The sequence below is a fragment of the Alteromonas sp. G4i35 genome (assembly GCF_054960375.1).
Genome location: NZ_JBHNZD010000020.1, coordinates 1 through 57671 on the forward strand (window position 1 = coordinate 1; position 57671 = coordinate 57671).

A 57671-nucleotide genomic window follows, 5' to 3' on the forward strand; every position below is an offset into this window, starting at 1 on the left:
GCCTTCCATTTGGAAGGCTTTTTCTTTCTAAAGTATGTTAAGAAACGCCACCAGCGCATTTATTTCATCATCGCTTAAATTAAGTGGCTGTATAAGCGGGGTCGTTTTGGGATAGTGCGGATCCATTGCGTTCTTTCTATTCGGTTTTGGCCTAAAGCCTCCCCCATTGTATTGTTCAATCATGGGTCTGAATTGCACAAACAGCCCGTTGTGCATCCAAGGGCCAGTTTTAGAGACACCTAATAGTGATGGAGTTCTAAATTTCCCAATGTCCTGTACATTTTGAGTGAACTCACTTCTTCCCAAGTCCTCAAAAGACAAGCCGTAACGGTGAAACCCTGTAACGTGGAAATCATTATCGCTAAGCAGTGCACCTTCGTGACATGTCATGCATTTCGCTTTCGTTCTAAAAAGGTGTAATCCTTCTAGCTGAGATTCAGAAAGCATAGCTTGTGCTTTTTTAGGCGCTTCTTGAGCCAAAGCAATAAAGCGTTGATACTTCGAGTCTGGCGGTGGGATTGTACGTTCAAACGCAACTAGAGCCATCGCTAACATCGCTGATGTGATGTGCTCTTTTCCGTAGGCTTCGTCAAACGCTGCTTTATAGTCTGTCGAAGTATTTAAGCGCTTTAGTGCTTCTTCCAATGGCAAATCCATTTCTATTGGATTTTCTATTGGCTTTAACGCTTGCTCAGTGGCAGTTTGCGCCCGACCATCCCAAAAAAAGCTTTGCCAGTGGTCAATACCAAAAATAGCCGGGGTATTACGATTGCCTATCTGCTCTCTCACTCCTTTAGCACTGCGCAAGCCATCTTGGAATGACAGCGACTTTACATGACAACTTGCACAGCTCACCGTATTGTCTCGTGACAAAATAGGGTCGTTAAAGAGTTTTTCACCTAGCTTTATTTGTTGCTCAGTCGCCAAAGAGCCAATTGGCGTTAGCGGCGACAAAGCGAGTGGCGCATGGCCATCAGCGGTTATCGCTGCTGGCCATTGTTCAATAGGCGCGGCATACCATTCTCGCAATGCGTCGCCAGCAACCGCTGTTGTTACCAGAAAGCTGCAAGCAGTGGCGAATAACCTGATTAGTGCCATTGATAACCCACTTCAAACCAAATTGAACGACCGGTCTCTATACCCGAAGTGCCTGAGGTAACGGAATAAGTTCGAGCGTCAAAGAGGTTTTGAACATCCACTCTAAACCGCAGAGCATGATCTCCTACTACTTCAGGTACCCAAGTAGCAGACGCATTAACCAAAAAGCGACTTGGAACGTTCACTAGCTGATAAACAGGAACATTAAGTACCTCTTCACCATCACAAATAGAACAAATACGCAAAAGCTGTCCGCTAGACTGCACATCGTCAGTAGCAACATAATCGTCAAATGCCTGGCGATAGGAGCCTGTTACGCTAGTTGTGAAGGTGTCGGTCCATCCTGTTGTCCACCCCACATTAAACGCCAACGGCTGTGAAAACTCAGTTTTAGCAAGACTTAAATTATTAAGCGTCGTTTCTACATAGGTATAGCCAGTCTCTTCATCTCCGCTGCGCAAGAAGATAAGCTCATCAATAGGCGCAACATCGACGTCTTCTTCGTCGAAACTGACTTCTTCACTTATTTGGTAGGTGGTATTAAACCAAAAACTACTGGTATTAAATTGCCATGCCCATGAGAGCGAAATACGGTCGTTTTGGCCTTTACCATTATTGGTTTGCGTACGGTAGTAATAGCCGTCCTCAGGGATGTAAACGGGGTCACCGCTCACGGAAATCTGATCGCGACGCCAGCGTTTCACATACTCAATAGCGTAGTTCCCCCAGTCAGTAGCTTGCTTCCAACCAAGTACAATTTCATCGTTGTAAGGCGTATCCAGGTTGTCAAAACGATAGCGATAATCGCTTCCACCAGATAACGGTGACCAACCTTGAAGGTCGCCATTTAATGCAATGCTTCGGCGTTCCAGCTGATAAGGCAGCTGTGCTTCTCGCACTGCGTAAGAAAGTAGGTTGGTATCGTAATAACGGTTCGCACCAAAAGTAATGAGCTTATCGCCATCGCCGAATAACCGGTAACCACCGCTAATACGGGGGGCAATGTTTACATTCTGTAGAAAGTCATCGTAATCCGCACGCAGCGCTGCGTTTAGTGTTACGTCGCCCAAGTCCATGCTGTCGGTAACGTGAAACGAAACATTTTGCACATTTACGTCGATGTATTCTTCAGGATACACGCTTCTCAATGCGAAATACTGAGGGGACGCAGTCACAATATTTGAATACGCCAATACGTGATCAGGATTGGTAAAATCTAAAGGCTCTCCAAGCTGTGCCTCTAATTCTTCTATGGTCATTGACGTCGTTAAAGCTACGCAGTCGAACACCGCCCCGTTACAGTTCAGGTTACTCACCCCAGTGATCGGTGAGTTGTAAACGTAGGTATCGTAATACCGCTGTCGCTCCAGCGACTCATTATTATATTGAAACCCAGCTTTTATGCTGTGTTCAATATCCAACCAGTTAAACGCGTTAAACCTGACTAAATTATCAAAAAAGAGCGTTTGCTGAGTTTTGTCCAAGTCGCCGTATCCACCTTGGTTCGACACAGCGGCTTCTTGCGTGGGATCTCCTATTCCCCACTCCCTTCCAATAGCTTTAGCCCAAGGATAGTAGTGAGGGTTTGCGTAGCGCGTATTGTAACTCTCTGCGAAGCTAAGCGTTGACTCAAGCGCAAAACTATCAAAACCGTGCTCAACTTTAACGCTACTGCTGAATCCGCCGCCTTCTATTTCAAAGTCGCTGTCAATTGCATTGGCTATGATGTCGTTGCTTGTATACGGTGAATAGTTAGCCGTTAACGTGAGCTTATCTACCCATAGATTTCGTTGGGTAAGTTTAACCAGTACGTTGGCGTTTTCGCGCTCAGTAGCAACCGGCTGATTTAGGCTTAACTTGGATATTTCACTGGTGGTGTAATTTGCTGAAACCAACAAGTGGTAGTATTCATTCAGCGCTTTGGCAAAATTAACGTTTAATATCTGCTTTTCAAAGGCAGGCTCATCAGGTGCCTCTTCATTGGTTTCGGTCACATCTTCAGCTAAAAAGGTTTTATAGCTATTCCAATCGCTTCGAGAAGTGCGATAGTTAAAACCAAATTCGGTTTCTTTATAGCTTTCGCGCGTTTCTACATCTACCACGCCGCCGCTGAAACTGCCGTATTGGGCAGGCACATTGTTGGTGTAAACCGTAATGCTATCTATAATTTGTTGATTAATGTTGAAGGTTTGCGTTGTACCTTCCACATCATTTATGAGCGTGTCATTTGAACGGTAAGAGCTTGGATCTTGGCGACTGTTAAAGTTCATACCGTCAAGGAAGAAACCGGTTTGCCATGCTTCAGCGCCCATAATTGACACCCGCTGTGCCTGAATCTCTCCTTGTTCAGACGCGTCATATTGCTCAGACCCAAGCACCACACCCGGCAATAGTCCGAGTAATTCGGTAAAGTCTCCGCCCGTGCGCGGCGTATACTCAATGAAGTTTCTATCTAGCGTAAAGCGCCCTTCAACTTCTGGCACTTGCAAGCCAATAAAACGACCTTCAACTAAGATACGTTCAATTTTTTTGGCATTCTCGTTTTCTTCCACACACGCCAATCGTTCAGCATCGGTCATCCTGTTCAATGCGTCTTCAGAAATGCAAACATCACTCGTAGGAGCAACTACATCTTGCTGCTGTTGGGCATTAGCAAACGTTGCGTTGGCTAATAACGACAACAGCAGCCCGCTAGGGGCTGCATATTTCATTAAAAATTACCTTATGCTTAATCTTTGTCTAGAGGGTTTAGATCGTTAGGATCTTCAATGCCGTCGTTATCAGCGTCGTTGTCTGTACTAAGTCCAGACTCAGAGATAGCGTCTTCGGTCGCATTTAATAAGAAAAAGTTGGGAAGACCATCATTGTCAGTATCTACGTTGGCTATTGCCGATGCTGGGAAGTCATCTTGGGTCGCCATTGTTTCCGCTATAACTGCAAATAAGGCTTCGCTATCCGCAGTGGTGTAGATTTCGTTAACAGATAACGACTGCGCGTCTTCGTAATTACCTAACCATGCATATTGCTCAATGAATGATTCGTAAAAATCGACGTTTTCGCTGTCTGCAAACTCAGATGTTGCTGCCAGTAAGCTTTCTAGTAAAGCAGCGCCTGTAGCGTTGATACTGCTGATAGCTTGAGCATATTCTTCATTTAGACCAGCATGCTTTTTAGTGGCAAGTAGCAGGTTGTCAATATTTAAAAAAGCGTTGCTGTCATCTGGTTCGAAAGCCGCTTCAAGCTCACCAAGAATATCGTCTACCGCATCAACCTTGTCTTCTATTGTGGCCGCGTTAGATACCGCTTCTACAGCCTGGTCGGCGATGGTAGAGAACATAGAGGCCGCCGTTTCAAGCTCGCCTAGCGACGCAAATGCATTGGCAATATAGATTCTGGATTCGAACAAGCTGCTAAGATCTTCATCGTCTCCTGCAAGGGCTTCTACATTGGCTCGAGCTGCGCTTATGGCACTTTGCATACCTTCTTCGTTACCCAGTGCACGCTGGATAAAAGCGGCATTGATAAACGCATTCATTTTTTGGAGCTCTGAGGCTTGGCTATCTTCGCCAAAGTACAAAGCCACTATATCTAAACACTTACCATAGAGAGTATTTCGTGTTTCATTATCACCGCCAAATTCAGCGTAAAGCTCGACGAAACGACTACATCCGTAGTTTTCTACCAACTTATCTACGTTGTAACCAACGTCATCAAAATAAGCTTGGGTGGATAGCACGTCGATAGCCGCTGTTGTCATTTGTCGAGCTTCAGCATTCAGGCCTGAATAGTGTAAAAACCACGCTGCACGCTTATCCAGAAAACCAGCATCATCCTGTTCTACTAGGGCTTCAACCACGTATTCGGTGTCAGTGTAGGTCACAGTAAAGGTATGGGTAAGCGCTTCAATAAGCGGGGTAATATCTTCACCGTTAAATGCGCGGCTTACAATACTGTAAGCATAGTGATCGCGATACGCTTTCTTAGTGTCTAAATCTGTTGAGCCCTCTTCCTCTTCTACTAACATTAGCGGTAAATTACCAATAGCAGTCTCGGTAGAGTTTGCCGCAATATAATCTGGATAAAGAGCAGCGAAGGGACCAGTCAGGTTACCCAGTCCCGTTGGGTAGCGACTTAACGTTTCTTCTGCATAGTCAGCCACATCAACGCGATAAGCATCGTCATAGTCAGCGGTCACATACATTGATATACCGCGTGCTAATGAGGTTTTTGCTCTGTGCGTCAGCTCTGCTTTCTGTTCATCGCTGCCGATTAGGCTAGCGGCATATGCGTAGCGCGTCGCTTCGACTAGCAGTAACGTACGACTAGTAAAATTGTTGTTTCCCCTTACCGTATTAAAGCTTGTGGTATCCGCAATGTGAATTGCGTAGTCTAACGCGGTAATGACTGATTCGTAGTTTAAATCAGACTGCTGCGTAGCGTAGGCTTCTACACGGCTCGCCAATAAATCTGTAGCTAAAACGCCAAATTTTCCGTGTGCGCTGGTACGCGCTTGGGTCAAATCAGACAATTCTTCGGCGTAGGCTCGGGTTATGTTTAATACAACTACTGCAGAATCAAAGTCATCGGCGTCGATATAATCTTCAACAAGCTTTCGATAAAAGGTGGCATCACTTGTACTTAAGTTATCTAAACCAAGCTCGGCAATATACGCATTTTTCTGAACGACGGCTTCGGTTCTGAAAGTTTTTGCAGTGTCACTTTCCCCAATTCTTTCCAGTTCGTTAGCACTTAAGCGCAGCGCTTCAGCTTTACCTGAACGGGTGATGACCTTCTCATTGATAGTTTGTAAACTTAAGTCTGCAAAGCCTGCTACTGCATAGCCAACGGCAATATTGATGTAGGCATCTTCTGCCACTTCGGCGTCAGTAATGACAAAAACATCGTTCGTACCATCCCTTACCACCATATTTTCGGCGTTTGTAATATGTGAATGAGACGAAGCGTAATAATAAGTAAGTTTGTCCTCATTACTCACATACGAGGCACCTAAATCGATAGTACCAAGCACTGGCTCACCGATGCCATCTGACACACTCACTACAAAGCTGTCGTCAACCGTGGCAAGTTCGTTCGCGACAAAAGTAAACGCCCCAGTTGCGCTATCAATGTCTACTACGCCTTGTTCAGGTTGGGCATTCACGGTAAACGTCAATGTATCCCCATCAACGTCTGTGGCCTCGATAATTCCGGTTGTTTCGCCGTTACTACCGACAACTAGCGATGAGGTCTGAATGACAGGTAAATCGTTTACATTTGTAACCGTAAAAGAAATCGATGCACTTACTGACTCGATACTGTCTGATACTGTGATGCTTGCCGTGTCTTCACCAAAGAAGTCGGCACTAGGGGTGTAAACAAAACTACCGTCTTGGCTTACGGTTAAGCTTCCATTAGAGGGGCTTGTACCCACCGAAAACCCTAGCGTGTCACCGTCTGAATCTGACGCCACAACCGTTCCGGTCGCGGTATTATCTTCAAGCGTAGTTATGGATAAACTAGCTTGGCTTAAGCTTGGCGCGTTATTGCCTCCACTTCCGCCGCCGCATGCAGTTAACGCTAAAACAGTCGTAGTCAAACACGCCAGTTTTACGTTAATTCTTCGTCTATTTTCTTTGTTTTGAACGAACTCAAGTGCCATGTATGCCAACTCCAAGCAAAAAGGGAGCGCATACTAATAAATAATGCAAATGATATCAATTCTCATTTGCTAAAAGTTCAAATCTTTACATTTCTTTATTGAAGAATTAAAAGCGGGAAACGAGGATTGTTTCCAGGCTGCCAAGGAGATGATATAAACTTGATGTTATTTACCCCCATTTTTTCTAGCAGTGCCGGAGTAGCCGTCCACCCTCTTGCCTTTTGTTCAACCGCTGCTTTAATTAGGTCTTTCGATAGCCCTATAGTAAGCAGTGCATGGTCGGTAGAAATACGTTCAAAAAACCGCTTTTCTCGGGCAACAGATCTTTGTGTGATGTCATCGTAATGTTGTCGAAGTTCTTGCCATTTTTTGCTTTTCTCTTCGCCCTCGAAATGCCTTACCATGGCGTCAATATCGCTGTCTCGCCAATAGGCTGAAGCCGCATCTCCATGCCAACCCAGTACCGCTTTTTCTCCAAGCCACTTGTTTTTACCCGCGGTGAATACGTAGTTTGCGCATGAAGAAAAGCAAAATGTGCTCACTTTTACATCCAGGCTGTGTTCAAGAACAAACTCTCCTAAATCCATTCCTAAATCTACATTGCCGCCACCACTGGTAATTGCCAAAGTAGTAGGTTTCACCTCTGCCTGTTTGAACAGTTCGAATGCAGTTTCGTTGTTTTCTTTTGAGATCCCACCTTGGTAAACAAGAGTCTTTTCGTCCAAAAATACTTTGGCATGAAGACCAAAACTCGTCGCTAGTAAAAGAGGAAAAATCAAAAAGGCCACGTTTAAAAACAGTGGACGATGTGAAACACGCTCAAAGAACATGATGAACCTTTAAAAAAATGAAAAGAGAAGAGTAGCAATGAAAAAGGACTAGATAATCTTGCTCTGCAGGAGCTTAACTAGACATACAAACGCTAGAAATGTTCGCGATTTTCGTAGTAGTCGTTAGCATTGAGATCTTCAAATAAAACGGTGATGTCCTTATCCTCTCCTACGAAGGGGCGAAGCGCAGTATCGATAACGTGAGCCACTGCAGTTTTGACATCCTGCCCGCGATCAAACCACAAAACTTCTACAAACGGATAAGCCGAAGAGGCTCCACCGGCCACAATGAACTGGCTCGCAATGTGCTCTAATGTGAAATGATCGTTAGGGGTGTCGGTCAGTTTGGCAAACTGTTCAACGATAGAACCTGCAACCTCTTCTAACACTGATTGCTCGATACCTCTTGCGCGAATGTGCGGCATTTTTTGTCCTTTAATAGCTCTTTAGTTTGTGTACCGGAATTTTCTAAACGGCATTATACCACGCTTTAAAAGCGTCTAGACTGAGGACTCGCCTTTAGTACGCGATGAATGCCATACTATTCGGTAAAAGGGTAAAACATTGTCACGGCAAATTAAGAATTATACCGAAACAGAATCTCGCACCACCACTTCACGCCATAAATGAGAACACTCTTCCACAAACTTTTTGTGAATAGGATGAAGCTGGTACTCATCTTGCGCTTCAACACTTTCAAATAGCATAAGTTCCGACACGTCAAACGAGTTATCTATCACGTCACGCTTTAGTGTATTGGCAGGCACACCAATGTGAAGCGAGTGAACTTGTGGGATAGCGCGCAACGATTGCAAACCAGCAATGAGCTTTTGCTTATCCTCTGTTGACGTTGGATCTTTCAGCCAGAAGTAAACCATATGAAGGATAGGTGGTAACTCAGCGTTTGTGGTGCGGGGCGAATGCGCTATAGCGGGCAATGCAGATAGCGAAGCAAACGCTCCTGCGGTTGCTAAAAATTGTCGTCTTTTTGTATCTGCCATAATAGAGCCTGCTTACCTTAGCTGTAGATTTCTGTCATAAACATTGAACATGCTGATGTTTCTACAATGACACTGGATCTCAATTGAAGCAATAAGAACCCGTTCATCTTCGCGTAAACACACACTTGTGAGCTCTGTCTTTCACTGTGAAATAGATCTGAACTCAATTAGCAAGGCAAGAAAGCGCCAGGAGTTTAATATTCTGCATGTTGGCAAGCAACTTGAAAGATACCTAAAGAAACTGAATTTTAAACATGTAAACAACGAGATTTTGACGCTATGCGCTTACCTACCAAACAGCTTATCAATAAAATTGAAAACTTATCTAATGGTCTAACGCCAGAGCAGCTAGCAAGCTTCCTCGATATTATTGACGCTATGACGGCATTGGTTGAAGAAGCGGGAGAGTTAAAAGGCGATAGCGACAACAAAAATGCTAGCCTCAGTACTGAGATATCCGTACTCCACTAAGACTGGCCTTTTTAGTATTACCGCTCTGAGGTAACAGCGGTGCTGCTATACCAAGCTGAATACCAGTATCAACACCAAGAACGATAAATATTCGTTTTTGCTCATTTGTAGTTCGTTTATGTTCGTTTTATGATGCATTCCTATTAAATGTACATGGGAAGCTGCGTCAGAATTAGCACCTAACGGCCTGTTAGTTGAATGAACGGTTAATGCACTATTGCGCCAACATAAAACGGTTTCAGCTTTCATTCTTCATAACATAGCTCTGTCGCTTCTTTTTCTGAACAATGCGTTGTACTGGTTAAAGATTAAAAGGAAGATTTATGTTACCTCTCACGGAACCAACGCTTTTCCGCCAGTGTGTTGCTGAATTCGTAGGCACGGCAATTCTGATATTCTTCGGTGTTGGTGCCGTAGCAGCATTGGTATTAACAGGCGCCTCGTTCGGTCAATGGGAAATCAGTATTGTCTGGGGGTTTGGCGTCGCTGTTGCCATTTATTGTACTGCTGGCGTTTCCGGTGCACATATCAACCCAGCGGTAACTATTGCGCTTGCGCTTTTTCACGGTTTTGAAAAGCACAAAGTTGCCCCCTTCATTCTTTCCCAGTTTTTGGGGGCATTCGCTGCTGCTGCACTTATCTACGGGTTGTATCATCAACTTTTTATAGATTATGAACTTACTCATAACCTCTCGCGCGATAGTGTAGACGCTCTCACAACAGCAAGCATTTTCTCTACTTTTCCCCACAAAGCCCTTTCATTTTGGGGAGCCTTTGGCGTTGAGTTCGTTATCACTGCCGTTTTGATGTTCGCAATACTGGCATTGGGAGATGAAAATAACGGCGCATCACGTGGAGCCGTGAATCCGCTACTAATTGGTATTGTCATTGCTGTCATTGGCTCTTCTTTAGGGCCGTTGACCGGTTTTGCCATGAACCCAGCTCGTGATTTTGGTCCTAAGCTCTTTTCCTATATTGCGGGATGGGAGTATGCGCTTGATGGGGCGAAAGACATCCCCTACTTTATTGTGCCTATTGTAGCGCCTATATGTGGAGCATGCTTTGGCGCTTGGCTGTACCCTGTATTAATAGGTCATTCCCTTTCGCCAGAAAGTCGCGCCTGCACTATTCCAAACGATTGCGAAACTTCCGCTGTTACACCAACTTCTGAAGCGAGTGTTGATAGAGGGTAAGCTAACTATTGATATACGAGCGGCGATGGCCTATTTTACGCCGCGGTTGAACTTACAAAGAAGCATAGCGTGTGTTTTATTTAATAGCAGTTACTGTCCTGTGGGCATTTTCCTTTTCGCTCATAGGCGAGTTTTTGGCTGGCTCAGTAGACAGTTATTTTGCTGTTTTGACACGCATTGTGCTCGCCACACTGGTCTTCCTTCCTTTCCTTAGGCCGGCATTATTGAACCTTAAACAAAAGGTGATTCTGGCCAGTTTAGGTGCTGTGCAATTAGGGCTAATGTACATCTTCTTCTATCACGCATTTTTGTTTTTAAGCGTGCCAGAAGTGTTGCTTTTCACCATTTTTACGCCGCTTTATGTCGCCATTTTGAACGACGCCCTGTTTAAGCGGTTTACCCCGTTTTATTTATTGTGCGCACTTATTGCCACCGCAGGTGCAGCCATAATTCGCTTTGATGGCGTGACTGATAACTACTGGTTTGGTTTTGCCATTGTTCAGGGTGCTAATCTTTCCTTTGCACTAGGACAAGTGGGTTATAAAAAGCTGACCTCGACTTTTACAGCTCAAGTACCCTATCACAACGTATTCGCGTGGTTTTATTTAGGCGCGTTAGTTGTAGCCTTGCCTGCTTTTTTCCTATTCGGCAACCCAAGTCAACTACCGCAAAATACCGAGCAATGGGGAGTGCTACTGTGGTTGGGTATTGTGGCATCAGGGCTTGGATACTACTTTTGGAACCAGGGGGCGCTAGCCGTTTCTGGTGGTACGTTGGCTATTATGAATAACGCACTTATTCCTGCGGGGCTTGTGGTTAATTTACTGCTTTGGCAAAAAGACACCGACTTTTCTCGCCTGCTTCTTGGCGGTGCCATCATTGCTATTGCACTTTGGATGTCTCATCAACACGCTAAGAAGCAGAAACAGTTATAAGCCTCAAAAAGGCCAAAGCTACGCAGGACTATACTCACTCACCATGGTGTAGTCTTTGCGCGGCCCAATGACCTGCCACGTAGAGCGCCACACAGGCCACGTTGTAAAGTCATAGCGCACCACGTAATTATCATCGCCGCACAAGTGCTCAGCGTTTGGGTTGGTCGCACTGAAAGAATGAAAATAGCGCTTATCGTCAAATAACACTTCAAATAAACCGGTTTGAGGCTGCTGCCAGAAATACCGACGTTCTGCGAGCATTACGCTTTCGTTAGGCGCAGTTACTTCGCCTTTTTCGTAATACGCCAAGCCGCTTTTTTCTTTTTGTACGCTGCCTTCCAGCCAGCTAAATTCAGCCTCGCCAGAAAAGGTAAATACATCGCCATTTCGCTGGATGATTTTGCGCGTTAGCGCCCATCGTCCAGCAAAATCGTCCAAGGTATGAGGAGAATTAACTGTCATTGCGCCGCCCTTACCAAAAATAGGTAACAGTGGCAGAATATTGGTCGCCGCGCCCCGGCGTTCCTGGGATTTCTTCAAAGCGCTCATCCCACAAGTTATCGACTGCCAATACCAGGCTTAACCCTTCAACCTGAGCAGGTGAATATGTGAAAGTGACATGTGAGAAAAACGCAGAGTCACCGCCGTTTCTAAGCGCATTGGTTTCTTGTTTCCGCCACTCGTTGTCAATGCGCACTTCAACCGTATCGGTTGCAAACCACACCACCCCAAGGGTGGCGCGATGCGGCGGATAGTTAAGCGCGTAAAAGCTCGCGTCTACCTCATCAATTCGATAGTCTTCAGACTTATCTAAATAGGTGTAGCTGGCCACCACATCTGCGCTCTCAAAGCGTTTAATGGCAATCACCTCAACACCTAAGGTTTCGATATCAACCGGGTTTGCACTACGTGCTGAAGTAGCGTCAAAGCTATACGTCCAATCTGTCAGCTCGTTATCCCAGCGATAAAATACGGCGGTATCAACTTTGAAAGACGTTTTATCAAATGACGCCCCAAACTCTAAGTTTTTACTGACTTCTCGCTGTAACTGGTTGTTACTTCTAAACAGACCGCTTGTGGTGCTGCCGCCTACAGCAGTGTAGCCGGCCACCTGCGTCGCCTCTGCATACGAAAGATAGAGTGTACGCGAAGCATTGCTCCCTGCTTGGGTAAGCCAACTAATATCGCCCACAAAAGACAGCCGGTCGTCGTCGCGATTTGTATCGTCAAACGCCCCACCTAAACGAACGGTAAGCGATTCATTGCTGTTCAACTGAGTTCGATACTCGGGCACTACGCTTATTTTGTAGTAGTCGCGAGAGGTGAAATTGTTCTCTAGCGTGGTTGATGTGATGTCGTCTGCAGTAAGCTGTGCTGCGTAGTTGATACCAAATTCTTGCGAAACATTATGAGTACCGGAAAACGCCAATGACTTCACTTGGGTTTCATGAAACGCCTGAAACGCTTCAGGATTTTCACGTGAGAACACGTAATGGTCGTCATTCTCTCTGTAGTAAGCAGAAACCTCAAAGGTATTTTTCATGCTCTCTTCGCCGTAGCGCTGTTTGTGATTTAGCATGACCAAACGGGTTTGAATGTCTTCTGTTTCGTTTACGTTAAAAGGCGTGTACAAGTTAGGCCAGCCAAAAAACTTTTGCTGAAAGCCATAAAACACGTCGGTTTGTGAGTCATTACTTGCCAGCTGAATACGCCCTGACGCGCGTTCGAAATTATGATCGCCATTAGCAATAGTGCCATCACTTTCAGAGCGAGAATACTCCCCTTCAACCCCAACAGACCAACCGGGTAAATCACTAAGCGCGTACTTTACTGCACCGTGTACACGCTGCAAATTGAAGTTGTTATTACCTACTCCCACTGACACACTGCCTGCTGTTTGGATGGGACGCCAGCCGTAAGACACCGTACCTACAGAGCTATTTACACCGTAAAGCGCGTTATCGACCCCTGTGAAAATACTCGGCTTCGTCAACATTTCTGGCGCAATCGGAATTTCAGCAAAATAGTGCCCCGTTTGCGGGTCGATAAGCGTTGCGCTTCCTATGCGAAAACCCGTGTTTTCGAATATACCGCCGCGAATAGTCACGTCAGCCTGCGCTTCTGCCATGTTCCTTGATTGCAAATCGACTCGCGGATCGTACTCTAAGTTAGATATAGGTGAATTAAACGTCCCTACCGGCTTGTTGTTCGCCGTCGCCGCCCCTTCAATCGTAATTTTTTCTACGCCTTTTTCGCTGCGGTTCACGCCAGAGTTAGCGTTTGATGAATCAACACTTTCAGCGGCCATGGCGGTAAAAGGTAAAGTACAAAAGAGCAAAGATAGGATTGTGTGACGCATTCAGTGTCCTAGTTAAAAATTTAGGTTCAGCCTGCAGGCAAGAGTAATAAAAACGCGAAGTGTATAGCATTAGTAGACCGAGGAAAACGCTGCGCAGGTGAGTTTAGACCAGTAAGTTTATTTTTACTTACAGCTCTGCACATTTCTATTTATCAATATAAACAGACTGTATGTATCTGTAGCAGCCCGCAACAATTATCAATCTCACCTTATTGTCTGCTTACCTTCCTTGCCAAAAGAAACGAGATAACATAACATTCACAACCTCTACAAAACCTGCCAAAGACACGTAATACCTTGCTTATGCTTGATCTTAAAAGAAGAGATCACGCGCTTCATCGATGCGCTAGATTTTGTGCCCACCATTGTTAGACAAAACAACTCTGGCGGCATGTTCGATAGCTTTGCGATCCGAAGTTTTTCTGGCGATGAAAATAACCCATCGGGATATTTAACAAACGGCTTCAACGTGCGTGGCTATAGCGGTAATAGAAGCACGGTTAGCGTTCAAACCACAAAGATCAACACGCTCTAGAGCGTGTGACTCACAAAGATCCAAGTACCAACCGAAACAAGCACAATGCCACCAAATGTCTCTGCTCGCTTACCTATCAATGTTCCCATAACACTGCCCAGCATAATGCCAATAGTTACCATCGAAAAAGTGGCTATCCCAATTAACGTCGCAGCAATAGCAATATTCACCTCAATTAGCGCGAGACTTGCACCCACTGCCATTGCGTCGATGCTTGTGCCTAACGCAGTAATACACAATAAAATAAAGGATTGTTTTTGAGACGTCGACTCTTCTTCGGCAGGTTTCAGGCTCTCGAGTACCATATGAATACCTAAACCAGAAAGAATGATTAGCGCAATCCAATGATCCCATGCTTCAACGTATGAAGACGCCGCGCGACCAATGAACCAGCCTATAAATGGGGTTGTTGCCTCTATGAGTCCGAACAAAAGGCCAATTTTGAGGGCAAAACTTAGACGAGGGCGATTGATTTTGACACCTTTGCCTATCGCGGCGGCAAACGCATCTGTTGACATAGCAAAGGCTAGCAAGACAAGAGCGAAGATACTCATAGTTTTAGAACTCCGGTCAGGCTAATTGAGTCCACGACAAATCCGCACGCCTGACCTTTAAGCGTGGATTTATCGATGGTCTCGCCAACCAAGAGGTGTCTGTACCATGGTAATGTGACCAATTATGTTGATACAAACTTTACCATTTAAAACGAAAACAGGCTACTCCCCAATCGAGGACCCTAAGGTACATAGCCACTATAAACTAATCAAGTTGATTGCGACAAACTGCCCAACTTGAGATATAAATGACACCATGTTCACACTCTTTCGATTGCACATATTCCAACAGTGGTCATACACTCAATTTTATTAAGTGTCGGCAACCAAGTATTTTTTCAGCGTTACGCTTTGCGCCTCTCTCCTACTCATGAACTCCCTGAATAAGACGTTGTCTTAGCGAGTTAACGATTTCATTGTTCATCCCTTTCCTCTGCCCGTACAATAGAGGCACTTCGTTGTTGCAGCGCCAGTATTTCCGGCTAGCACTGTGTAATTCGACAACTCATTGCTAAAAGAGACTTTTTTATGAGAATTCTACTTTCCATTGCCTTCGCTACCATTCTTGCAGGCTGCGCTACTCTCTCTCAACTGGCGGTTTACACTGTATCTAATGCCGAGTTAGAACAAGTGCTTGATAGTCAAGTGAGTAAGCTGCAAAAGCAAACGTCACTTGCTGGTATTCCTCTTTATTTAGACGTGGAAGATATGACAGCAACCATAGGCCCAGATGGCAGAGACGTGGTTCAGCTAGGCGCTATTGCCACTGCCCGTATTAGTGCATTTGGGTTGAACTACCCTGCAAAAGTGAGTCTAGCTTTGGAAGGCACGCCTTATTACGACAGTGAAGAAAAAGCGATTTTTGTGCGCTCATTGTCTCTTCTTGATAGCACAATTGATGCTGGCGGCTTTAAAGGTAATTTAGCCCCTGTAAGTGGCGAATTCATGCAGCTCATCAACGGCTATTTGGCCTCAAATCCAGTGTATCGGCTAGATCCTGCGAACAAAGCAGTAAGCATGCTTTCAACGGTACCTTTACAGCTAACTGTAGAGCAAGGGCAGCTTGCACTTCGACCTAAACAATAATCATTGAAAAAACGTATGAAGTGTCGAGATTGTTAATGGTTAAAGGTGCAAAAGTAACCTGAGCCTCGATGCTCGCAAACAGATTTTCCCATTCAGTGAAATAGGCAGGCATAGTGACAGAACGTATCAAAACACTAGATGAATTCGCAAAGCACGTAGATTACTCTTTGCTGAATACCCTTACCCCAGACCCGCAGTCGACGTGCGATGGTGACGACCATGACCCGCGCCAAGTGTTCTCTGGTCACTATGTGCCGGTTACTCCGACCCCATTAACTGCACCGACGTACGTTGCTCATAGCGAAACGCTGTTTGCCGAATTAGGCTTAGACGACAGTTTGGCTACATCAAAAGATTTCACCCAGCTTTTTTCAGGTGATATGTCGGGAGTACCCGCCCCAATGAAACCTTACGGCTGGGCAACTGGCTACGCACTTTCCATTTATGGGACGGAATACACACAGCAGTGCCCGTTTAGAACGGGGAACGGCTACGGTGACGGCCGAGCGATCTCTATTGTTGAAGCAGTGTTAAACGGCAAGCGCTGGGAACTGCAGTTAAAAGGCGCGGGTCGCACGCCTTACTGCCGTGGTGCCGATGGGCGCGCCGTATTGCGCTCTAGCGTGCGCGAATTTTTAGTGCAAGAGCACATGCACGCCCTTGGCGTTCCTACCTCACGCTCTCTGAGCTTGTTTATGTCTGAATCAGACACGGTAGACAGGCCGTGGTATCGCGAAGGGTCTCATTTCTATGAACCTGAAGTGATGGTAGAAAATATAACGGCTATTTCTACCCGCGTGGCGCCCTCCTTTTTGCGCGTAGGCCAAATAGAGCTTTTTGCTAGGCGAGCTCGTTGTAACGAACACAGCGAAGCGTTAAACGAACTAGAAGCCATTGTTAAGCACCTTATTGAGCGAGAATACTCAAGTGAAATTGACACAACCACGTTGTTTGAAGAGCAAGTGGTAACGCTGGCTGCACTATTTCGAGAACGGCTAACGCGTCTTGTTTCTGGTTGGGTTCGCGTCGGTTATTGCCAGGGCAATTTTAATAGCGATAACTGCGCCGCAGGAGGTTTTACGCTGGATTATGGGCCATTCGGCTTTTGTGAATTTTTTGAAGCAGACTACCAACCTTGGACAGGCGGCGGTCGTCACTTCTCGTTTTTAAACCAGCCCATTGCTGCGCAAAAGAACTTTGATATGTTCTGCCGCTCACTGATGCCGCTACTTGAAGGCAACAGTGAACAGCTCTCTAAGCTTAACGAGATCAACGACGGTTTTACTGGCGTTATGGAACGCGCCATGGAGAGTATGTGGTCAACAAAGCTTGGCATTGCCAGCTACAACCACGACTTGCTGATTAAGCTGCTGCAATTAATGCTGCGCACAGGCGTGGACTATAATCTGTTTTTCCGAGAGCTATCGTCAATGCCTGAAGATATGGCGAGCTTGACGAAAAGCTTTTACTACCCGCCTAAAGCAGAGGTCATGACAGAATGGGAAGCATGGCTACAAACGTGGCGTGAGCGCATTGAAAAGGACGCCGAAACACAAGGTGATGTTACAAACGCTATTGCTACTACCGCAGAGAATATGCGCAAAGCAAACCCTAAATTCACATGGCGCGAATGGTTAATTGTGCCTGCCTATAAAGCCGCAGAGAAAGGTGACTTTACGCCAATTCACGAACTTCAGAAGATACTTACTGCGCCTTATGATGAGCAATCAAAAGAGGTAGAGAATAAGTACTACCAGCTGCGCCCACTTGAATTTTTCAGTGCGGGCGGAGTCGCGCACTACGGCTGCTCTTCGTAAGAAAGAGCAGCTTAATTTTAGTTTACTTATAAAGAGTCAATCGATTCGCTAGGCTCAGTAAACCACACCGGATCATCTTCGGTCATATAAAAGTGATCTTCTAAGCGAATACCGAACTCGTTTGGTACTACGATCATAGGTTCGTTACTAAAACACATACCAGATGCTAGCGGGTGAGGATTGTCTTTCACCAAATACGGCCATTCGTGAATATCCATGCCTATGCCGTGCCCGGTTCGATGGGGCAAACCAGGTAAGTTATAGTCTGGCCCTAAGCCATCTTTTGCTAGGCTGTCTCGCGCGGCTTTATCCACATCGCCACAGGGAACACCAACTTTTGCAGCGTTAAATGCAGCAAGCTGCGCGCGCTTTTCGCTTTCCCATAATGCTCGTTGCTTATCGGTTGGCTCACCAAAACAATAGGTTCTCGTGATATCAGAGAGGTAGCCATGCACCTTACAGCCAGTATCAATCAATACTAAGTCGTTCTTCTTTAGTACTTGAGGGTCTTTAACGCCGTGGGGAAACGAGGTGGCTTTTCCAAAAAGTACAATGCAAAAATAGTTACCAGCGGCCCCCACTTTCTTATGTGCATCGTTAATAAATGCTTCAACTTCTGTGGTGGTAATGCCTTCATAAAGCATACTGGCAGTCGCTTTGTGCACAGCTAGGGTCATGTCCATAGCGCGTTGAATAAGCGTGAGTTCACTTTCAGATTTGTGCATGCGACAGTGTGCTGTTACCTCTGCACCATTGATAATTTGCCAAGAGTGGCCAAGCATCTTGTTCAAACCATCTACGATAAAAAACTGGGTCGACTCATCCACACCCAGTTTATCGCCACCAGCGGTATTTAGCTTATCTAGCATAGCTATGACAAGCGCGTATGGGCTCTCGTGCTCTTGCCAGCCAATTATGTCGCCTTCCACTAGTTTGCGTTCGTTTAAAGAGTCGATTTCAAAGGTAGGAGCCAGATATACAACGTCACCTTTTGCAGGCAAAAGCGCACCGACCAAACGCTCACTGGCGTACCACTGCATTCCGGTAAAATACGCTAAGTTAGTACCAGCGTTTAAGTAGAGCGCACCAATGCCATTTTCCTGCATATAATGCTGCGCCTTGGCAATGCGGGCGTTGTATTCAGAGAGTTCTATGGGGCGAAGGTCGCCTGTCATGTTGACGAGGCTATCTAAAGCCTGTTGTGGTGTTTTTGTGCCTATTATTTTGCCCATTTTTTTCCCTACACTGGCGCAAGGCTGATTGTCTATTGAAGTGCTTATCAGCCCGCCTTAACTATGAATTTATTAAAACGGGCTCACTGTACAACATTCAATAGGAATGTCGAGATAAGCAGAGGTGGCTAGACCTTTTGTACTGCGTACTAAAAGATAAACACTCTCTTATGATTCGAAGCGCTTTAAAGCGCACTTTTCCACGCGGCCTCTGGCAACAAGTACAAGCCTTTTTCGCTTTTTGCACCTTCATTCACGATATAGCCGATGCCCGCAGCCATGACGGCCAAGGTTACGTCGAAAGCATTAATGCTGTCACCATAGCCCGCAGTTAAGTTAAACATAGAGCCATCGGCTAGAAGATACAGTGTTTTATCGCCCAGTTTATAAGCATTTACATAAGGCATTGGCTCACTGTGAGTAGCGTTGTTTTTAAGGTAAGGCACATCAATTTCTTGGGCTACATGGCCTACATTTAAAATAAACGTTCCGTCTTTCATGTTGTCTAGATGATTCGAATTCACTACGCCATACGCACCAGTTGCAGTAGCAATAACGTCAGCATGACTAGCAGCTTCATTTAAATCAACCACTGGCCAGCCGTCGTATTTCGCTTGAAGCGCTCTTGCTGGGTCAAGTTCTGCTACTTGAACCTGTGCTCCGAAGGCCTTTGCTGAGGCAGCAACACCCTGCCCCACCAAACCATAGCCAATAACAACCACGATTTTTTCGTGCAGGGTTAAGTGGGTGGTTTGGAAAAAGGTTTGCCATGCGCTTAAGCCCACCATGTGCCTGTTGTGAAGCCCTTCTTTTACTGGCAAATCATCCCAGTTAAAAATTGGGTAGTTTGGCGCCATACCGTTTAAGCGGTTGATGCCAGAGCCCGTCGCTTCTAAGCCCGATAGAATGCTTGGAACTGGCTTGTTTGCTTTTATATTTTCATGAAGTCGGGTAGTCAGATCGGCGCCCATTTCACACAAATGAGTGGGTTGCCACGCCAGCGCTTTATCAAATGACTCAGACCAATCAGCATCGCTCATATCACGCCATGCATGAGCCGTTGCACCTTTGTCTACAAGGTAAGACACCACATCGTCTTGCACCGTGGTGGGATTACACGTGGTAAGAAAGATATTGCATCCTTTTGAAAGCAGCCCCTCAACTAACGGCGCCATTTTCAAATCTAAATGCATGTTACATGCAAGTTTAACGCTAGACAGGTCATGGAGTGTGTCGATAGCCTTACGAGTGCGGGGCATGTGCAGACTAGCCCACGCCAACTCTGCTTGAAAATCTTGGTACATGAAAAGCTTACTCTGAAAAAACCAAAACAGAATAATACGTGAGAATGCTGTATTTATAAATCAGCTAGATACTTCCCTTTATTTCTCCTCTCGGTTATTTTCTCTTATTCTGAATCTTCCTCCCAAAGCACCACTTTGTTTCGACCTTTTGCTTTCGCTAGGTACAAGGCTTGGTCTGACTGTTTAATGAGAACATTAATATCCTCTTCGCCTGGCGAGGTTCCTGCCACACCTATACTTACTGTCACTCGTATGAATTTGTTAATGTCGTGGGTGAAAAGGTGTACGCGGAGATTCTCGGCAATTTGCTTGGCGTAATGCACCCGAGTATTGGGCAAAAATACCAAAAACTCTTCGCCGCCCCAGCGAAAGGTAATGTCAGAGCCCCTAACTTGCCCTTTAATTTCTTCAGCGACTTTTTTCAGCACCTTGTCACCCATGTCGTGACCGTACTTGTCGTTGACACATTTAAACCAATCCAAATCAATCAGCATGACAGACATATGCTTGTGGCTGCGCTTCCCCAACTCCCAAATAGGGTAAACTAAATCGTCAAATGCGCGTCGGTTGTATAGCGAAGTTAAGGGGTCTAAACGAGCATTTCTTTCGGCATTTTCGCATGCTTGCTGAACTTGTTTATAGTTAAAAGCCAGAGAAATTGATAACAGAGACATCTCTATGATCATCCCTATTTCAATGCAGCGAAACGCCCAGTTAGAGTATGGGAGCAGCCCCCAAACAACCAGACTCGATACTATTGCTCCCCCCGTACCAAACATAAAAGCGGGCACAAATAACTTCGCTAATACATCTCCGCTGCGATACGCCAAAATGCCAATAATTAACATCCAAATGGCGATAATGGTAAGCACAATCAATTGTGACAAAACCGCAATATAGCGATTACCTAAAACAGCGGTAATCATAGTCAGAATCCACAGAGCACGGTAAATGTGTTTTCTTGAACGATAAAGCCTAGGGAAATGAACCGGTATGTTAAGGAAGCCAAGGGTGAACCTTATTGCGCTCAATGTGAAGAGAAACATTAGCGTGGGAATAAGCCACTGTTGAAGAAATACTGATTCAGGCCATAACCACCAAAAACCATGCCCTGTATAAGTAAAATTGAACGCTAGAAAGGAAAGAAGGTAAAGGGAATAGAGAAGATAGCGACGTTCTCTGATATATGAATATAGGACTAAGTTGTACACTAAAAGTATGATTAATGTGCCATATAAAGCACCATAGAAATAAGCATTATTAGAAGACTTGGTTGCTGCAGCCTCAGGCGTTCCTACATAAATTGGAATCAGCAAAGGCTCTTGTGAGGCAAATCGAAAAACCACTAATGTGTCGGGCTGGGTAAAGCGATGTGAAACAGAAGGGAGCCTGCCATCTTTTAGCCCTGTGCTGTGCGTCTGATTATCACCAAGTTTAACGCGGCGCTTCCTTTCTCCATTCTCAAAGAAATAAAGCTCAATATCATCTATCCAGGCGGTGCCTATTTCTATCGTAAGGGGTAGAAAGGAAGCATCTTGCGAGCTGTTGTTCCCATTATTTGGAACAAGGACACCGTAAGTATTTAAATCAACCGCTAACACGCCCCAAATGGTATTAGGTGTAAAGCCATAACTCACTTGGCCAGCAGTATTTTGAATCAACGCGTTCTGCTTGTATTTAACAAGAATGTCTTCAGCTGTAAGCTGAGTACCTTCCTCGTGATACATCCACAGTTTGTCGTTTACTAACTGCATTTTAGCTAGTGGCGCTGTACTTTTAGCGAGAGCCCGCCCCAGAAGGAATTAATTAATACAAAACCAATAAAGAAAAGAAATGCTCTCATACATCAATTCTTTTGAATAGGGGCTTTTGAACACAGGGGTAGTACCGGCATTGACAACCCTCGCTTACATAAATATTAAGTTACGCTTATCAAAACCGTTTGTGAATAGGTTAAATTGATCTATGTTCGCAATAGTGCTTGTTTAACCTTTTTTCGTTGCCTTTATCTAGGAGATTAAGCGGTTGAAGTTGTGATACCTGCTTATCCCAATGCGGCAATTTGTTGCTTTTTTTGAAATACACACGTGAAGGCTTACGTATTTTTATGCTTAGTTTTATTACCAGCACGCTTACTCCTGTTTTAATCCTTCTATTAATGGGGTGGCTATTTTTTCGAATTAAATGGCTCAATGAGGGGTTTATTGAAGCAGGCTCTAAACTGGTATTTAACGTAGCGCTTCCCGCCCTTTTATTTTTATCAATAGCACGAGCTGACTTTTCTAAAGCAGCTAACTTTACGCTTATAAGCGTGGGTATAGTTGGTACCCTTGTGGTTTTCACGGGGTTAATGATTTTCTCCCATTTCGCGGTAAAGCCTTACAATGCAAGAGGTGTTGTGGTTCAAGGCGGCTTTCGGGCCAATATGGGCATTATTGGCTTAGCCTATTGTGCCAATACCTATGGGCAAGAAAGACTTGCCGTAGCCTCTGTTTACATGGGATGTGTCACCATATTGTTTAACGTGTTATCTGTATTTGTCCTTAATTACTATCAAGGTGCGTCGCGCTCTTTACTAGGACAGGTTACAGGGATGGCGAAAAACCCATTAATTCTAGCTATCGCAGCGGCGCTACCTTTTTCTTATTTTGAGTGGCAACTACCTACCACCATAATTAAAACTGGTGAATATTTCGCTCAACTGACGCTGCCGCTTGCACTTATTTGTACAGGCGCTTCATTGCAGTTCCGCTCTTTTTCCAGCGATTGGTTCAATATCGTCCTTAGCACAACAAGTAAATGCGTGATTTATCCAACTGTACTGGTTGCTCTTGCCTACGCTTTTGGCTTTAGAGGAATGGAGCTGGGCATCGTTTTACTTCTGTCAATTTCACCAACCGCTGCGGCAAGCTACGTCATGGTGAGAAACTTAGGTGGGGATTACCGTCTCGCCGCAAGCATTATCGCCGTGAGCACATTAGCGTCGCTGCCTATTACTGCCCTTGCTTTTGGCGTATTAAGTAAATTACAGCTGGTGTGATGAAGTGACGCTTTATTAGACGCAGTAGGATAGCAAACGCTGCTTAGCAGAAAGATTAGAGCGATGAAGGAAAACGGGATAAAGAAAAGCACCGGGCAACTCGACGTTAACCCGGCGAAAAGGGCGTAATTAACGCCACCCTAATCGGCTTCGATTTCACCCTCTTCAATGGCAACAACGCGACGCGCTTCAACGTAAGTTTTTATAGCCCACAGTGTCTCTTGATCTAAGATAGGATCGGTTTGTCCTTCAGGGATACCGCCAAGTGCGGGCATGCCTTTCGCCGAGCCAAACCGCAAGCGCTCAACAAACCATTCGTCGTCTTCAATGCTCTCTGGATCCAGTTCGCGAAGATCTGGATTGATTCCACCTGATTGCGCGTGCAAGCCGTGACAGCCAGCACAATTATTTGCATAAGCTGATTCACCAAATTTGATAACTTTTGTTTTGGTATCGTCATCTAGGCTTCGGTAAGGGTTGGTAAATACCCAGCCATTTTCAGACTCATCGCCATCAGTAATTGGCGGCATAGCAGAGCTATCTGCTCCTTGAGGGATAACATTTCCGTGTGCTAGCACCTGGCTAGAAAAGCCCGTTACCACGAGTGCAGCAAACAACATCGATATTTTTGTTTTCATAATTCATACATCCTCGAAAGACTATGGATTAAGTATACTTACGAGGAAATAAGGGGTAACTCTACTTTGGTTTTGAAAGGCTCCTCCTTTGGTAGGAGGCCACATTGATAGCCACTGAAAAGCGTTTGGCTTACATTTGTTGCTTCAAATGGTGACGGTATTTTCAGCATCGAAATTGACGCTGGTGAGAGTGGTGTAAAACTCGCCTTCTTTATGCTGCTAATTGCGTAAATAGAGGAAAAAGACGATGAATAAAAAGGCCAGCGCACGTTAGCGCTGGCCATGCAATTATCACTGTTTTACGCTTGGATAATATTAGTTTTTTGCCACCTGCTGATAGCGCTTCGGCAATTTAAACGTCCACACGGTGCCGCCTTGGTTGAAGTGCTTCACGCGTTTAGCAACTTCACCGCCCCATAATGGCACTGCGCCACCCCATCCAGATAGTACAGAGATGTACTGCTCACCATCCATCTCCCATGTCACTGGAGAGCCAACAATACCTGAGCCAGTTTGGAACTTGTAAACCATTTCGCCGGTTTTGTCGTCAAAGGCCATAAGATAACCTTCAGGGTTACCGGTCCAAACCAAACCACCACCTGTAGTTAACACGCCGCCCCAAAGTGGAGAGAAGTTGTTGTAGCGCCAAACGGTTTTACCTGTTTTAGGGTCAATCGCTTTAAGCACGCCAATAAAGTCTTCATTCACTGATTTAATGGTGAAACCAGCGCCTAGGTACGCCGCACCTTTCTTGTAAGAGGTAGGCTCGTTCCAGATATCCATTTCCCATTCGTTTGAAGGCACATAAAAGAGTTCAGTATCCTTTGAATAGGCCATTGGCATCCAGTTTTTACCACCTAAGAACGCAGGGCGAGCGACAACCTGTGCACCTTGTTTACCATCAGCTGATTGCGCTGGGCTTCCTGGACGATTTTCTTCAATGTAGATAGGTCGACCTTTTTCATCTAGCCCCTTTGCCCAGTTCAATTTGTCAACGAACGGAAAGCCGCGAATGAAGTCACCGTTTTCGCGGTTAAGGACATAGAAAAAGCCGTTTCTGTCGGCTGTTGCCGCCGCTTTAACTGTCTTGCCGTTTTCCTGGTAGTCAAACGAGATAAGCTCGTTTACGCCATCGAAGTCCCAGCCATCATGCGGCGTGGTTTGGAAGTGCCACACAATTTTTCCGGTATTAGGGTCGATAGCTAAGCGCGACGACGAGAAGTAGTTATCGCCCGGACGTAGGTGAGAGTTCCACGGTGCAGGGTTACCCGTACCGAAAAATAGCAAGCCTGTATCTGAGTCGTAAGTACCACCTAGCCACGTTGCTGCACCACCGGTTTTCCATAAATCAGCAGGCCATGTTTTACCTGGCGCGCCGCCTGAAATACCATTTTCGGTTTTCTTACCGTCTTTCCATAGATACCCCATGTGCCCTTCAACGGTAGGTCTAACCCATAGCTGTTTGCCAGACTTCGCGTCGTAAGCATACACTTTACCGACGATCCCGAACTCACCACCGGAAATCCCTGTAATGACTTTTCCGTCAACTACAATAGGCGCTGCAGTAATGGCGTAGCCCGCTCGGTAGTCTTCAACTTTTTTCTTCCAAACAGTTTTTCCCGTGTCTTTATCCAGTGCTACTAACTTGGCATCCAAGGTGCCAAATATGACCAGGTTATCGTAAAGCGCAACGCCACGGTTTATTACGTCACAGCAAGGCATAATGCCATCGGGCAAACGCGCCTCATACTGCCATAGCTCTTCACCAGTTCTCGCATCGATGGCCCACACACGAGAGTAAGAGCCGGTTACATACATCACACCATCTTTTACCAGAGGTTGCGATTCTTGACCCCGCTGCTTTTCACCACCTAATGAGAACGCCCACACAGGACGTACTTCTTCTACTGTATCGCGGTTAATGGCGGTTAGCGGGCTGTAGCGCTGAGCTTTCAAGCCCATTCCATACGTCACTACGTCGTCAGTGGTAACGTGGTCATTTTGAATATCTTTGTCGGTGACAACAGCATGGACAGGAGTTAACGCACTTGCACAAACCAGCATAGATAGGGCAAGTTTTTTAATTGGCATATTATTATTCATAACGGTTCCTAGTTGCATGTAGGCCATAAATGGTCTGTTTCAGACTATTCGTTAGGATTAGCATAGCTAGGGGGGATGTCGATGCCTATGCAACAGCGGAGTGATTTGACTCCTCCTTTAGGAGGAGGAATGAAGGGCTATTTTCCCTTTTGATCAATGCCTTTACGCTTTCACGTCTTTTTAAAGTAATGCGTTCTTCCAATACTGATAGCAGTGTTAATAATATGAAGGCTGCTGGCAATAGAGTTATTGCCTAAAGTGCTACCGGTTAACATGCTAGTGTTCGAAAAGCTGTAATTCGAAGCCTGTTAACCAGCGTGCTATTGTTTAAAGTGCTAATGTTCTGATCGCTTTTTGTCAGATGCTTTTATACTGGATTATCTTATTCTGAAAGCTCTTGCCCCGCAAAATAAGGCGGCATCTCATAAATGGTTTTGTATTTCTCAAATAACCGTTGCATATCACCCTCAACCACCATTCGCGTAATTACATCACCAATTTCATAGCCAAGCGCGCGATAATTAGTATGAACAGCAAGTCCTATGTCCCACTTTTGCTTTCCAATAAGCGGAAACGCGTTGCTTGCAAGGCGATATTGCTCATTATCAACAAACTGACTGAGGTAGGATATTTGCGAGCGCAATCCCATTACCGCTTCGACGGTTCCTGCTTTCATCGCGTCAATCGCTTCTGCGTTTGAGCCATAGTGCGATGTTTTTTCTCGCAATCGGCCGCCAAACGCTGACGTTAAGTAAAAGTGGGGAATGCTGTCTATTTCCGCACCAATCGTGTGATACTGAAACATGCCCATGGTTTCCACTTCGGGCAAGGTTTGCGTGTTGTGAATGATTTGCCAGCTTTCACGCTGATAGGGGGCAAACATATGAACGAGCTCATTAACCAACAAGCCCACGTCGTCACGTTTTTGAGAAAAGCTTGGGTCGTAAGGCGCGCGCATCATCACATCGGCCTTAATGCGGTGAATTATATGGCCCTTCCATAGGTAATTTCTGAAATCGTCCTCTGTCGTTTCACCAGGTGTCATCCATATCAGTTCTAGCTCAACACCAAGGGCGCTCGCGATTTCACGGGCGATATCAATATCAATACCTGTGGGGCTGTCGTTTTCAATAAATGAAAATGGAGGATAGTCGGTGTACACCGCAATTCTAATTAAACCGCTGTCTTTAATATCGTCTAACGATCTTGCTTCTCCGAACGCAGAAAGCGCAGAAACCGTTATCAGGCAGAGTAAAGTGAAAATAACTCGAAAAGGTTTAACTAACTGCACAGCTTACCCACTTATTCAATCGAACTTCTTAAGCATACTAAGGGGTTAGCGTGATTTTACTAATGCTACTTTAGCGCCATAGCATTCCTCCTTTAGGAGGATGTTCTTCGGGAAAATTGCCATATACCCTTATGTCAGACAAACAGATATCAGCAAAAGCATGCAGCTGAGCTCGGGGTGGTATATGGCAAAGGGTGTAAAAAGCACGGTTGAAAGACGATTAACCGGTAAGCGTTATCAAAAGTGTGTAGCGTCACTTTTTTGCTGCGTTCTGTTATCGTTTTTAAACAGCGCGCTCGCATTTAATGAAGCGCGATCTTCTCAGGCCCAACAAGCTGCACCTCAGGCCTCTTTTGCCACTATTGTGGTCATTTACATAAAAATTGCGGGCACATCTCCACCAGGCACACCAGATTATTTAAAGTCCCCCAGCAATGAGGGGACAGCTGGCGCAAGTGTGGCGATAGAGGATGCCAATATCACGGGAAAATTTCTTGGTTATCAGTTTGAGTTAACTGAAATCAGTGTGCCTTCTATCGGCGAACTCCAAGCTTCTTTAGCTAAAACACGCCAGCACTCTGCTTCAAGTACTAACACAAATCACAAAGAAATAAGCAGCAATCAGCAAGGCAACATTGCACCTGTTGTACTACTGGATATGCAAAGCAGTGATAAGGTAAAGGCTGCCTCAATTGAGCAGTTGATTACCACTATTCAAAGCACGCTTCCTAATGCCGTATTTTTTAACGTAGCTAATAGCGATGATTTGCTGAGACAAAATTCATGTCGCCTGCCCTTGTTTCATACAATCCCCAGTTATCAGATGAAAGCCGACGCGCTAGCCCAGTGGTTTCGCACTAAGCGAATTGACGAGATATTTGCAGTTTACGGAAAAACCGCTGACGATGCTGCATACCTAGCCGCGTTTAAACGCAGCGCTAAAAAATTTAAGCTTTCACTTGTTGAAACTAAACAGTGGCAGGACAGTTTTGATTTACGCAGGGCTGCCTTTGCTGAAATTCCTCAATTTACGCGAACAACAGAAACCTATCAGGCTGTTTTTACCGCTGATAGCGCGGCACAATTCGCGTATAGCCTACCCTTTAACACCTATTATCCCGTACCTGTGGTAGGCGCTGCCGGCCTAAAAGCACTAGGTTGGCATTTTACCCACGAACAATGGGGCGCCCGTCAGCTTCAAAGCCGTTTTAACGATACGTTTAACAGACACATGAATGAAGTCGACTTCGCCGCGTATCTTGCGGTAACGGCGGTGGCAAATGCTGCACAGCAAGGAAGCGATTTAACGCAGCGGGGAATACTTAAAACCTTGCTTAGCGATCATTACACGCTAGGTGCCTATAAAGGTCGTCCCCTTTCTATTCGCTCCCACACCCACCAATTTCGTCAGCCTATTGCGCTGGCCCATGAAGACGCACTGGTGACTCATGCGCCCCTTGAAGGCTTTTTGCATCAAACCAACGAACTAGACACATTAGGCGCAACACACACTACCTGTAAGGACAAGTTATGAGCTATCGCTTTGCACTCTTGCTTGGCAGTTTAATGGCAGCCTTTGCCTTAGCACTTCCTCAAGCCTTTGCACTTCCTCAAGCGTATGTCACTAACGAAAAAGACAACACGCTATCTGTCATTGATATGACGACATTTGATGTGGTTGAAACTATCGAGGTTGGAGAGCGACCCCGAGGGTTTATTTTAAGTGCAGACCAGTCCCACGCGTATATCTGTGCCTCTGATGCTGATCGCATTCAAATTATGGATTTGTCTACCCATTCCATAGTGGGCGATCTTCCCTCAGGTGCAGATCCTGAAACCATAGCATTACATCCTAACGGCACCACTATTTACACAGCTAATGAAGACGATGCCCTTCTTACTGTTATCGACATTCCAACGGCTCAGGTCATTTCTCAGATAGATGTGGGCGTAGAGCCTGAGGGGCTGGCTGTGAGTCACGACGGCAGCATGATGGTAGTCACATCAGAAACCACTAACATGGTGCACTGGATAGATACCAAAACGCATGAAAATGTTGCAAATAGCTTAGTTGATGCAAGACCCAGAGATGCTCACTTTACCAAAGATGACAAGTACCTTTGGGTAAGCTCGGAAATAGGTGGCACCGTTAGTATTTTCGATACTGCTACTAAGCAAAAAGTGAAGACCCTTTCCTTTGCGATTAAAGGCGTTTATCGCGACAAGGTTCAGCCAGTGGGTATTGTGCTTATGAAAGATAAGCCCTACGCCTTCGTGGCGCTTGGCCCAGCGAATCGCATAGCGGTCATCAATACCGATACCTTTGAAGTGGAAGACTACATTTTGGTTGGGCGACGAGTGTGGCAATTAGCGTTTAACCAAGATCAGTCTTTATTGCTGACCACTAACGGTGTAAGCGGTGATGTTTCTGTCATCAATACCCACACGTTAAACGTAGAGCATACGGTAAAAGTGGGGCGTTACCCTTGGGGCGTGGCGGTTAAATGGAAATAGCGGTTCAAGCGGTTTCACATCAGTACGGCGGCCACCACGCGCTGGACAATATAAATCTTTGCCTAAAACCAGGCTTAACCATGCTGCTTGGGCCAAATGGCGCAGGCAAAAGTACCTTATTTGCGCTTATTACGGGCCTTCAAAAACTCACGCAAGGCAGCATTACCTTTGATGGTGCTACCCTGTCTCAATCTCGCACAAGTATTATGGCGAAAATGGGCGTGGTATTTCAGCAAAGTACCTTAGATATCGACTTATCAGTAAAACAAAATTTGTCCTACTTTGCTTCGCTCCACGGCATAAGTACCACTAGCGCGCTATCTCATATTCAAGGCCTGCTCGACGAGCTCGATCTTACAACTAAGCTCAACACAAAAATTAGAAACTTAAATGGCGGGCACAGACGTCGGGTCGAGTTAGCTCGCTGCCTTATTCACAAGCCATCCTTGCTGCTACTAGACGAGCCTACCGTTGGCTTAGATATAGAATCCCGTCATCTTATTTTGCGGGTAGTACAAGCACTCGCTCATTCGCAAAACGTAAGTGTACTATGGGCCACGCATTTATTTGAAGAAGTGAAGCACAACAACAACTTGATAGTCTTATCAAAAGGACGAGTGTTAGCCCACGACCAATGTGAAGCCTTGTTAGCCAAGTATCATCAACAAGATATTGAGCACCTTTGGCAGCATTTGATGCAGGAAGGCTCCTGATGTATTGGCGCTGTTTTGTGGGCGTACTTACCCGAGAGATGCTGAAGTTTTGGCAGCAACGTACACGCCTGTTAAGTGCATTGGTGCGCCCGCTGCTTTGGCTATTTGTTTTTGCCGCAGGGTTTCGTTCGGCCCTGGGTCTTTCAATGACCGAGCCTTACGAGAGTTATATTTTATACGAAGAGTACATTGTACCTGGGCTTGCCGCCATGATTGTGCTTTTTAATAGTATGCAAAGTTCATTGTCCATGGTGTACGACAGAGAAATGGGCAGCATGAAAGTACTGCTGTTAAGCCCGGTTCCCCGCCCTTTTCTGCTAGGCAGCAAGCTTATAGCCAACACCTTGGTAAGCGCTATTCAGGTGTACATCTTCTTTGCCTTTGCGCTTTTACTAGATGTACGCCTATCTGCGTTGGGATACGTTTATGCGTTACCTGTTATTGCACTACTGTCATTGTTTTTAGGTTCGTTAGGCTTATTACTGGCAAACTATATTAAGCAGCTAGAGAACTTTGCCGGGGTAATGAACTTTGTCATTTTCCCGTTGTTCTTTCTATCAAGCGCCCTATACCCGCTTTGGAAAATGCGTGAGGCCAGCGAATGGCTGTATCAGATTTGCGTCTTTAACCCCTTTAGTAGCGGCGTAGAATTACTGCGATTTGCGCTCTATGAAAAACTCGAACACAACGCGCTTGCCGTTGTACTTTGCCTGACAGCTATCACTTTTATTTTCGCTGTGAGAAGCTTTCGCCCCAAAGCCTCAAAAGGGCGCTTCTCGTGATAAAAGCAAACCTAACATGGGCTGATGAAAGCAATAAAGTTGAAACGTTAGACGATAGTGACTGCTTACTTATTTTAACTACACCCACGTTATTGGCGAGCCAACTATTTCACTTTTCAACACCCGCTAAGACATACATTGAGCAGATTTTTGACGATGAAGGTTTTGCAGGAAATAAAGGCGAATGTGTATTCGTACAAGGCCTTAAGGCGTTTAAAACAAGTTACATCTCAGACACTGAAAACAGCGGACAAAACGAAATTAGCCAACAATTAGCTGATATAAAACGGGTGCTGTTTTATGGTGTCGATTTTGCGCTTTTTGAAGCGTCAGATGCACCCAACATCTCTAGCCGTGCCTGCACTTTATCTAAAACTAATGACCCCTCCATGGTTAACCGCTCAAGCTACGCTAGCGATTCAAACTCCGCGTTTTATTCAAAAGGCACTAGTGACTTGAACCAAACTAACGCGCCAGCATTTCGCTACCTAGAACAGCAGTTCGATGCATTGTTTAAACAGCTTAAAAGCGTGTCGGTAACCTTGGAAAAGCTGTCGTTAATGGCGCTTTCTACCACTGAAACAGCAAGCAGTGACCCAGTTAACACCATGGCGAGCCATTCACAGTTTCTGAGTGCGCTACTTAGAAGCTATTTCAAGCACGGCTATCACTTTAAAGGCTATAAAACGAATAATCGATCGGTTTCTAGCAGTCGAGTCCGCGACGACAACAACAACGCAAATAGTGTTGAAAAAAACGCCGCAACTAATGAAGCCATTAATCAAGCAACTGATATTAGGGGCACGCTGTCTCTTGCATTAGATGCCAAGCATTTTAATAAAGCACAAAAGCGTCTCGTTTCACACACTATCCGCTATGAATCAGCCCTGAATGCCGCGATGACGTGGGCTAAAGATCTCGCCCACATGCCAGCCAACTTATGTACGCCAGATTATCTGGCCGAACAAGCTCTGCATCTGGCGCAAACCTTTAATACGGTGTCTTGCGATATCCTCAATGAAAGTGCGCTAAAGCAATTAGGCATGAACGGGTATTTAGCGGTAAATGCAGGTTCACAGTTTGCTGCCACCATGCCTATTCTTCGCTATACAGCCAAAGGTTTAGAGAATTCACCGCCGGTAGTGTTAATCGGCAAAGGCGTAACGTTTGACAGCGGCGGCATAACGTTAAAACGCAGCCCTGATATGCGCCATATGATTTACGACATGGCAGGCGCTGGCTGTGTATTGGGCGTCATTCAGGCGGTTGCCACACTGGGGTTAAATATAAATATTGTAGGTATTGTGGCGAGCGCTGATAATGCGATTGATGGCAAAGCCTATCGCCCGGGTGACATCATTACTATGCACTCAGGAAAAACCGTGGAAGTCATGAGCACTGATGCAGAGGGGCGTATGCTTATGGCCGATGCAATCAGCTACGCGAAACAGTTCTCCCCCTCGGTTATTATTGATATTGCAACCCTAACCGGCGCTGCTATCAGCGCACTGGGGCACAAAGCCACTGCGCTTTTTAGCAACGCTCCAGCACTTGAAAGTGCGTTAGTTGAAGCGGGTGAACTGGCTAACGACAGGTGCTGGCCTTTCCCACTTTGGCCAGAATATCAAGACGCCATTACCTCTCAGCACGCGGATATGATGAATACGGGTATAAACTCTCCCGGTGCTATTTCGGCAGGCTGCTTTCTCTCTCGCTTTGCTGACGGCACGCCGTGGGCTCACCTCGATGTAGCAGGAACCGCTTTTACCTACACCAAATCGTTATCGGCGACCGGCCGCCCTATTCCTTTGCTGTTATCTTACTTAAGCAGCTGCGCAATCAAAAATAATCAATAAATCATCAAAATTCATGACAGTTCTCCTCCCTTAGGAGGATATCTGTTAACACATATTCAACATATACTCAGTCATGCGTTTAATCATAAAGAAGAGGAACAATTATGTGGACTAAACCCCAATACACAGAAATGCGCCTTGGTTTTGAAGTAACTCTTTACATCAATAACCGCTAGGCAACGCCCTCTGGGATGATGAACAAAAAGGCTGCCGACGCAGCCTTTTTTTACTTGTAGTATGGAGTTGTTATGCACGTATTGATTCTTGGTGCTGCCGCCGGGGGTGGATTTCCGCAATGGAACTGCCACTGCCCAAATTGTAAGGGTTTACGCGAAGGTAAAATAAAGGCGAAAGGCAGAACACAGTCGAGCATTGCTGTCAGTAGCGATGGTAAAAATTGGGTTCTCATTAATGCCTCCCCCGATTTAAGGGAGCAGATAAATAGCCACCCGCAGCTGTGGCCCGACGCCCATGTGTCTCGCGGCACACGCATAAGCGCAATTGTGCTTACCGACAGTCAAATAGACCATACGACAGGCCTGCTAACATTGCGCGAAGGCTTACCCCTTCCCGTTTATTGTACCGATGTAGTGGCCGAAGACCTAACCACCAGCTTCCCGCTTTTTACCGTATTAAAACACTGGCACGGCGGACTACAGCAGCATTCAATTAATACCGATTATCATAAACGCTTTGTACCCAAAGGGGCAGAAGGACTGACTTTCCAACCGGTGGTATTAGAGTCTAATGCGCCCCCTTATTCGACATATCGCGACAACATTGTGCCGGGCAACAATATCGGCCTGAAGATAACTGACGACACCACGGGCAAGGTGCTTTTTTACGCGCCGGGATGTATGCAGGCAAACGACACAGTAAAACAGGTGATGCGCGAATCTCACTGCGTGCTATTTGACGGTACGCTGTGGGCCAATGAAGAAATGATAGATCACGGCTTTAGCAACAAGCTGGGCACTGATATGGGACACATGCCGGTTAATGGAAAGGGCGGAGCCATTGCGCTGCTAAATGAATTTAACGTTGAGCGTAAAGTACTTATTCATATCAACAACACAAATCGCGTGCTTGACGAAGACTCCAGTGCTTATCACAGCCTGTGTGAGCAAGGTATTGAATTGGCTTACGACGGTATGGAAATTGAGGTGTAGTAATGACAGAACACGCATGGTCTAGACAAGAATTCGAACAAAAACTGAGAGAAAAAGGCGCTTACTACCATATTCATCACCCGTTTCATAAACGCATGAATGAAGGACACTGCAGCGTTGATGAGATTCAGGGTTGGGTGGCCAACCGACTGTATTATCAAATGGCGATACCGGTTAAAGACGCGGCAATTTTAGCGAATTGCGAAGATCAATCGGTACGCAGAACTTGGATCCAACGAATTATCGATCACGATGGACGGGAAGGTGAAGACGGACTGGGCGGCATAGAAGCCTGGTTGCGGTTAGGCGAAGCGGTAGGCTTGAACCGCAGTGAATTACTTGATGAAACCCACCTGTTGCCAGCGGTTAAATTTGCAGTAAATGCCTATGTGAATTTTGCCCGCCGCGCGTCGTGGGAAGAGGCTGCCTGCTCATCGTTAACTGAAATGTTTGCCCCTGAAATACATCAAAGCCGATTAGATACCTGGCCTAGGCACTATACATGGATTGATAGTGAAGGCTTTACCTACTTTCAAATGCGGTTAAGCCAGGCGCGCCGTGATGTAGAGCATGGCCTGCAGATTACCCTTGACCACTTTGTTACCCGACAACAGCAAGAACATGCGCTCAATATACTGCAGTTCAAAATTGATATTTTGTGGAGCATTGCTGATGCCATTTGCTTTGCCTATGAATATAAGAGAAAGCCGTTTGATGGTATTGCCGACCAGCGGGTGTGCCATAAAGGGAGGTTTTAATGATGTCGAATTTACGATCGCAAACCGAGCACCACTTAGATGCTGATAGCGTCGGTGCTGATAACGTGGAAGATAACATTGAAAATAGCAGCAGTCACAACAACGAGGGCGGCCGCACAAGAGACAAAACAGCTTCTTTAAATCCGCTTTTTCGCATGCAGTACGAGAAAGCTCAGGGTTGTTATGTTTTGTTGTTCCCCGAAGGAATGATCAAACTTAATCCTTCTGCGGCAGAAATTCTTAAGCGAGTAGATGGCAGCAATACGGAAAATGCCATTTGTGCTGAGCTTCGCCAAGCGTTCCCTGATGCACCTGAAGATTTAGAAGAAGATGTTCATGCATTTCTGGTTCATGCCGAGCAAAAGAAGTGGATCCGCTATGACGAATAATACAGACGTTGATTTACAAGCCGACGTACCAAATAGCGTAACGCCACCGCTGTGGCTCCTAGCCGAAATTACCTATCAGTGCCCATTGCATTGCCCCTATTGCTCTAACCCGGTAAACATGGAAGAAACATTTAACGAGCTCTCTACTGAGCACTGGGAGCGTGTGCTGCGTGAAGCGCGGGAAATGGGCGCCGTGCAATTGGGCTTTTCTGGCGGGGAGCCATTGCTTCGAAAAGACTTAGAGCACTTAGTCGCTTATGCGCGGGCTTTGGGTTTTTACACCAACTTGATCACCTCTGGCATTGGCATGACAGAAAAACGTATTGCCAAACTCAAAGAAGCCGGTCTTGACCACATTCAGCTGAGCTTTCAGGCAGCCAATGCTGAAGTCAACGACTTAATAGGCAACAAGCGTCACTCATTTGAACAAAAACTTAAAATTGCGAAGCTGGTAAAACAATACAACTACCCTATGGTGCTTAACTTCTGTATTACCGCGCAGAACATTCACGAAATAGAAGACGTGATGGCGCTCAGCGAGCAGCTGAACGCTGATTTTGTCGAGCTAGCTACCGTACAGTATTACGGCTGGGCCTATGAAAACAGAGACCATCTGTTACCTACCTTACAGCAGCTACAGGAAGCTGAGGCCGCAGTGAACCGCTACCGCGCGCAACAAAACGGTAAAGGCCCAACCTTCATATTTGTGTCGCCCGACTACTACGAATCTCGCCCTAAGGCGTGCATGAATGGCTGGGGCACAACGTTTTTAACCGTAACGCCAGATGGCAGTGCCCTTCCGTGTCACAGTGCAAAGATATTGCCCCTTCGTTTTCCTAATGTGAAAGAACGCTCGTTGCACGATATTTGGCACCAAGACTTTAGCTTTAATCATTTCCGTGGCGATAGTTGGATGCCTTCGCCCTGTAGGGACTGCGATGAAAAAGATAAAGACTTTGGCGGCTGCCGATGTCAGGCCTACCTGCTAACAGGTGATATGTATAAGACGGATCCGGTTTGCAGCAAGTCGCCCGATCACCATTTGATGAAAGGCATTACCGATAAAGCAGGTACTGCACCGTCGAAGGCACTACAGTATCGGAAGGTGGAAAAGCCGATTCCCATCCTAGAAGTAAGTGCTACGAGGTAAGTACTAGGAAGTAAATGGGCTGCGATAAGTACGAAACAAAAAGAGATACCGTTAAACCGCAATGATAAAAGTGTATGTCTGAATTTCATTTCATTGACGCCGGCTCTGGGTCAAAAGTGCATAGCGTTGTTTTTGCGCTAAAAACCCCTGCAGCAGGCCACACTGGGTTGTCTCATTTAGCTGAGCACATGAGCTTTCGACGCTCTCACCAATACCCAACTGCCCACGAACTTTTTACGGCCAATACACTTCTGCCCGTCACTATTAACGCTACCACACTCGCCGAGTACACCTTCTTTTTCGCTTCGTCTGAAAAAGCAAACGTGCTGCTTGATGCTGTAAATTACCTGTACTGTGGCCTGCTTAACCGGGATTACGGTACCGATGAGGTTACCCTAGAGCGTGACGGGGTTATTTTTAACGAGCTCGCCATGCTAGAGGCAAACAGCGACTATGCATTAAACGCCGCTATTCGATTAACCGATACCAATAAAAATGCCTATCAACACGCGGGTGGTTTTACACAAACTATAGGCAGCAACAGCATTCAAGCGCTTCAAGACTACAAGCGCCAGTGGTATCAGCCAAGCAATATCACCACGCTGGTTTATAGTAATTCAGCCCACTTTTTTGAACAGTGCAAGGAGGTTGTTACAGCCTTGAGCGAAGAAATAGCCGTGAGCGCAATGAAAGCGCAGAGCGTGGAAACAGCCTTGAGCGCTGAAAAAACCTTGAGCGAAAAAACAGCCCTGAGCGCTGAAACAGCCTTGAGCGAGAAAGCAGCTTCGAGCGAAGAATCAACACTGAACAGAAACGCCTCTCTGAGTCAGCACGCATCTCAACGTGAACACTCACATTTAGACAAAGAAGCCTCTCTTGATGCGCAAACGACAAAAGGCGAAAACGAATCAATAAGGCATGTATTAACCTGGTGGTTTCCTCAGTACTTTTTAAATGGTTTACTACAGCAAGAAGCAACACTTAGCACCGTAGCAGGCCTTGAAAACACTTTATTTATCGACCCCGAAATCAATCAACAAGGCAATTTTGCAATTCGCCTCGTCACAAACGAAGCGATGAAGGAAGTAGCAAGCGAGCTTTCGATAGAAGCACTTCCAAAGCTTTCACAAAATCTGACACACAAGCTCGTGAGCGATGATTATGATAAAAGGCTGCGACAACTAAAACATGTGGTATCCGCGTGTCTTGCCTCATTTGATATTAGGCCTTCAAAGCCAATGCCAGACACTGATAAACACGCAGAAGGTGTGGGGGCGGCTATTCACTATTTTGCGCAACTAACAGATGCGTTGGGTTCTAACGAGTGTGCCGCCAAAGATTGTTCCACCAAAAGCGCTTATTTGGCGAGTGCTAATAAGGTATCGCACTCCTATCTAGGGGCTCTACCTTCACCAGAAAAGTCAGTCGCTCGCGAGCGGATTAGAAAGGCACGTAAGGGATTTTCCGCGCAAGCCAGCGCTTCCAAAAGCGACCAATCACTTTTAGTGCCGCGTCTTACCTCTAAATACCGACATTTTATTGCGTTAGAGCACTTGCCTGCACTTCCACGTTTATTGCAGCCACTCGCCAACAATACCACCAATTTGAAACGCTTTAACGCTGAACACATTGCTTTGCATTTAACGCCGTTTTCCACTCCATCGCCCTCAATAACTCTAGAGTCGGCTTCTCTAAATTCTGCTTCTGGTTATTTGGCCTCGCACTGGGTGTATCGCATCGCGTTCTATCAACAGTCAAGACTACAAGCGGTACTGGCACACCACCTTTTCTGGCAACCAAGAACCTCGGGGGAATGCTACGCACTGGGCGCTGCAACCTATGAAAATAACCTTTTTCTATTTGGTGCCAGCGACACAAATATCACAGAGCGTGAAAACTGGTGTCATAAGGTTTTATCGATTCTCTCGTAGGGAATTCGGGAAAAAACACTGCTACCAATTTATGATACTTCCTCCCACTTAAGGAGGATATTTTTAGGGAATGGTTAAGGCAATACTGAAAGTATAAATAATAACGAAGCAGTCAAGACCATGCCTACGCGAATTTCTACTAAAAGCTCTAGCCAAAACGTTGCACAATCCCCAACACATCAACTTGCCCGTTCACCATTTGCTCTTGCGATTATTGCAAGCGCTGTAACCTATGCGTTTAGCTCTGCTGCAGAAGCTAACGATGCAATGGACCACTACGAGGTTATAGAGGTACAGGGAGCGACACCGCTTAGTGCCAACAGCAATAACTCTGCTGTATTTGGTAACGTTCAGACACTCACTCAAGACGATATTGAAGGGAGCGTCAACCGTTCACTACCGGAGCTACTCAAAACTCAACTGGCAAGCGTGAACCTAAACGATGTTCAAAACAATCCGTTCCAACCCGATCTACAATACCGCGGGTTTACTGCCTCTCCGCTGCTTGGTCTACCTCAGGGCATTTCGGTGTACTTGAACGGCGGTCGGGTTAATGAAGCGTTTGGCGATACTGTGCATTGGGACCTAATGCCTCTAGATGCTATAGATACCGTTTCTTTGTACTCTGGTTCAAACCCTCTGTTTGGCCAAAACACGCTAGGCGGCGCCCTTGCGCTAAGAACGAAAACAGGGTTTAGCTTCAACGCCAACGAAATAGATTTACAGGCTGGACAATTCGGCCAGAAAGCCGCGTCTGTGGAATCGGGTGGTCATAACGAGCACTGGGCGTATTATGTGAACCTGAATCACTATGAGGAAGATGGCTGGCGCGACTATTCGCCATCTGAAGTGCAGCAAGTATTTACATCGCTTGCCTATAAAAGTGACAAAATGCATCTCGACATGAACCTGTTTATGGCCGATAACGAGTTACTCGGCAATGGTGCGTCACCTATAGAACTGCTGGATATTGAAGGAAGAGAAGCGGTCTACACCCACCCCGATCAGACCAACAACGAACTTACGCACGTTAATATAACCGGTGATTTCGTTTTAACTGACACCTTATCTTTAACCGCCAATATGTTTTATCGCGACACACAAACTCAATCAATCAACGGCGATGACAGTGATTTTGGTGCCTGCCAGTTCGCTGATGGACGCGTAACACTGTGTGAATTTGAAGATGATGACGACGATGATGATGATGATGCTCCGCTTGATAGTGATGATGATGGCGACGACGATGATGACGATGATTTGCCTGTTGTAGGCGAAGGCGACGATATAGAAGCGGTTGAATTCATTGGCTTTGATGACGACACCGCGCTTGCCGAAATATCAGATGTGGACGCAGATGAACTTGATGGAACATACAATACGGGCCGGACAGACGCCAAAGCTACTGGGTTATCTTTTCAGCTAGCAAAACAATATGCCTTAAGCGGCTTCAGTTCAGAGTTAATTGTTGGTGCCAGCTACACCAAAGGAGATGTTAACTACGCCGCTGATACTACATTTGGTATTTTGGAAAACGAATCTGCACAAGACTCACGCACCGTTTTACCCATCGACGGGCTCATGGCACAAGAAGCCAGGGTTAGATTAGATGTAGACACCACCGCATGGTCGCTATTTTTCATGAATAGTACACAGCTCTCTTCAGCCGTATCACTCAATCTTGGTGGACGTTTTAACCGAGACCATATTGTTATGGAAGACCTGATTGATGACGGTGAAGGTTCATTGGACGGCAATCACCGTTTTACCCAATTTAACCCAGCGGTAGGTGTAGACATTACTATTGATGAGCAAAGCCAGTTGAATCTTGCAATCAGCCAGTCTTCAAGAACGCCAAGCCCAGCAGAGTTAAGCTGTGCAGATGAAGACGACCCGTGCCGCTTACCGAACGGTTTTGTGGCCGATCCTCCTCTTGATCAGGTGGTCACCCAAACTATTGAAGCGAACTACACCACACGCATTGATAACATCGACCTGATGCTAAATGTTTTTCACAGTAGAAGTAAGGACGACATTATCTTCCAACAAGCAGGCTCTGTTGCCTCTCGCGGATACTTTATTAACGTTGATGAAACCCAGCGTCAGGGCGTTGAATTCAGCGTAGGCTCAACGTGGGAAAAACTAACCTACCGGTTAAACTACAACTATCTTAACGCAACCTATGAATCAACATTCACGTCGTTTAGCCCCTTTAACCCTCAGGGTCCAGACAGACTCGTAACACCAGGTGACAAAATTCCAGGCCAGCCAGAGCATTTAGTCAAGCTCTACGCAGATTACGCCTTAACGGATAAAGCGCGTTTAGGCGCAGAAGTTATTTCAGCATCTAGTCAGTACTTTAGGGGCGATGAGGCTAACGAAAACGAAAAGATTGACGGATACGTTATTGCAAACATTTATGCATCGTACCGGTTCAACGACACATTTACCGCATCGCTACGTGTGAATAATGTGTTCGACAAAGACTATGAAACCTTTGGCACGTATGGCGAGGCTGATGAGGTATTAGAAGACATTTATCCCGACGTAGAAGGTGCAGAGTTCGTGGGCCCCGCACAACCGCGAATGGTCAGTGTAAATCTAAAAGCGAGATTCTAATCAGATAGCAGTTGTTACCACACGCGCTTTTATCCACACAAAAGCTGCAAAAAAATCAAAAAAACGCGACTTACTTTTTCACAGTAGTCGCGTTTTTTATCATTTATACATTTAATTTTCCCGCTACTAAAGAAGGAGATTAACACGCCTTACGGCTGATGGCTCAAAATTCAATAGAACCTATTATCAATTTACTGGACACCGAAAGCATTAAAACCAGTCAAAAATAAAAATAAAAAGCCACTGTAATTAATCAACACTACCAATATTGGGACAGTAAAATGAAAAAGAATACATTTACAAAAACCTGTTTATCTATTGCCATTTTAAGCACAGTCAGTAGCCATAGTTTTGCCCAGGACGAGCCCTATTCATGGAATATCTCTGGATGGATAAATGAAGGCTTAACCTATTACGACGACGGTGTGGGTAGTGATGTGGCACAACTTTCAGACAACGGTACAACGCTAGGCAGCCGTATTACGCTTTCAGGGAATTATAAACTGGAAGAACAAGGCATGGACGTGGGCTTTGAGGTCATTATTGAACCTCTTTCAGGCGCACCCAACTACGCCGGTGGTGGCCATCAAACCCCGCTTTTGTTTGCCAATCAGGATAACTTAGACACCTTCAACGGCGGCGACATAGGCCTGTTGGGCAGTAGCCTCTACTTTGGTGGCGACTGGGGTAAAATCACCATTGGTTTACAAAGCCTTCCCACCGATAACATTGCCGTTCTAGCTGATCCTTCTGGCACAATCTGGTCGGGAATTTCTCCATTATTTAGAGCAAATGGCTTCTTTATTCGAGGCGTAGAAGAAGGTTCAACCAATGTCGCGTGGGGTCAATTTGCTCAGTGCTTAGCAACGCCTGGCTTGGGTATTGGTATTGACTGTAACGGCATATATCGCAACGGTGTGCGCTACGATCTCCCTCAAATGGGCAACGTGAGTATTGCAGTAGGTTATGCAAACGACGAAATTTACGATATTGCGGTTAAGTATGCGGCTGAGCACGAAGGCTTCAAAACTAACCTTCATGCAGGTTACTCAGTGAATAAAGATGGCGGTAGCAATGTTGGGGGCAACAGTTCAACTACGCTGCAACTGCAAGCGGGGCTCATGCATATTGAGTCAGGAGTATTTGGGGTAGCCACTTATCAGATGGAAGAAGCTGACGATGCGATTGTTGGGTCGGGTGACGATACAGATGCTTATTACTTTAAAGCAGGCATAAGAAAACAGTTTAATCGCTTTGGTGATTCTGCTTTCTATGCTGAATATGCCAGTTATAACGACCAATACGGCATGGCTCATTTAGATGGCGTTACCGGCTCAGAGCTTAGTCAATGGGGCGTTGCAGCAGAACAATATTTTGGATCGCGCTTCTTGGTGTACGCGAAATACGAAAATCTAAGTTTAGATATTGATGGTTCAGAATCTGCGCAAGGAATTTATAACAGCGCAGAAGACTTAACCCTAATTCAACTAGGTGGCACTGTGTTCTTTTAATTGAGAATTAAAAATCAGTCATATTTTAACATTGAACTTATATCTAATTACTCTGAAATTTAAAATTACTCGATTCATTTAATTAATGATAAAAAACTGATTAATTTTACACTTAAATAAGAAATTAAAATTAAGCTAAAAGATATGACATAAAAAGCGAGATTCACTCTCGCTTTTCCTATTGAAAAAGGAAAGATCATGAAAAATATATCTCTATTTTCATTACGTTCAGCTCAACCCATTCTGTTAGCCCTACTCTTCATAACGACAGTACATATCGCAGACGCACAGGTCATATTTCAGGAGGACAAAAACAATTTTATTCGCCTTGTTGAAAAGCAAAACGAAACAGACAGTGACATGCGTGCCAACCAGCACCCCTTTACGCTGCAAGAGCAGGATGTATCCGCCATACTTAGCGCTATTCAGGTGGTTAAGAACAAAAATACGTCAACACCGCTTTTTTCCAACGAACAAGTTGCGTTACTTGCCGCCTATCTGCCTGAGGCGCTGCGAACAGCGACTGCTCAGCAAGACGTAATTTTTGCCCTTAGTAAAGAGAAGCGCTATTTGGCAGGCCTTAAAACCCAAACGTATTACGTTGCAGGCAGTATTTTCGTTGCAGACGACCAGCTCAATATTCTTATTGGCGAGTTCGATAAAGTAGCCAATAAAGCCTACGAAATGGCTTATGATCCTACTTCTCAGGGCTTGGTAAAATACGACTTTGATTTTGGTAACCGGAAACAAGCAAAGTTCTCATTCGATTCCCCACTTTCTTTTTCCGCACCTGGTATAGAACTGAAAACAAAAAATCGCTTCGATTGGGTGGTCGCACCGACTCAGCTGGCATTTGAAGCACCTGTAGAAAAGGAAACACTTTCCCCAGCGAATAGGGAAAACACACCCAGTAAGAAAGACGTAGCTGGCTCGGCCCCCTTACCAGCAGAGAACGATATCGTTGCTCGTTTTAAACGGTTAGACGCACTAAAAAAGGCAAACCTAATTAGCGAAACAGAATACGCCGAAAAAAGAAGGCAGTTACTTGACGAGTTATAGAACGAAAGTCCCGTCAGTACTGGTCTTACGTGCTTTTTTATTATAAGCCATTGGTCTTATTAGGCCTGATTTAATGTTATATTAATGTTAACATTGTAAACACGTGAAGTGACTGTTTAGCTTTTAATATTTCGGGGAATTTGGTCACTTTGAAGCGTTTCATTTACGCCATAATTTTGTCTTACTAAAAGGCTTATGTGTGAATAAAACGCCAGCCCAAATAAGTCACAAGGCCAGCGGCAAATGTCGCTTTTTTAGCTGAGGGAAAGACCATGCACCGTATCTTGATAATTGACGACCACCCTATTTTTCGTCACGCAATGATTACCATTTTAGGGAAAAAGTTTCCCGACTCAGAAACCCTCGAAGCCAATTCAATTTCTGAAGCGTTAACGTTGCTAGAGCAAGACGCGAAGTTCGACTTAATCATGCTTGATTTAAATATGCCGGAAACCTGTGGCCTAAACGGACTTTTAGAAATTCGAAACCAACACCCTAACGTACCTGTAGTGATTATTTCCGCTGAAACGGAAAAGCAAAATATACTGCAAACCATTTCTTATGGTGCCGTTGGCTTTATTTCAAAAAGCAGCAAAATTGAAGAAATAGCCACATCTATAGAGAGTATTTTTGAAGGGAACGTGTGTTTACCATCAGAGATATTGAGAACGCCGTCTACCAGAACACGCATGACCAATGACAACGGTATTTCGCCTGAGCAAATTCGTTCATTAACACGAAAAGAGCTGACTGTACTGAAATATCTAACTCAAGGGTTAGCCAATAAAGTGATTGCCTACGAGCTTAATATTTCTGAAACCACGGTTAAGTCTCACGTCTCATCTATTCTCAAAAAATTAGGCGCCAGCAACCGAGTAAAGGTTGTGGCCAGTGCCGCGAATATCGACTTTAACCAATACGTATTTAATTAAGACCTGTTAATCTTTGCTGTGCACCGAAGATTAACAGGCCCCATGTTCCTATACTTTTAGCCATTCAAGCTTGAGACTAGCGCCGCCTTAAGCACCGCGGAGTTAACAGGTTTGTGCAGCAGCTGAATGTCGGTGCCTTCAAGTTCATTCGCTAACGCTTTTGAGTGATTAGCGGTGCAAATCATAATGGGCATTGAAGGCGCGATTTTTCTTACGCGTTTCGCAATGTCTAAACCGGTTTCTTCTTCATCTAGGTGGTAATCGACAATAAGCATGTCGCACTCGTCAAAACTGCCATTATTTACAGCACTGCATTGTTCAAAACCTGAGAAAGTGTCTACTTCCATGTCCCAGTTTGCGAACAACGTTTGCATAGCAATGCGCATATTCGCATCGTTATCAATGTGCCATATATGCTTATCCAAAACGTAATCTGGTAACGATGGCTCCAAAGTATAAAGATAGTCTTGTTCCTGACTCGTATCACACACTTCGGTAATAGGAATAGTCACCGTGAAACATGCGCCTACGCCCTCTTTCGAGCGCACTCGAATATCGTGCTCTAGCAACTTACTCATTTTATCTACAATGTATAATCCCAGACCCAAACTGTAAGAGTAGTTAAAATCGTTTTCTAATCTGGAAAACTCTTTAAAAATAACTTTCTGATCGTCTTCGCTTATACCCACACCTTGATCATAGATGCTAATTTCTAGGTTCTCATTCACCTTTCGTGCTGCCAGTAACACCTTGCCGTTGGCACCGTATTTCATTGCATTTATTAGTAAATTTCGCAATATTCGAGAAAGTAAGTTCACGTCTGTCACCACGAAAGCTTCTTTCAAGCGATAGCGAAAATCTACACTGTAGTCTTTACTGATATGCGTAAACTCTTCGGCTAGCTGCATAAGTAACGGCAATACATTTTCTTGCTGCTTATCGGGCTGTAACACCCCAGCGTCCAGTTTGGATGTTTCAATAAGCGTGCGAATAAGGCCATGTAAATCAGACAGTGAATTATCGAGGGCGGTAACAATGGGGCTGGATGAACTATCCACTTGATCTTTCAATGTTTCGTTGAACAAGATGGCAGCGCTAAGGGGCTGCATAAGATCGTGGCTAATAGCAGCCAAAAATTTGCTCTTTGAATCAATCGCTTCTTGAAGGGCGATGTTGGCGTGATTGAGTTCACGGGTACGCTTTTCTACATTCGATTCTAATTGGTCTTTAGCCGCTTTAAGCTGGAGTTGGCTTTCTACCTGCTGCGACACGTCTGTTGCCAAGACAAAGTGCCCGGTGATATCGCCAGATTCATTGAAATGAGGCAAATAAACTTTCTGTAAAAAGCCAACGTCGCCATGAGCATTTTTTTCTTTGCTTTGAAAGCTCACCACTTCGCCTTGGTTAACACGGCGCAAGTACTGAATAAGATTGGGGTAAACCTCTTTCAGATGGCTTCGGTCCATAGGCATATCATTAATGTCTTGCTCACTAACGCCATACCAATCGCGATAACCTTTATTGGTGTATTGAAACTTTTTATCGGTACCAATGTAAGCAATAAGCGCCGGTACATTATCGGTTATCATGCGGATCCAGCTTTCGTTTTGCTTCAGCGTTTCTGCGTAGTGATGCTGCGATGTAACATTGGTGAACGTGCACAGCGTATTGCCGTCGGGCAGTGTAGTGATGTTGCGTTCAACCACCAATTGCTCGTGTATAATCTGGGTACTTGGCCCCACCGGGTTTAGGTTGAGCCCGCTCCAGTGACGGTTATTTTGAAGGGCATAAATATTCTTACTGTTTACCAGTACGTGCTGGGGCACGTTTGACTGGGTCAAAAACGTGTTATTCCAAAACGCAATGCCACCTTCTTTATCAATGAGCAATATTCCAACATCAATATTATCGATAAGGCTTTGCAACAGCTTGTTTTTCTCTTTAATGACTTGCTCGTAACGATTCGATTCAAGCAGTTTTACTTCAGTGATGTCGTTAAACAGAATAACGTTCCCGCCTTCTTGCGTGGGTCGATTGGTCAGCTGATACCATCGCCGGTTCGACAACTGATAGATCATCCTGCCTTCGACATCAGCAGGCAGGGCACGGCGAATAACCCCGGAATGCTTGGCAGCTTGGGTGATATCGTAATAGTTATCGCCAATTTTAGGGGTAATGGAAAGGTCATCCCAAACAGTTTCAAAGTGCCGATTAAAGAAGATGATCCCGCCCAGTCTATCTAGCAACACCATCGCCTGATTAGTGCTTTCAATGGCGTCGTGTAAACGCTGTTTAACCTGATGGGTTTCTTCGTGAGCCCGCACCAGTTCGGCGTTTGACTGCTCCAGCTTTTGCAGTACTGACTGCAGTTCTTCGGTTTTCTGACTCACTTTTTCAGAAAGTTGAACCGAATGTTCGAAGGCGCGGTAGCTGTGATGATTAAAACCGCCCTCTTCCATGCGATACATCAGCGCTGCGTTTATTTTCTCAAGCTTTTCGTTTTCACGCCGTTGCTCGTAAAGGGCCTTTTGGAGCGCTTCCACGTCGGTAAATTGATTATTGGGCTGCAAAATACACCCCCGTAAACGTTTGGTTCAAGTGAACCGAGTGAATATGCTCGCCATAGGCATTGAAGCCCGCGACATTGTACCTTTGCTGTAGCCGTCTTATTTCGTGGTCGTTTTTGCCCTGTTGAATTTCGAGCCTTCGCAAAAAGCAATCGCAAGCATACACAAATTCGGGCTCGCCAAGCTGAGCGCGCAGCTTGTCTAGTTTACTTTCTAATGCTTCAATGCAGTCACCCAGCTGAACAAATGTAAGAATAATGCCAATATCTACCGCGCAGTAGAAGGTAATGGCGTTAGTGGCCAAATCTACTTTTTGAATAGAGCGGATGAAATATTTGCCCCCTACCATCACTGCAAGGGGAAACATGGAAAACACATCCGGCGTTAAGTCTTCAGCTTTCATTCCCAATAAACTGGCGTAATACTGCGCAGCAGGTTCACCGTTTATTTCATACACGGTTCGCGACTCAGGATCGGCGTGGGTGACCACCAGCTTCGATACGGGAGAGTTAATGTGATCAATGGAGAATACGGTGAAGGGCTTTCCCGTGCCAACAAGCAGCAGTACTGCTGCGTCTCGATGAAATTCACCGTTGTAAAACACATAAGTGGCTTCAAGCTTTAAATCGTCGCCAGCGCTACCGCCTAAGTGTGGAATATTGCCAAATGCGGTCGCAAAGGTTTCTAGAAAATGTTCCTCATGGCGGGTAAGTCCATCGAGCACAGAAATAACGAAGTGCTGCTCTGTATCGTAACGGCGCTCTCTCCCCTGTAAGGCTCGGCGCAAACCACTGGCAATATCGTGGGCTTCATCAAAGTTTACTTCGCCTAAATTAGGCACCAATGCTGTGGCAATAGAAAATTCGTTTTTCAAAAACGCGACGGCCAAAAGTTTTTCTGTTCCGTAGCCGTTTTTATTAAATTCTCCAGCACTGGTGCAGCCAACAATGTTCACGTGCGGAAAACGTGCGGAGATTTCCTTTGCTACGGTGTCTAAGTCAAACAGCGTGCTGGTATGAAAGAGTAATAGCTCTATTTCATCGCACTTAACGTTGGCTAAAATCTCATTGGCCACATCACGGCAGGCTTCTTTAGCACCGTATAAACTAGAATGGTTGTCATCGTTAACCTTGCTATTAGCAGGTTGACTAAGTGCGGACAGGATTGAGGTTTTTGACACGCGTTGGCACCTTTTTCTTTTTATATTTATCGATTTTGCACAAGTCAGGGTTATCTAACGTAACCACACACTCAAGGCACTGAATACATTCAGCATAGTCAATGCTGCCGTCTTGTTCTATAGCATCAATACCACATTTCTTTTGTTTGCACAGCTGACACGGATTACCACAGGCATCTTTACGTGTAAGCAATTTAACTAAAGGGAAACGCCCCAAAATGGCAAGCCCCGCTCCCAACGGACATAAATAGCGGCAGTACACTTTATGAATTTTTAAACTAAGTAGCAGCAATAAAACCGAATACAGTACAAAAGGCCAATATCGAACAAAGTGTAGGGTTATGGACGTTTTGAACGGCTCTATCTCAGCGAGCTTCTCTGCAAGGTTTAGCGAATAAAATGAGCACGCAACAAGCCCTATAAGCAACCCATATTTAATTTTTTGTGCCCGTTTGTGGTGCTGTGGCTTAATTCTAATTTGTTTTATCCTGAGCTTTTCAGCCAGTATTCCCATCATTTCCTGGAGTGCTCCGAAGGGGCAAAGCCAGCCGCAAAATAGTCCCCGCCCAACGATAAACAACGAGACAAATACAAAGCTCCACAAAATAAAAATGACCGGGTCGAGAAGATATACCTCTAAGGAAAATCCGTCGACAATATCCAGTAGCAGCGTGTATATGTTGACAACAGACAGTTGCCCTTGAGCGTAAAAGCCAATAAAAAACAGCACGAACACAAGGGAAAATGCCCGCACTGTATGCACAAACTTGGTGTAAGGCGTCAGCCTTTGCTGGAATGCAAAAAACAACGACAGCGCTACAAGATAAACAACGGTGATGCTTATCGTTAAGGTTCTGTCCCTCCAAATTTTCTGCCACAACGGAATGGGCTTCGCTAACTGAGCCTCAGGATTTTCCATAAATAGTTCACTAGGCAGTGTCACTTTCAAAGGGAACAGATGCTCATCTTGCTCGAAGAAACTCGGCTTAAACGGCACACTAATCGCTATTTCCATTTCTTGGTCAAGTGACAGCCCACCTTTCGATTTTACTCGAAGTACTTTGATCTCGTTGTAGTCGGGCAATGCTTGTGAAAATGCTGGGTCATAGAAGCTATAAAAATCGATATCGCGGATAGCTGTGGGAAAGCCGCCTTGAGATACCCGTAAATGCTCAGGTGTGGTTTGGGGAATAAACTCATCGCTGATAAAACTGAACCCTTTCGTATTCAGTACCATCAGTGCCATTTCACCCGGATTTAGATTTTCCTGTAACCGAGCAAATTCCTCTTCATCTAGCAGGTTTTTCCCCACAACAGGAAGACTTAAAAACGCATAGTAGTGTTCGGCAATGATGTCACCATCAAGAGCAAACTCGCTTTGAATATCGTCAACCGCCCGAACCACTTCTCTCGAAAGCCCTTCGGTATTTTGCTGAGTAATCTGGTGCTTTTGAATGTAGCCCTTGTCCACCAATTCGCTAAAAGTAAGAGGTTCGTAAAAGTCTGGATTGATAATATTGTTGCTAGGCGCAACAAAGCCATCGAGCTTAGCTCTGGCAACGGCTAATGCAGATGTCACGATGGTATCGTTGATAACCAGCACCGATACGGTGGCTTTCGTAACCCCATCAAAGTAGGTAGCGTCTTTGCCTACATTGCTTTTACCACCAATGATAAAACGTTCTTTGACACTGTGCCCTTGATATTGAGCAACGAAATCAAACATGGATTTCTCGCCAAGCCCGTGCAAAAAAATCGGCTCGCTATGCTGCTTGACGAAAAGATCGACCACATTGCCTTGTGTGTCTAGCCCAATCACTACATTAACTGGTTTGCCTGAAAAGCCTATGAAGTCGACAAAGTCATTCGACTCAAAAACATATCCGAGTAGTTGCTGAAGCTGATAGACCGGGGTTACCTTGATGTCAGTGTGCATCTCCCCCACGCGTGTAGCGTTGGGAAATATTTTGTAAATGTCTTGTGGAATGTCTGTCGCGTCAGACTGCGCCAACACATTGGTGCTGAGAAACAGAAAGAAAATGATTGAGGAAAATGCGATGCGCATAAAAGTAGCGGGCGGCGGTAGGCGCCGCCCTCAGGTTTACTTAGAAGAAACCAAGTGGGTTGATGTCGTAGCTTACCAATAGATTTTTTGTCTGCTGGTAGTGATCTAGCATCATCTTGTGGGTTTCGCGGCCAATGCCCGATTTCTTGTAGCCGCCAAACGCAGCGTGAGCTGGATACAAGTGATAACAGTTCGTCCATACGCGACCCGCTTCAATCGCTCGACCCACGCGGAATGCTACATTCGCATCGCGGCTCCATACACCAGCGCCAAGTCCGAAGCTTGTATTATTAGCAATCTCAATCGCCTCTTCTTCGGTTTTGAAGGTTTGAACAGCGATTACCGGACCAAAAATCTCTTCCTGGAACACACGCATGTGGTTTTCACCCTTCAAGATAGTCGGCTGAATGTAGTAGCCTCCATCAAAGCCAGGTAGCTGCTCTTTCTCACCACCAGTGACAACCTGAGCCCCTTCTGACTTACCGATATCGATGTATTTAAGGATCTTTTCGAACTGCTCATTAGATGCCTGTGCACCTACCATGGTGTCTGTGTCTAGTGGGTTGCCACGTTTGATCTTCTGAATTTTTTCCAACACTTTTTCCATGAATGCATCATAGATGTCTTCGTGAATAATCGCTCGAGAAGGACACGTACATACTTCACCTTGGTTGAAGTATCCAAGCACTAAACCTTCCGCACACTTATCAATAAATTCAGGCTCGTGATTCATGATGTCTGGGAAGAATAAGTTTGGCGACTTGCCGCCAAGCTCAACGGTAGATGGAATAAGGTTTTCAGCAGCACAGCGAAGGATATGTCCGCCAACAGGTGTAGAGCCAGTAAACGCAATTTTTGCGATTCTTGTGCTTGTTGCAAGAGCCTGTCCGGCTTCTGCCCCGAACCCGTTAACGATGTTTAGTACACCCGGTGGTAGTAGGTCTTGGATTAGTTCGGCGAACAATAAGATAGATACTGGCGTTTGTTCTGCTGGCTTTAGCACCACTACGTTACCGGTAACAAGTGCTGGCGCAAGTTTCCATGCAGCCATAAGTAGCGGGAAGTTCCATGGAATGATTTGCCCAACAACACCATAAGGTTCGTGGAAGTGATACGCCACCGTGTTTTTATCGATTTCACCAATGGTGCCTTCCTGGCTTCGAATACAGCCTGCGTAATAACGGAAGTGGTCTGCGCACAGCGGAATGTCTGCATTAAGCGTTTCGCGAACGGCTTTACCATTGTCCCATGTTTCCGCAACGGCAAGTAGCTCTAGATTTTCTTCAATACGATCGGCAATTTTCAGAAGAATGTTAGAACGCTCAGCTACTGACGTATCTGCCCAGCCCTTTTTCGCAGCGTGAGCGGCATCTAACGCAAGCTCAATGTCTTCAGATGTTGAGCGTGGGATTTGTGCGATGTCGCTGCCGTCTACTGGAGATGTTGCGGTGAAGTACTCACCTTTAACCGGTGCTACCCATTCGCCATTGATAAAATTACCGTAGCTTTCTTTGAAGCTTACGACCGAACCTTCACTACCTGGCTTTGCATAAATCATAAGAAGTACCTTTTGATAACTTTGCGCGTACCACGCGCACTAACTTGGTTTGTTGTGTAGTTTGATAATGGTACTTTTACGTTGTACCTACCATGATGCGATAGACCGATTTGACTCCTACTTTAGGAGGGGAAACCTATGGCTACTTCTCACTCTTCTCGACAAAAGACACCGATTGAGACGCTGAAAGCTCTGCATCACCGATATAACCGTGTTTAGCCGCAATGGCTGAAAACTGGGAGGGCACCGCGTCGAGCTTTCGCTTAATGACTGTGAGCGCGTTAGAGACAGTCTTAGCCGATAGTCCCAACTCATCAGCAATATCGAAGCGGGATTTATTCATTGCTATCGCAATAAATATTTCGAACTCACGTTTTGTTAATTTGGCAGCAATGTCCACATTGGTATCGAGAAGTTGATTGGCTAAATTTACCGCCAGGCCTCGCTCAATATACTTTTGCCCTTTTGCGACGACCTTAATTGCCGAGATCAATATTTCAGGCGAACTACTTTTACTGATGTACCCCATAGCACCGGTCTGCATGGCGCGGTGCAATATGACGCTGTCTTCGAACATACTGAAAAAGATAATTTTTAAATCTGGATGTCGCTTCAAAAAAATCTTGGCTAAAACAAGGCCACTTTCATTTGAAAGGTTTATGTCTAGGATTAAGATCTCAATGTCACTACTGGCTAATAAACGATGGGTTTGCGCGCCGTTTTCAGCATCAAAAATACGGCAATCGGGCATCATCGCATTGAGTAAAGCCTTATATCCTTCACGCACCACAGCGTGGTCGTCGACAATTAGAATATTCATGCGACGTTAGCGCCCATAAGAGGAGGCATTTTTTTAAGGGTAAGGGACAGCGATACAGCAACGCCGCCATCATCGGGTGAAGTCACACTGCAATTTGCTCCTATACAACGTGCTCGGCTGCGCATTGAAGACATGCCAATATTTTCTACAATGTGGTTCCCTAATCCCCGACCGTTGTCTTTGACCATCACAGAAACACGATGAGTATCGCCATAAATTTGAATGCTAACCTTGGTGGCCTTCGCATGCTTAATCACGTTGTTAATGGCTTCTTGAGCAAATCGGTAAAGATGAATATCTCGCTCATTATCTTCTTGATAGCGCTTTAGATTAATTGACACGTCCCACTGCGTATCGGGCTGTGCTACTTCTTGTTCGTACACCAGCCGCTCAAGCGACGACTGAAGAGAGACTCTATCTAAAACAAGCGGGTGTAGGTGAGCAGTGAGTTTTCTAATTGCATCGCTTATTTGATGTGACATCACTTGAACTTTCTGTGCCGACAGTTCAACAACAGATCGCTCTTTTGCGTTAACCAAAATATAGGCGTGGGCTTTTATCGTGGTCAGCAACTGCCCCACATTATCGTGAAGCTCTCTGGCAAGGTAATTACGCTCTTGCTCTTGAAGAAGAGCTAACTGCTTATCTATTTTTATGAGCTGCTTTTCTTTTGATTTAAGTGCATTTTGCAGATGCTTAAACTGGTCTAACACCCTGTTCATTTCGGTGATATCTGAATGTGGCAGGGGCTGTGATTCCTTGCCTTCTCGAAGCTCAGATAACGCGTCAGCGAGCTGATTTAGCGGCACTAACCTTTGCTTAACCGCCACTTTTAACGTAAACAGCAACAGGACAAAGGTTGCGAAAAACAGTCCCGCCACCAAGGCAAAAAAAGTGAGATTCTGGGTGAGTTCAGTAGCATCAAAAGGCGTAACAATAAGATACTGATTTTCCTGAATTGGGATGATAACGGGTGTGAGTGCAGTGCGCCCAGTTGTCGACATCACTGAAGTCTGCTCTGCCTGAAGGCGCCCCGTGAAATAATGGGCGGATAAGTGAGGGCTAGGCTCTACAATCGCTTCGATATCAGCAACAGGGATATTGAGGTTGACCATTTCTCGCACTTGATTAAGCGCGCCCGTCATCTCTTCCTCAATGTTATCTTGTATGTGGAAGTAGACCAGACAGGTAAAAACCAAAAAGCAGCCAATGAATACGGCCACTATAGCTGTAGATATTTTCGTAAAACCTGACATAACCGCCCCTGCAAGCCTTTTATTACAGGGTTATGCTATACAGGCTACGTTAAAAAGCACATCCTGCAATAGGGGCGAATTCATCCTACCAAGGTAGGATGAATTCTGTTTTGAGCGATGTTTTATTTGGTAAGAACTTAGACTGTTTACACTTATCGGTAAGCCTGTTTCTCTGTGCTACTAGCTTCCCAATCGACTGCTGAATTGGCCTACTGCATCAACGACTTCTTTTGCACCGTCTTGAATTTGTTCGATAACTTCACCCGCCTCTCTGGCGTAGTTGAGCCCTGATTGCGCTTTTTCATCACCTTCATTAACCAAGTTCACTGCGTCGGTGGCCAATGTCTGGTTGTGTTTAACCACGTTGATAATTTCTTCCGTGGCTTCGGTTGTACGCGATGCTAACTGACGCACCTCGTCAGCAACTACAGCGAAACCTCGCCCCTGATCGCCAGCACGTGCCGCCTCAATCGCAGCATTTAGAGCAAGCAAGTTGGTTTGTTCGGCAATAGCACTGATACTTCCGATAATAGTGGCAATTTGTTGAGACTGAGCGTCCAACGCATTAATCCCCTCTTTTGCCCTATCCATTTGCTGCGACAATGAAGACATTTCAGAAAGCAGTTCGCTAATGACTTCCTTTCCTCGTGTGGCGATTTGATCCGTTGTGTTTGAAGAACGGTAGGCGATATCAGCAGCACTGGACACGGCATTTTCTCGTGCCACCTGCTCAGTAATATCAGTAGCCAGCTTAACCACTTTATACATACGACCGTGAGAATCACAAATCGGGTTATAGGTGGCTTCCAGCCAAATAGTGTTGCCGTGAGTATCGAAACGTTCGAATCTTCCTGCGACGAATTCACCCTGAGCAAGTCGTTCCCAAAACGTTTTATATTCGCGGGAATTCGCATACTCCGTATCACAGAAAATTCTATGATGCTGACTTTAATATCGTTAAGGCTGTACTTAACGGTTTTTAGGAAAGCTTCGTTTGCGTCTTGAATATTGCCGTTTAAATCGAATTCAATCGCTGCATTTGACTTATGTAGTGCGGCCACCAAATCTTCGTGTTCTTTCGAGTTGGCTATAGTGCGCGTGAGGTCGTTGAGGTTAACTGAGAATTTGTGAATATTCCCTTTTCCGTCAAAAATAGGTTCAACTACGCCCCTTAACCACGCTTCTTCACCATTTTCACGAAGAAACTCAATCGCCCCCCAGTAATGAACACGCTGCTCGATAGAATCTTTCAGCTTTTTAAAGTGAGGCGTGTTTCTGGCAATCTCGGGAACAAATTCAAAGAAGCGATGCCCTTTCACTTGAGAGAGTGAGTAACCTAGCTCTTTCTCGAACATCTCGTTGACGGCTTCAATTTCACCACGTTCATTAAGATTCAGAAAGATCATTTCTTCGCGCAAGCCATCTCGCACTTGCTTGAGTATATGTAGCTCCTCGCGAAGCGCTTCGTTTTCTTTCACTAAGTGTTTATTGAACATAGGGCCTTCCCTGACAGAGAATTACAGTAATATGCCGTATATCGGCAGTAACCAACCTTGCCTTAACGATAAATTGATTAATCTACACAAGGTTTAGCAAACGGTTCGCTAGACAATGTCTTTTTAACTAGGGCCTGTTGACCTTTGCTGTACATTTTTGCAGCGGTCTGTGTGCCATCTAGACAAGGCGAATGTTTGACGGTTTAGTGGTTCTAAATCGAGAACATTCAACGCAGTATAGATGGCACAAAGGCGCTGCCCGAAGGGGTCGTTATGGAAGCCTTTTACTCTTTGTCACAGTCCTTTAACTTAGCCCGCTAGGCTTGCAGGACTGTTTCGCGATTAAAAGGCTTCCATTTAGACCAAAATTCGTACACCAAAGGTCAACAGGCCCTAGGACGTGTCGGCCTAATTTATTAAAGCCTAGACCACATTCAGCCACTTGTATTAAAGCGTGGCGAGTTTTTCGACGCTGCTACGCTATTTTTTACATATTTACCCTGCAAAAGACAGTAGATAAACGTCTAATTTTTTAGTCGAGAAATTTTGAATGGTATTGCGTAACTTTATCTGTAAGCCATTTTGTAAATACCTGAAAGCGTGCTTGAGAATGAGTTTCTTTGTGTGTGGCCAGCCAGAATGTACGCTTAATATGAATCTCGTTTTCAATGAGTCGAACTAAGCCTGGCTGAGTTTCAGCCATAAATTTAGGTAAAATGCCTACCCCTGCGCCATTTACAAGCATTTGATATTGCGCATTAATACTGGTGCTGCGAAGCGCACTCAATTGTGACAAAGCAGTCTCTTCAATGAACTTTAATTGAGGCGCATACACCAAATCGGGCACGTAACTCACTAAATTGAAGGCGGTGAGCTCTTGTAATGTTCGTGGTTCGTTGTCGCTGATAAGGGACTGGTGGGTATAAAGATAGAGGTTATAGTCAGTTAATTTTTGTGTAACCAGCAAGCCTTTACTGGGCTTTTCTAACAAGATAGCCATATCGGCTTCTCGTTTGTTCAGGTTTAAAAAGCCGCTGGTTGCCACAAGCTCAATACTGATCCCCGGATACTGCTTTTTAAAATCGGGTAGTAATGGCGCTAAAAACCAGCTACCGAAACCTTCAGAAACACTCACTCTGATCGTACCTGCCAAATGCGAGCGTTCATCACCTAATTCATTTTGTGCCTCTAGAAAGTAATGCTCTGCTTTTTCAATATACGTAACTAGCTCACTGCCATGGGTGGTAAGCACATACCCCTTTTTAGTTAGCTCGAACAACTTGCAATTTAATGAGTCCTCCAGTTTTTTTACACGACGAATTAATGTCGTAGGGTCTACCTTCAAGCCTTTAGCTGCAATAGCTACACGACCATTTCTTGCCAAACCAAGAAACAAACGCATGTCGTCCCAATTCACTTAAACACCTGCATTTTTACAGCACCATACTGCAAGTATATGTATTGTCTTTGCAAACACAAGGTTTCAATATTGTTAAAAATTACAGGAGCTATGTCATGAGAAAGATTGTTCACTTTATTGCAGGTAAAGATTTTGAGGATAGCAGCGAAAATACCGCGTCGGTATTTGCGCCTAACACCGGTGAAGTACAGGCTGAAGTAAGCTTGGCTAACACTTCAACTTTGGCCTATGCAATTGAAACAGCCCAAGCTGCACAGGTTGAGTGGGCAGCAACAAATCCTCAACGACGCGCTCGTGTTATGTTCAAGTTTAAAGAGTTGGTTGAAGCAAACCGGGATCGCTTAGCGGCACTATTATCAAGCGAGCACGGTAAAGTGTTGGTTGATGCGCAAGGTGATATTCAGCGTGGCCTTGAAGTTATCGAGTTTGCCTGTGGTATCCCTCATGCGCAAAAAGGTGAGTATACCGAAGGCGCAGGCCCAGGAATCGATGTGTACTCCATGCGCCAAGCACTTGGTGTAGTGGCAGGTATTACGCCATTTAACTTCCCGGCCATGATCCCAATGTGGATGTTCGGTGTGGCAATTGCCTGCGGTAACGCGTTCATTTTAAAGCCATCAGAGCGCGATCCGTCAGTACCTGTTGAACTGGCAAAGCTTATGATTGAAGCAGGCCTTCCTGCAGGTGTACTTAACGTTGTACACGGTAACAAAGAAGTGGTTGATGGTATTTTAGATCATCAAACTATTAAAGCGGTGAGCTTTGTAGGCTCTTCTGACA

General features: G+C 45.3%; 45 protein-coding genes, 3 pseudogenes and 1 riboswitch (1 of these 49 running past the window's edge). Of the genes and pseudogenes, 23 read left to right on the forward strand and 25 right to left on the reverse strand.

What is annotated here, in order from left to right; all coding sequences use genetic code 11:
• Positions 1-27: 27 nt before the first annotated feature.
• The 6 genes from ACFI6L_RS13735 to ACFI6L_RS13760 all read right to left on the reverse strand — a co-directional run bounded on the left by ACFI6L_RS13735 (position 28) and on the right by ACFI6L_RS13760 (position 8588).
• A complete protein-coding gene (locus tag ACFI6L_RS13735) occupies positions 28-1098 on the reverse strand; it encodes a cytochrome-c peroxidase (RefSeq protein WP_377948152.1) in 1071 nt (356 codons plus the stop codon).
• A complete protein-coding gene (locus ACFI6L_RS13740; RefSeq protein ID WP_462574213.1) occupies positions 1089-3809 on the reverse strand; it encodes a TonB-dependent receptor plug domain-containing protein in 2721 nt (906 codons plus the stop codon). The genes ACFI6L_RS13735 and ACFI6L_RS13740 overlap by 10 nt, the downstream gene beginning before the upstream one ends.
• Positions 3810-3826: 17 nt before the next feature.
• Positions 3827-6757 carry a cadherin-like domain-containing protein gene (locus ACFI6L_RS13745; protein ID WP_462574214.1) on the reverse strand — a complete coding sequence of 977 codons (2931 nt, stop codon included), beginning with the start codon at positions 6755-6757 and terminating at the stop codon, positions 3827-3829.
• A gap of 95 nt (positions 6758-6852) precedes the next feature.
• Positions 6853-7545 carry a hypothetical protein gene (locus ACFI6L_RS13750; protein WP_462574244.1) on the reverse strand — a complete coding sequence of 231 codons (693 nt, stop codon included), beginning with the start codon at positions 7543-7545 and terminating at the stop codon, positions 6853-6855.
• Positions 7546-7679: 134 nt separating this feature from the next.
• Entirely contained in the window at positions 7680-8012 is a 333-nt protein-coding gene (locus tag ACFI6L_RS13755) for a DUF1904 family protein (protein ID WP_462574216.1), read from the reverse strand.
• A gap of 159 nt (positions 8013-8171) precedes the next feature.
• Positions 8172-8588 carry a Dabb family protein gene (locus ACFI6L_RS13760; RefSeq protein ID WP_101565759.1) on the reverse strand — a complete coding sequence of 139 codons (417 nt, stop codon included), beginning with the start codon at positions 8586-8588 and terminating at the stop codon, positions 8172-8174.
• Between the two features lie 279 nt (positions 8589-8867).
• On the opposite strand from ACFI6L_RS13760, the gene ACFI6L_RS13765 reads away from it, so the two are divergent.
• The 3 genes from ACFI6L_RS13765 to ACFI6L_RS13775 all read left to right on the forward strand — a co-directional run bounded on the left by ACFI6L_RS13765 (position 8868) and on the right by ACFI6L_RS13775 (position 11187).
• Positions 8868-9059 (forward strand): hypothetical protein, encoded by a 192-nt coding sequence (locus tag ACFI6L_RS13765; protein ID WP_075176767.1) that lies wholly within the window; start codon positions 8868-8870, stop codon positions 9057-9059.
• A gap of 323 nt (positions 9060-9382) precedes the next feature.
• Complete coding sequence (locus ACFI6L_RS13770) at positions 9383-10252, forward strand: MIP/aquaporin family protein (RefSeq protein WP_462574217.1); 870 nt, start codon at positions 9383-9385, stop codon at positions 10250-10252.
• Between the two features lie 71 nt (positions 10253-10323).
• Complete coding sequence (locus ACFI6L_RS13775; protein ID WP_252119072.1) at positions 10324-11187, forward strand: DMT family transporter; 864 nt, start codon at positions 10324-10326, stop codon at positions 11185-11187.
• Between the two features lie 18 nt (positions 11188-11205).
• Here ACFI6L_RS13775 and ACFI6L_RS13780 read toward each other — a convergent pair whose 3' ends face one another.
• Together ACFI6L_RS13780 and ACFI6L_RS13785 are read right to left on the reverse strand one after the other, a co-directional pair.
• Positions 11206-11649, reverse strand: a complete 444-nt coding sequence (locus tag ACFI6L_RS13780; RefSeq protein WP_462574218.1) for a DUF6314 family protein — start codon at positions 11647-11649, stop codon at positions 11206-11208.
• 10 nt (positions 11650-11659) lie between these two features.
• Complete coding sequence (locus ACFI6L_RS13785; RefSeq protein WP_462574220.1) at positions 11660-13546, reverse strand: TonB-dependent receptor plug domain-containing protein; 1887 nt, start codon at positions 13544-13546, stop codon at positions 11660-11662.
• Positions 13547-13856: 310 nt separating this feature from the next.
• Between ACFI6L_RS13785 and ACFI6L_RS13790 the strand changes: the two are divergent.
• Positions 13857-14069 (forward strand): annotated as a pseudogene (locus ACFI6L_RS13790) (TonB-dependent siderophore receptor); the annotation flags it as partial.
• An 8-nt stretch (positions 14070-14077) separates the two neighbouring features.
• On the opposite strand, the gene ACFI6L_RS13795 reads toward ACFI6L_RS13790, so the two are convergent.
• The gene (locus ACFI6L_RS13795; RefSeq protein WP_462574221.1) at positions 14078-14635 is read right to left on the reverse strand and encodes a manganese efflux pump MntP; all 558 of its coding nucleotides are present in this window, start codon (positions 14633-14635) and stop codon (positions 14078-14080) included.
• A gap of 52 nt (positions 14636-14687) precedes the next feature.
• A riboswitch (yybP-ykoY riboswitch) is annotated at positions 14688-14814 on the reverse strand.
• Positions 14815-15163: 349 nt separating this feature from the next.
• Between ACFI6L_RS13795 and ACFI6L_RS13800 the strand changes: the two genes are divergently transcribed.
• Together ACFI6L_RS13800 and ACFI6L_RS13805 are read left to right on the forward strand one after the other, a co-directional pair.
• Positions 15164-15721, forward strand: a complete 558-nt coding sequence (locus ACFI6L_RS13800; protein ID WP_462574222.1) for a DUF1439 domain-containing protein — start codon at positions 15164-15166, stop codon at positions 15719-15721.
• 113 nt (positions 15722-15834) lie between these two features.
• The gene (locus ACFI6L_RS13805; RefSeq protein ID WP_462574224.1) at positions 15835-17538 is read left to right on the forward strand and encodes a protein adenylyltransferase SelO; all 1704 of its coding nucleotides are present in this window, start codon (positions 15835-15837) and stop codon (positions 17536-17538) included.
• A 26-nt stretch (positions 17539-17564) separates the two neighbouring features.
• Here ACFI6L_RS13805 and ACFI6L_RS13810 read toward each other — a convergent pair whose 3' ends face one another.
• The 3 genes from ACFI6L_RS13810 to ACFI6L_RS13820 all read right to left on the reverse strand — a co-directional run bounded on the left by ACFI6L_RS13810 (position 17565) and on the right by ACFI6L_RS13820 (position 21828).
• Positions 17565-18770 carry a M24 family metallopeptidase gene (locus ACFI6L_RS13810; protein ID WP_462574225.1) on the reverse strand — a complete coding sequence of 402 codons (1206 nt, stop codon included), beginning with the start codon at positions 18768-18770 and terminating at the stop codon, positions 17565-17567.
• A 185-nt stretch (positions 18771-18955) separates the two neighbouring features.
• Entirely contained in the window at positions 18956-20074 is a 1119-nt protein-coding gene (locus tag ACFI6L_RS13815) for an adenosylhomocysteinase (RefSeq protein ID WP_462574226.1), read from the reverse strand.
• 104 nt (positions 20075-20178) lie between these two features.
• Positions 20179-21828, reverse strand: a complete 1650-nt coding sequence (locus ACFI6L_RS13820) for a sensor domain-containing diguanylate cyclase (protein ID WP_462574227.1) — start codon at positions 21826-21828, stop codon at positions 20179-20181.
• A gap of 353 nt (positions 21829-22181) precedes the next feature.
• On the opposite strand from ACFI6L_RS13820, the gene ACFI6L_RS13825 reads away from it, so the two are divergent.
• A complete protein-coding gene (locus tag ACFI6L_RS13825; RefSeq protein WP_462574228.1) occupies positions 22182-23114 on the forward strand; it encodes an AEC family transporter in 933 nt (310 codons plus the stop codon).
• Between the two features lie 140 nt (positions 23115-23254).
• On the opposite strand, the gene pedF is transcribed toward ACFI6L_RS13825, so the two are convergent.
• The 3 genes from pedF to ACFI6L_RS13840 form a co-directional block, all read right to left on the reverse strand.
• A complete protein-coding gene (gene pedF, locus ACFI6L_RS13830; RefSeq protein WP_421712664.1) occupies positions 23255-23752 on the reverse strand; it encodes a cytochrome c-550 PedF in 498 nt (165 codons plus the stop codon).
• A 315-nt stretch (positions 23753-24067) separates the two neighbouring features.
• Positions 24068-25855 carry a PQQ-dependent methanol/ethanol family dehydrogenase gene (locus tag ACFI6L_RS13835; RefSeq protein ID WP_014977357.1) on the reverse strand — a complete coding sequence of 596 codons (1788 nt, stop codon included), beginning with the start codon at positions 25853-25855 and terminating at the stop codon, positions 24068-24070.
• Between the two features lie 382 nt (positions 25856-26237).
• The gene (locus ACFI6L_RS13840) at positions 26238-27146 is read right to left on the reverse strand and encodes a substrate-binding periplasmic protein (protein WP_239246627.1); all 909 of its coding nucleotides are present in this window, start codon (positions 27144-27146) and stop codon (positions 26238-26240) included.
• A 184-nt stretch (positions 27147-27330) separates the two neighbouring features.
• On the opposite strand from ACFI6L_RS13840, the gene ACFI6L_RS13845 reads away from it, so the two are divergent.
• The 15 genes from ACFI6L_RS13845 to ACFI6L_RS13915 all read left to right on the forward strand — a co-directional run bounded on the left by ACFI6L_RS13845 (position 27331) and on the right by ACFI6L_RS13915 (position 44529).
• Complete coding sequence (locus ACFI6L_RS13845) at positions 27331-28680, forward strand: type 1 periplasmic-binding domain-containing protein (RefSeq protein WP_462574229.1); 1350 nt, start codon at positions 27331-27333, stop codon at positions 28678-28680.
• The gene (locus tag ACFI6L_RS13850) at positions 28677-29660 is read left to right on the forward strand and encodes a PQQ-dependent catabolism-associated beta-propeller protein (protein ID WP_348670574.1); all 984 of its coding nucleotides are present in this window, start codon (positions 28677-28679) and stop codon (positions 29658-29660) included. The genes ACFI6L_RS13845 and ACFI6L_RS13850 overlap by 4 nt, the downstream gene beginning before the upstream one ends.
• Positions 29651-30373 carry an ATP-binding cassette domain-containing protein gene (locus ACFI6L_RS13855; RefSeq protein WP_014977362.1) on the forward strand — a complete coding sequence of 241 codons (723 nt, stop codon included), beginning with the start codon at positions 29651-29653 and terminating at the stop codon, positions 30371-30373. The genes ACFI6L_RS13850 and ACFI6L_RS13855 overlap by 10 nt, the downstream gene beginning before the upstream one ends.
• A complete protein-coding gene (locus tag ACFI6L_RS13860; protein WP_014977363.1) occupies positions 30373-31155 on the forward strand; it encodes an ABC transporter permease in 783 nt (260 codons plus the stop codon). The genes ACFI6L_RS13855 and ACFI6L_RS13860 overlap by 1 nt, the downstream gene beginning before the upstream one ends.
• Positions 31152-33011 carry a leucyl aminopeptidase gene (locus tag ACFI6L_RS13865; protein ID WP_014977364.1) on the forward strand — a complete coding sequence of 620 codons (1860 nt, stop codon included), beginning with the start codon at positions 31152-31154 and terminating at the stop codon, positions 33009-33011. Before ACFI6L_RS13860 ends, ACFI6L_RS13865 begins: the two co-directional genes overlap by 4 nt.
• A gap of 104 nt (positions 33012-33115) precedes the next feature.
• Positions 33116-33187 (forward strand): pyrroloquinoline quinone precursor peptide PqqA, encoded by a 72-nt coding sequence (gene pqqA / locus ACFI6L_RS13870; protein WP_071953288.1) that lies wholly within the window; start codon positions 33116-33118, stop codon positions 33185-33187.
• 72 nt (positions 33188-33259) lie between these two features.
• Positions 33260-34180 (forward strand): pyrroloquinoline quinone biosynthesis protein PqqB, encoded by a 921-nt coding sequence (pqqB, locus tag ACFI6L_RS13875; protein ID WP_039223498.1) that lies wholly within the window; start codon positions 33260-33262, stop codon positions 34178-34180.
• A gap of 2 nt (positions 34181-34182) precedes the next feature.
• Positions 34183-34938, forward strand: a complete 756-nt coding sequence (gene pqqC, locus ACFI6L_RS13880; protein ID WP_014977366.1) for a pyrroloquinoline-quinone synthase PqqC — start codon at positions 34183-34185, stop codon at positions 34936-34938.
• Entirely contained in the window at positions 34938-35327 is a 390-nt protein-coding gene (pqqD, locus tag ACFI6L_RS13885) for a pyrroloquinoline quinone biosynthesis peptide chaperone PqqD (protein WP_462574232.1), read from the forward strand. The genes pqqC and pqqD overlap by 1 nt, the downstream gene beginning before the upstream one ends.
• Positions 35317-36477: a pyrroloquinoline quinone biosynthesis protein PqqE gene (gene pqqE / locus ACFI6L_RS13890; protein ID WP_462574234.1), complete on the forward strand. Its 1161-nt coding sequence runs from the start codon at positions 35317-35319 to the stop codon at positions 36475-36477. The genes pqqD and pqqE overlap by 11 nt, the downstream gene beginning before the upstream one ends.
• A 74-nt stretch (positions 36478-36551) precedes the next feature.
• Entirely contained in the window at positions 36552-38408 is a 1857-nt protein-coding gene (locus ACFI6L_RS13895; RefSeq protein ID WP_462574236.1) for an insulinase family protein, read from the forward strand.
• Between the two features lie 120 nt (positions 38409-38528).
• Positions 38529-41027 carry a TonB-dependent receptor gene (locus ACFI6L_RS13900; protein WP_462574237.1) on the forward strand — a complete coding sequence of 833 codons (2499 nt, stop codon included), beginning with the start codon at positions 38529-38531 and terminating at the stop codon, positions 41025-41027.
• A 281-nt stretch (positions 41028-41308) separates the two neighbouring features.
• Complete coding sequence (locus ACFI6L_RS13905) at positions 41309-42538, forward strand: porin family protein (protein ID WP_014980250.1); 1230 nt, start codon at positions 41309-41311, stop codon at positions 42536-42538.
• Positions 42539-42736: 198 nt separating this feature from the next.
• Positions 42737-43597, forward strand: coding sequence for a hypothetical protein (locus ACFI6L_RS13910; RefSeq protein ID WP_014980251.1), 861 nt, complete (start codon positions 42737-42739; stop codon positions 43595-43597).
• A 272-nt stretch (positions 43598-43869) separates the two neighbouring features.
• Positions 43870-44529, forward strand: a complete 660-nt coding sequence (locus tag ACFI6L_RS13915; protein ID WP_014950680.1) for a response regulator — start codon at positions 43870-43872, stop codon at positions 44527-44529.
• A 56-nt stretch (positions 44530-44585) separates the two neighbouring features.
• On the opposite strand, the gene ACFI6L_RS13920 is transcribed toward ACFI6L_RS13915, so the two are convergent.
• The 10 genes and pseudogenes from ACFI6L_RS13920 to ACFI6L_RS13965 all read right to left on the reverse strand — a co-directional run bounded on the left by ACFI6L_RS13920 (position 44586) and on the right by ACFI6L_RS13965 (position 56888).
• Positions 44586-47099, reverse strand: a complete 2514-nt coding sequence (locus tag ACFI6L_RS13920; protein WP_156078810.1) for a hybrid sensor histidine kinase/response regulator — start codon at positions 47097-47099, stop codon at positions 44586-44588.
• Positions 47086-48276, reverse strand: coding sequence for a nitric oxide-sensing protein NosP (gene nosP / locus ACFI6L_RS13925; protein WP_014980253.1), 1191 nt, complete (start codon positions 48274-48276; stop codon positions 47086-47088). Before nosP ends, ACFI6L_RS13920 begins: the two co-directional genes overlap by 14 nt.
• Positions 48245-50341, reverse strand: coding sequence for a 4Fe-4S binding protein (locus tag ACFI6L_RS13930; RefSeq protein ID WP_342318056.1), 2097 nt, complete (start codon positions 50339-50341; stop codon positions 48245-48247). The genes nosP and ACFI6L_RS13930 overlap by 32 nt, the downstream gene beginning before the upstream one ends.
• A 40-nt stretch (positions 50342-50381) precedes the next feature.
• The gene (gene exaC / locus ACFI6L_RS13935) at positions 50382-51899 is read right to left on the reverse strand and encodes an acetaldehyde dehydrogenase ExaC (protein WP_014950684.1); all 1518 of its coding nucleotides are present in this window, start codon (positions 51897-51899) and stop codon (positions 50382-50384) included.
• A gap of 142 nt (positions 51900-52041) precedes the next feature.
• Complete coding sequence (locus ACFI6L_RS13940) at positions 52042-52719, reverse strand: response regulator transcription factor (protein ID WP_014950685.1); 678 nt, start codon at positions 52717-52719, stop codon at positions 52042-52044.
• Entirely contained in the window at positions 52716-53975 is a 1260-nt protein-coding gene (locus ACFI6L_RS13945; protein ID WP_462574238.1) for a sensor histidine kinase, read from the reverse strand. The genes ACFI6L_RS13940 and ACFI6L_RS13945 overlap by 4 nt, the downstream gene beginning before the upstream one ends.
• Positions 53976-54155: 180 nt before the next feature.
• Positions 54156-54743, reverse strand: a complete 588-nt coding sequence (locus ACFI6L_RS13950; protein WP_462574239.1) for a methyl-accepting chemotaxis protein — start codon at positions 54741-54743, stop codon at positions 54156-54158.
• Between the two features lie 15 nt (positions 54744-54758).
• Positions 54759-54908 (reverse strand): annotated as a pseudogene (locus tag ACFI6L_RS13955) (PAS domain-containing protein); the annotation flags it as partial.
• Positions 54909-55129: 221 nt separating this feature from the next.
• A pseudogene (locus ACFI6L_RS13960) lies at positions 55130-55471 on the reverse strand (PAS domain-containing protein); the annotation flags it as partial.
• A 532-nt stretch (positions 55472-56003) separates the two neighbouring features.
• A complete protein-coding gene (locus tag ACFI6L_RS13965) occupies positions 56004-56888 on the reverse strand; it encodes a LysR family transcriptional regulator (protein WP_014950688.1) in 885 nt (294 codons plus the stop codon).
• Between the two features lie 98 nt (positions 56889-56986).
• Between ACFI6L_RS13965 and ACFI6L_RS13970 the strand changes: the two genes are divergently transcribed.
• Positions 56987-57671: the start of a CoA-acylating methylmalonate-semialdehyde dehydrogenase gene (locus ACFI6L_RS13970; RefSeq protein WP_014999516.1), read on the forward strand. It continues 815 nt past the right edge of the window; only the first 685 of its 1500 coding nucleotides appear in the window; its start codon is at positions 56987-56989; its stop codon lies beyond the right edge, outside the window.

What these genes read in the sequence shown, in the direction of transcription:
- ACFI6L_RS13795 (WP_462574221.1), bottom strand. Translation starts at nt 14,635, where the DNA reads ATGAGTATCTTCGCTCTTGTCTTGCTAGCCTTTGCTATGTCAACAGAT.
- ACFI6L_RS13900 (WP_462574237.1), top strand. Translation starts at nt 38,529, where the DNA reads ATGCCTACGCGAATTTCTACTAAAAGCTCTAGCCAAAACGTTGCACAA.
- ACFI6L_RS13950 (WP_462574239.1), bottom strand. Translation starts at nt 54,743, where the DNA reads ATGTATAAAGTGGTTAAGCTGGCTACTGATATTACTGAGCAGGTGGCA.
- ACFI6L_RS13855 (WP_014977362.1), top strand. Translation starts at nt 29,651, where the DNA reads ATGGAAATAGCGGTTCAAGCGGTTTCACATCAGTACGGCGGCCACCAC.
- ACFI6L_RS13745 (WP_462574214.1), bottom strand. Translation starts at nt 6,757, where the DNA reads ATGGCACTTGAGTTCGTTCAAAACAAAGAAAATAGACGAAGAATTAAC.
- ACFI6L_RS13845 (WP_462574229.1), top strand. Translation starts at nt 27,331, where the DNA reads ATGGCAAAGGGTGTAAAAAGCACGGTTGAAAGACGATTAACCGGTAAG.
- ACFI6L_RS13755 (WP_462574216.1), bottom strand. Translation starts at nt 8,012, where the DNA reads ATGCCGCACATTCGCGCAAGAGGTATCGAGCAATCAGTGTTAGAAGAG.
- pedF (WP_421712664.1), bottom strand. Translation starts at nt 23,752, where the DNA reads ATGAAAACAAAAATATCGATGTTGTTTGCTGCACTCGTGGTAACGGGC.
- ACFI6L_RS13740 (WP_462574213.1), bottom strand. Translation starts at nt 3,809, where the DNA reads ATGAAATATGCAGCCCCTAGCGGGCTGCTGTTGTCGTTATTAGCCAAC.
- ACFI6L_RS13860 (WP_014977363.1), top strand. Translation starts at nt 30,373, where the DNA reads ATGTATTGGCGCTGTTTTGTGGGCGTACTTACCCGAGAGATGCTGAAG.
- ACFI6L_RS13930 (WP_342318056.1), bottom strand. Translation starts at nt 50,341, where the DNA reads ATGCGCATCGCATTTTCCTCAATCATTTTCTTTCTGTTTCTCAGCACC.
- ACFI6L_RS13770 (WP_462574217.1), top strand. Translation starts at nt 9,383, where the DNA reads ATGTTACCTCTCACGGAACCAACGCTTTTCCGCCAGTGTGTTGCTGAA.
- ACFI6L_RS13910 (WP_014980251.1), top strand. Translation starts at nt 42,737, where the DNA reads ATGAAAAATATATCTCTATTTTCATTACGTTCAGCTCAACCCATTCTG.
- exaC (WP_014950684.1), bottom strand. Translation starts at nt 51,899, where the DNA reads ATGATTTATGCAAAGCCAGGTAGTGAAGGTTCGGTCGTAAGCTTCAAA.
- ACFI6L_RS13905 (WP_014980250.1), top strand. Translation starts at nt 41,309, where the DNA reads ATGAAAAAGAATACATTTACAAAAACCTGTTTATCTATTGCCATTTTA.
- ACFI6L_RS13940 (WP_014950685.1), bottom strand. Translation starts at nt 52,719, where the DNA reads ATGAATATTCTAATTGTCGACGACCACGCTGTGGTGCGTGAAGGATAT.
- pqqD (WP_462574232.1), top strand. Translation starts at nt 34,938, where the DNA reads ATGATGTCGAATTTACGATCGCAAACCGAGCACCACTTAGATGCTGAT.
- ACFI6L_RS13895 (WP_462574236.1), top strand. Translation starts at nt 36,552, where the DNA reads ATGTCTGAATTTCATTTCATTGACGCCGGCTCTGGGTCAAAAGTGCAT.
- ACFI6L_RS13815 (WP_462574226.1), bottom strand. Translation starts at nt 20,074, where the DNA reads ATGTACCAAGATTTTCAAGCAGAGTTGGCGTGGGCTAGTCTGCACATG.
- pqqB (WP_039223498.1), top strand. Translation starts at nt 33,260, where the DNA reads ATGCACGTATTGATTCTTGGTGCTGCCGCCGGGGGTGGATTTCCGCAA.
- ACFI6L_RS13785 (WP_462574220.1), bottom strand. Translation starts at nt 13,546, where the DNA reads ATGCGTCACACAATCCTATCTTTGCTCTTTTGTACTTTACCTTTTACC.
- ACFI6L_RS13825 (WP_462574228.1), top strand. Translation starts at nt 22,182, where the DNA reads ATGCTTAGTTTTATTACCAGCACGCTTACTCCTGTTTTAATCCTTCTA.
- ACFI6L_RS13810 (WP_462574225.1), bottom strand. Translation starts at nt 18,770, where the DNA reads ATGGGCAAAATAATAGGCACAAAAACACCACAACAGGCTTTAGATAGC.
- ACFI6L_RS13820 (WP_462574227.1), bottom strand. Translation starts at nt 21,828, where the DNA reads ATGCAGTTAGTAAACGACAAACTGTGGATGTATCACGAGGAAGGTACT.
- ACFI6L_RS13735 (WP_377948152.1), bottom strand. Translation starts at nt 1,098, where the DNA reads ATGGCACTAATCAGGTTATTCGCCACTGCTTGCAGCTTTCTGGTAACA.
- pqqC (WP_014977366.1), top strand. Translation starts at nt 34,183, where the DNA reads ATGACAGAACACGCATGGTCTAGACAAGAATTCGAACAAAAACTGAGA.
- pqqE (WP_462574234.1), top strand. Translation starts at nt 35,317, where the DNA reads ATGACGAATAATACAGACGTTGATTTACAAGCCGACGTACCAAATAGC.
- ACFI6L_RS13915 (WP_014950680.1), top strand. Translation starts at nt 43,870, where the DNA reads ATGCACCGTATCTTGATAATTGACGACCACCCTATTTTTCGTCACGCA.
- ACFI6L_RS13945 (WP_462574238.1), bottom strand. Translation starts at nt 53,975, where the DNA reads ATGTCAGGTTTTACGAAAATATCTACAGCTATAGTGGCCGTATTCATT.
- ACFI6L_RS13850 (WP_348670574.1), top strand. Translation starts at nt 28,677, where the DNA reads ATGAGCTATCGCTTTGCACTCTTGCTTGGCAGTTTAATGGCAGCCTTT.
- ACFI6L_RS13835 (WP_014977357.1), bottom strand. Translation starts at nt 25,855, where the DNA reads ATGAATAATAATATGCCAATTAAAAAACTTGCCCTATCTATGCTGGTT.
- ACFI6L_RS13780 (WP_462574218.1), bottom strand. Translation starts at nt 11,649, where the DNA reads ATGACAGTTAATTCTCCTCATACCTTGGACGATTTTGCTGGACGATGG.
- ACFI6L_RS13765 (WP_075176767.1), top strand. Translation starts at nt 8,868, where the DNA reads ATGCGCTTACCTACCAAACAGCTTATCAATAAAATTGAAAACTTATCT.
- ACFI6L_RS13800 (WP_462574222.1), top strand. Translation starts at nt 15,164, where the DNA reads ATGAGAATTCTACTTTCCATTGCCTTCGCTACCATTCTTGCAGGCTGC.
- ACFI6L_RS13760 (WP_101565759.1), bottom strand. Translation starts at nt 8,588, where the DNA reads ATGGCAGATACAAAAAGACGACAATTTTTAGCAACCGCAGGAGCGTTT.